At 68.5% G+C, this 57,671-nt stretch carries 47 protein-coding genes (1 of these 47 running past the window's edge); 15 read left to right on the top strand and 32 right to left on the bottom strand.

Translation table 11 applies throughout. The features are described from left to right. From U0177_RS26235 to U0177_RS26190, 10 genes are all read left to right on the top strand, one after another. A protein-coding gene (locus U0177_RS26235; protein WP_409573638.1) for an SIS domain-containing protein crosses the window boundary here: on the top strand, positions 1-859 show its 3' portion. The gene continues 170 nt to the left of window position 1, outside the view; only the last 859 of its 1,029 coding nucleotides appear in the window; its start codon lies beyond the left edge, outside the window; the stop codon is at positions 857-859. Positions 860-1,026: 167 nt separating this feature from the next. Further along, complete coding sequence (locus tag U0177_RS26230) at positions 1,027-2,607, top strand: HAMP domain-containing protein (protein ID WP_409573637.1); 1,581 nt, start codon at positions 1,027-1,029, stop codon at positions 2,605-2,607. A gap of 131 nt (positions 2,608-2,738) precedes the next feature. After that, positions 2,739-4,034 carry a lanthionine synthetase C family protein gene (locus tag U0177_RS26225; protein WP_409573636.1) on the top strand — a complete coding sequence of 432 codons (1,296 nt, stop codon included), beginning with the start codon at positions 2,739-2,741 and terminating at the stop codon, positions 4,032-4,034. Positions 4,035-4,259: 225 nt separating this feature from the next. After that, entirely contained in the window at positions 4,260-4,511 is a 252-nt protein-coding gene (locus tag U0177_RS26220) for a class I lanthipeptide (RefSeq protein ID WP_409573635.1), read from the top strand. Between the two features lie 120 nt (positions 4,512-4,631). Continuing rightward, positions 4,632-4,868, top strand: a complete 237-nt coding sequence (locus U0177_RS26215) for a class I lanthipeptide (RefSeq protein ID WP_409573634.1) — start codon at positions 4,632-4,634, stop codon at positions 4,866-4,868. Between the two features lie 141 nt (positions 4,869-5,009). Then, positions 5,010-8,192, top strand: a complete 3,183-nt coding sequence (locus U0177_RS26210; RefSeq protein ID WP_409573633.1) for a lantibiotic dehydratase — start codon at positions 5,010-5,012, stop codon at positions 8,190-8,192. Positions 8,193-8,217: 25 nt separating this feature from the next. Further along, positions 8,218-8,748 carry a cyclic nucleotide-binding domain-containing protein gene (locus U0177_RS26205; RefSeq protein ID WP_409573632.1) on the top strand — a complete coding sequence of 177 codons (531 nt, stop codon included), beginning with the start codon at positions 8,218-8,220 and terminating at the stop codon, positions 8,746-8,748. 131 nt (positions 8,749-8,879) lie between these two features. After that, positions 8,880-9,716 (top strand): NHLP bacteriocin system secretion protein, encoded by an 837-nt coding sequence (locus U0177_RS26200; protein WP_409573631.1) that lies wholly within the window; start codon positions 8,880-8,882, stop codon positions 9,714-9,716. Between the two features lie 21 nt (positions 9,717-9,737). Then, positions 9,738-11,909 (top strand): NHLP family bacteriocin export ABC transporter peptidase/permease/ATPase subunit, encoded by a 2,172-nt coding sequence (locus U0177_RS26195; protein ID WP_409573630.1) that lies wholly within the window; start codon positions 9,738-9,740, stop codon positions 11,907-11,909. A gap of 48 nt (positions 11,910-11,957) precedes the next feature. Further along, positions 11,958-14,855, top strand: coding sequence for an NHLP bacteriocin export ABC transporter permease/ATPase subunit (locus U0177_RS26190; protein WP_409573629.1), 2,898 nt, complete (start codon positions 11,958-11,960; stop codon positions 14,853-14,855). Here the strand turns inward: U0177_RS26190 and U0177_RS26185 are convergent. The 7 genes from U0177_RS26185 to U0177_RS26155 form a co-directional block, all read right to left on the bottom strand. Further along, a complete protein-coding gene (locus U0177_RS26185) occupies positions 14,852-15,580 on the bottom strand; it encodes an ATP-binding cassette domain-containing protein (protein WP_409573628.1) in 729 nt (242 codons plus the stop codon). The two genes, U0177_RS26190 and U0177_RS26185, sit on opposite strands and share 4 nt — an antisense overlap. A gap of 106 nt (positions 15,581-15,686) precedes the next feature. Beyond that, on the bottom strand, positions 15,687-16,379 hold the full coding sequence (locus U0177_RS26180; RefSeq protein WP_409573627.1) for an ABC transporter permease: 693 nt from the start codon (positions 16,377-16,379) through the stop codon (positions 15,687-15,689). Positions 16,380-16,504: 125 nt separating this feature from the next. Next, positions 16,505-17,416, bottom strand: coding sequence for a substrate-binding domain-containing protein (locus U0177_RS26175; protein ID WP_409573626.1), 912 nt, complete (start codon positions 17,414-17,416; stop codon positions 16,505-16,507). 738 nt (positions 17,417-18,154) lie between these two features. Next, entirely contained in the window at positions 18,155-18,685 is a 531-nt protein-coding gene (locus U0177_RS26170; RefSeq protein WP_409573625.1) for a GNAT family N-acetyltransferase, read from the bottom strand. A gap of 203 nt (positions 18,686-18,888) precedes the next feature. Further along, the gene (locus U0177_RS26165) at positions 18,889-19,791 is read right to left on the bottom strand and encodes an MBL fold metallo-hydrolase (protein WP_409573624.1); all 903 of its coding nucleotides are present in this window, start codon (positions 19,789-19,791) and stop codon (positions 18,889-18,891) included. After that, a complete protein-coding gene (locus U0177_RS26160) occupies positions 19,788-20,204 on the bottom strand; it encodes a hypothetical protein (protein WP_409573623.1) in 417 nt (138 codons plus the stop codon). Before U0177_RS26160 ends, U0177_RS26165 begins: the two co-directional genes overlap by 4 nt. Before the next feature lie 112 nt (positions 20,205-20,316). Further along, a complete protein-coding gene (locus U0177_RS26155) occupies positions 20,317-23,313 on the bottom strand; it encodes a PAS domain S-box protein (RefSeq protein WP_409573622.1) in 2,997 nt (998 codons plus the stop codon). Between the two features lie 175 nt (positions 23,314-23,488). On the opposite strand from U0177_RS26155, the gene U0177_RS26150 reads away from it, so the two are divergent. Continuing rightward, the gene (locus U0177_RS26150) at positions 23,489-23,686 is read left to right on the top strand and encodes a hypothetical protein (protein WP_409573621.1); all 198 of its coding nucleotides are present in this window, start codon (positions 23,489-23,491) and stop codon (positions 23,684-23,686) included. Between the two features lie 48 nt (positions 23,687-23,734). After that, the gene (locus tag U0177_RS26145) at positions 23,735-24,493 is read left to right on the top strand and encodes a thioredoxin family protein (RefSeq protein ID WP_409573620.1); all 759 of its coding nucleotides are present in this window, start codon (positions 23,735-23,737) and stop codon (positions 24,491-24,493) included. Positions 24,494-24,703: 210 nt separating this feature from the next. Here U0177_RS26145 and U0177_RS26140 read toward each other — a convergent pair whose 3' ends face one another. Both U0177_RS26140 and U0177_RS26135 read right to left on the bottom strand, forming a co-directional pair. Further along, positions 24,704-25,144, bottom strand: coding sequence for a YdeI/OmpD-associated family protein (locus tag U0177_RS26140; protein ID WP_409573619.1), 441 nt, complete (start codon positions 25,142-25,144; stop codon positions 24,704-24,706). A gap of 297 nt (positions 25,145-25,441) precedes the next feature. Beyond that, on the bottom strand, positions 25,442-25,861 hold the full coding sequence (locus tag U0177_RS26135; protein WP_409573618.1) for an ester cyclase: 420 nt from the start codon (positions 25,859-25,861) through the stop codon (positions 25,442-25,444). A 521-nt stretch (positions 25,862-26,382) separates the two neighbouring features. Here U0177_RS26135 and U0177_RS26130 point away from each other — a divergent pair. Continuing rightward, on the top strand, positions 26,383-27,072 hold the full coding sequence (locus tag U0177_RS26130; RefSeq protein ID WP_409573644.1) for a Type 1 glutamine amidotransferase-like domain-containing protein: 690 nt from the start codon (positions 26,383-26,385) through the stop codon (positions 27,070-27,072). On the opposite strand, the gene U0177_RS26125 is transcribed toward U0177_RS26130, so the two are convergent. From U0177_RS26125 to U0177_RS26025, 21 genes are all read right to left on the bottom strand, one after another. Then, the gene (locus U0177_RS26125) at positions 27,066-27,578 is read right to left on the bottom strand and encodes a nitroreductase family protein (RefSeq protein ID WP_409573617.1); all 513 of its coding nucleotides are present in this window, start codon (positions 27,576-27,578) and stop codon (positions 27,066-27,068) included. The two genes, U0177_RS26130 and U0177_RS26125, sit on opposite strands and share 7 nt — an antisense overlap. 188 nt (positions 27,579-27,766) lie before the next feature. Beyond that, the gene (locus tag U0177_RS26120) at positions 27,767-28,018 is read right to left on the bottom strand and encodes a hypothetical protein (RefSeq protein ID WP_409573616.1); all 252 of its coding nucleotides are present in this window, start codon (positions 28,016-28,018) and stop codon (positions 27,767-27,769) included. 58 nt (positions 28,019-28,076) lie between these two features. Further along, positions 28,077-30,494 (bottom strand): hypothetical protein, encoded by a 2,418-nt coding sequence (locus tag U0177_RS26115; RefSeq protein ID WP_409573615.1) that lies wholly within the window; start codon positions 30,492-30,494, stop codon positions 28,077-28,079. After that, complete coding sequence (locus U0177_RS26110; protein ID WP_409573614.1) at positions 30,491-33,283, bottom strand: hypothetical protein; 2,793 nt, start codon at positions 33,281-33,283, stop codon at positions 30,491-30,493. Before U0177_RS26110 ends, U0177_RS26115 begins: the two co-directional genes overlap by 4 nt. A gap of 113 nt (positions 33,284-33,396) precedes the next feature. Then, complete coding sequence (locus U0177_RS26105; RefSeq protein ID WP_409573613.1) at positions 33,397-36,396, bottom strand: putative baseplate assembly protein; 3,000 nt, start codon at positions 36,394-36,396, stop codon at positions 33,397-33,399. Then, entirely contained in the window at positions 36,393-36,752 is a 360-nt protein-coding gene (locus U0177_RS26100) for a GPW/gp25 family protein (protein ID WP_409573612.1), read from the bottom strand. Before U0177_RS26100 ends, U0177_RS26105 begins: the two co-directional genes overlap by 4 nt. Positions 36,753-36,759: 7 nt before the next feature. Continuing rightward, positions 36,760-37,110 carry a hypothetical protein gene (locus U0177_RS26095; protein ID WP_409573611.1) on the bottom strand — a complete coding sequence of 117 codons (351 nt, stop codon included), beginning with the start codon at positions 37,108-37,110 and terminating at the stop codon, positions 36,760-36,762. Between the two features lie 13 nt (positions 37,111-37,123). Continuing rightward, complete coding sequence (locus tag U0177_RS26090) at positions 37,124-37,675, bottom strand: phage baseplate assembly protein V (protein ID WP_409573610.1); 552 nt, start codon at positions 37,673-37,675, stop codon at positions 37,124-37,126. Next, complete coding sequence (locus tag U0177_RS26085) at positions 37,672-38,814, bottom strand: hypothetical protein (protein ID WP_409573609.1); 1,143 nt, start codon at positions 38,812-38,814, stop codon at positions 37,672-37,674. The genes U0177_RS26090 and U0177_RS26085 overlap by 4 nt, the downstream gene beginning before the upstream one ends. Positions 38,815-38,873: 59 nt before the next feature. Continuing rightward, positions 38,874-39,179: a hypothetical protein gene (locus tag U0177_RS26080; protein ID WP_409573608.1), complete on the bottom strand. Its 306-nt coding sequence runs from the start codon at positions 39,177-39,179 to the stop codon at positions 38,874-38,876. Then, a complete protein-coding gene (locus U0177_RS26075; protein WP_409573607.1) occupies positions 39,176-39,838 on the bottom strand; it encodes a hypothetical protein in 663 nt (220 codons plus the stop codon). Before U0177_RS26075 ends, U0177_RS26080 begins: the two co-directional genes overlap by 4 nt. Positions 39,839-39,929: 91 nt before the next feature. Further along, the gene (locus U0177_RS26070) at positions 39,930-41,543 is read right to left on the bottom strand and encodes a DUF4157 domain-containing protein (RefSeq protein ID WP_409573606.1); all 1,614 of its coding nucleotides are present in this window, start codon (positions 41,541-41,543) and stop codon (positions 39,930-39,932) included. A gap of 5 nt (positions 41,544-41,548) precedes the next feature. Next, on the bottom strand, positions 41,549-44,200 hold the full coding sequence (locus tag U0177_RS26065; protein WP_409573605.1) for a DUF4157 domain-containing protein: 2,652 nt from the start codon (positions 44,198-44,200) through the stop codon (positions 41,549-41,551). Beyond that, positions 44,197-44,469 carry a hypothetical protein gene (locus U0177_RS26060; protein WP_409573604.1) on the bottom strand — a complete coding sequence of 91 codons (273 nt, stop codon included), beginning with the start codon at positions 44,467-44,469 and terminating at the stop codon, positions 44,197-44,199. The genes U0177_RS26065 and U0177_RS26060 overlap by 4 nt, the downstream gene beginning before the upstream one ends. Further along, positions 44,470-46,683 (bottom strand): AAA family ATPase, encoded by a 2,214-nt coding sequence (locus U0177_RS26055; protein WP_409573603.1) that lies wholly within the window; start codon positions 46,681-46,683, stop codon positions 44,470-44,472. Next, the gene (locus U0177_RS26050; RefSeq protein ID WP_409573602.1) at positions 46,680-47,909 is read right to left on the bottom strand and encodes a DUF4255 domain-containing protein; all 1,230 of its coding nucleotides are present in this window, start codon (positions 47,907-47,909) and stop codon (positions 46,680-46,682) included. Before U0177_RS26050 ends, U0177_RS26055 begins: the two co-directional genes overlap by 4 nt. 859 nt (positions 47,910-48,768) lie before the next feature. Then, entirely contained in the window at positions 48,769-49,494 is a 726-nt protein-coding gene (locus U0177_RS26045; RefSeq protein ID WP_409573601.1) for a phage baseplate protein, read from the bottom strand. Between the two features lie 4 nt (positions 49,495-49,498). Further along, a complete protein-coding gene (locus U0177_RS26040) occupies positions 49,499-50,017 on the bottom strand; it encodes a phage tail protein (RefSeq protein WP_409573600.1) in 519 nt (172 codons plus the stop codon). A gap of 72 nt (positions 50,018-50,089) precedes the next feature. Beyond that, positions 50,090-51,583, bottom strand: coding sequence for a phage tail sheath C-terminal domain-containing protein (locus U0177_RS26035; protein ID WP_409573599.1), 1,494 nt, complete (start codon positions 51,581-51,583; stop codon positions 50,090-50,092). A gap of 15 nt (positions 51,584-51,598) precedes the next feature. Further along, a complete protein-coding gene (locus tag U0177_RS26030; RefSeq protein ID WP_409573598.1) occupies positions 51,599-52,462 on the bottom strand; it encodes a hypothetical protein in 864 nt (287 codons plus the stop codon). A 9-nt stretch (positions 52,463-52,471) separates the two neighbouring features. Further along, positions 52,472-52,768, bottom strand: a complete 297-nt coding sequence (locus tag U0177_RS26025; RefSeq protein ID WP_409573597.1) for a hypothetical protein — start codon at positions 52,766-52,768, stop codon at positions 52,472-52,474. Between the two features lie 278 nt (positions 52,769-53,046). Between U0177_RS26025 and U0177_RS26020 the strand changes: the two genes are divergently transcribed. Continuing rightward, on the top strand, positions 53,047-54,153 hold the full coding sequence (locus tag U0177_RS26020) for a BTAD domain-containing putative transcriptional regulator (RefSeq protein ID WP_409573596.1): 1,107 nt from the start codon (positions 53,047-53,049) through the stop codon (positions 54,151-54,153). Positions 54,154-54,256: 103 nt separating this feature from the next. Here U0177_RS26020 and U0177_RS26015 read toward each other — a convergent pair whose 3' ends face one another. Beyond that, on the bottom strand, positions 54,257-54,544 hold the full coding sequence (locus U0177_RS26015) for a hypothetical protein (protein WP_409573595.1): 288 nt from the start codon (positions 54,542-54,544) through the stop codon (positions 54,257-54,259). Between U0177_RS26015 and U0177_RS26010 the strand changes: the two genes are divergently transcribed. Further along, positions 54,529-55,050 carry a UPF0758 domain-containing protein gene (locus tag U0177_RS26010; RefSeq protein WP_409573594.1) on the top strand — a complete coding sequence of 174 codons (522 nt, stop codon included), beginning with the start codon at positions 54,529-54,531 and terminating at the stop codon, positions 55,048-55,050. The genes U0177_RS26015 and U0177_RS26010 overlap by 16 nt on opposite strands. A gap of 27 nt (positions 55,051-55,077) precedes the next feature. On the opposite strand, the gene U0177_RS26005 is transcribed toward U0177_RS26010, so the two are convergent. Next, positions 55,078-57,294, bottom strand: coding sequence for a WYL domain-containing protein (locus U0177_RS26005; RefSeq protein ID WP_409573593.1), 2,217 nt, complete (start codon positions 57,292-57,294; stop codon positions 55,078-55,080). Positions 57,295-57,671 lie beyond the last annotated feature (377 nt).

Raw genomic sequence — 57,671 nt, 5'->3', positions numbered from 1 at the left:
GGCGGCCGCGTCGCTGCGCGAGCTGGCGGGCGTGCCTGCGGTGGGCCTGCCGGCCTCGGAGGTGTGGCTCAACCCGGCCGGCAGCTTCCCTGGCGGCCGGCGCACGCTGCTGGTGGCGCTGAGCCGCTCGGGCGCCACCAGCGAGACGCTGCGGGCGATCGCGGCGTTTCAGGCGGCTGCGCGCGGCCCGGTGCTGACGCTCTCGTGCTACCCCGAGCAGCCGATGGCGCGCATGGGCGATATGAACCTGGTGCTGGCGGCCGGCCAGGAGCAGAGCATCGCGCAGACGCGCGCATTCACCACGCTGCAGCTTGGCGCGCTCGGGCTGGCGCTGGCATGGGCCGGCCGCGACGACCTGTGGGCCGAGCTGGGGCGCCTGCCGGCGGCCGCGCGCGGGCTGCTGGCCAGCTACCGCGCGCTGGCCCTCGAGCTTGGCGGCGACGCCGCGATCGAGCGCTGCTTCTTCCTCGGGTCGGGCGCGCGTTACGGCCTGGCCTGCGAGCTGAGCCTGAAAATGAAGGAGATGTCGCTCAGCGAGAGCGAGCCGTTCCACTTCCTCGAGTACCGCCACGGCCCGCAGTCGATGGCCCGCCCCGGCACCCTGATCGTCGGGCTGCTCTCCGACACGCATCGCAGCCACGAGCAGGCGGTGCTGAGCGAGATGCGCGCCCTGGGCGCGCGCGTCGTGGCGCTAGCCGCCGGCGACGCCGAAGTGAGCCTGGGCGACGTGGCCGAGCCGGTGCGCGGCCCGCTGTACCTGCCATTCGGCCAGATGCTGGCCTATGAGCGCGCGATCGCGCGCGGGCTCACGCCCGACCGGCCGAACCAGCTCAGCGCAGTGGTGATGCTTGATGGGTAGCGATTGCACCGCATCCAGATAAAGATTTCGTCGCTAAATCGTCATCAATTCGGTCTTGGCAGACGCTCATTCTTGCACTAAGCTATGAGCGAGCACTGGCTTGCCCGGCGGCGCCCACTGCGCCGCCGGGCCGGCTCGATCGGCATTCGTGATCTCGCAGGTAGCATATGCTCTGGCGTCGCCTGGCGCTCCGCACCCGCATTCTGATCGGCTATGGCGCTGGCCTGCTGCTCATGGCGGCCCTGATAGGCTTTTTGCTCTTCCAGCTCGAGCAGATCAGCCGCCAGGTGACCGACATCAACGCCAATGCCGCAGCCGAGGCGCGGCTGGGCGCGCAGCTCGCCGCGCGCGCGGCCCAGGCCCAGCAGGCGGTGAACCGCTACCTGCGCCAGCCGGAGCAGGCCAATCGCGATCAGGCCAACACCGCGCTCGACGCGCTTGCCAGCGACCTCGCGCTGCAGCAGAGCGTGCTGGTGAACGACCAGCAGCGCGACCGCGCCGCCGAGCTGGGCGCGCGCCTGGGGGCCTACCGCGCGACGCTGCAGTCGATCGGCACGCTGCTGTTCACGCAGAACCAGCTCCGCCTGACGATCAACAGCCAGATCATCCAGGCCAACTCGCTCACCACGCGCCTGCTCACCAGCGCGATCGGCGACACCAGCCCGACTAGCCTGACGCTGCTGCTGAACGCCCAGAGCAACCTCCAATCGGGCAATGCCGCCACCAGCCGCATGCTGGCCGACCAAAGCCCCGAGATGTCGGGCCTCGCGCTCGCCAGCCTGCGCCTGGTCGAGGCGCGCCTGAAAACCCTGCAGAACCCGGCCAACCGCAGCATTACGCTCGACGACGCGCTGCTCGCGACGACCCAGGCGATCAGCGCCACCGCGCAGCTGGCCGACAACCTCACCGCGCTGCAGACGATCCGCTCGACCGAGCTGAGCGAGCGCTCGAACGAGCTGCAGCGCAGCGCCGACGCCATTGCCCAGGGCGCGCTGGCGAACCTGACCGAGGCGACCGGCGCGATCGAGCTGCAGATGCGCGCGACCGAGCGCGCCACGCTGGCCGCGCTGGCGCTGACGCTGCTGCTGGCCGCGCTGCTGGGGCTGCGGCTGGCGCGCGCGCTGACGCGGCCGCTCACGGCGCTGGTAGCGGCCACCGAGCGCATCAACCAGGGCGACTACGACCACAGCATCCCCGAGCGGGACGGCAGCGAGATCGGCCAGCTGGTCGCGGCATTCAACCGCATGACCGGCGCGCTGCGCGACGAGCGCGCCGCGCTGGCGCTTGAGCAGTCGGCGCTGGCCAAGCGCAACCACGAGCTTGAGCAGGCGCTCGGCCAGCTGCAGCGCGCCACCGCCGAGCGCGAGACACTGGCCTCGACGGTGCGCTCGCTCAGCGTGCCGATCATCCCGATCCTGAAGCGCGTGCTGGTGGCGCCGCTGGTGGGCGAGATCGACCTCGAGCGCGCGAACATGCTCACGCAGCGCCTGCTTGAAGGCGTGGCCGGCCAGCACGCCCGCCTGGTGATCCTCGACATCACCGGCGTAGCCATGCTCGATGTCGAGGTGGCCTCGTGGCTGGTGCGCGCCGCCACGGCCATGGAGCTGCTGGGCGCGCGCGCGATGCTGGCCGGCGTCAGCCCCGAGGTGGCGCAGGCGCTGGTGGCTAGCGGCGCCGACCTCAGCCGCCTGGCGGTGGCGCCCGACCTGCGCGCCGCCGTCGAGTTCGCCCTGCGCGACCGCGCCTGATCCCCGCAGCGCAGTAGCGCAGCCGCGCCGCCTGCTTGCCCGACACCGATCTCCGCGCAATCCACTCATCCACACGTCCGCCTGCCTTCGAACATCCTGGTGACGAGGGAATCGCACTGGAAGGCAGGAACATGGAAGCGACACTACAGCTCGACACCCCGGCCGCCGCCCGGCCGCGCGCCTGGGCGCCAGTACTTGCGGGCGCGCCGGCCGAGCAGGCCCGCGCCACCGTCGTGGCGATCGCCGAAGCGCTGTGCGACCACCCGGCCGGGATCGAGGGCGGCTCGCTCGCCGGCGGCTATGCCGGGCTGGCGCTGTTCTACAGCTACCTGGCGCGCGCCGGCGCCTGGCCCGGCGCCGAGCAGGTGGCCGAAGCCTACCTCGACGCCGCGATCGACACGCTCGCCAGCGAGCGCCTGCCGGCCTCGCTCTACGGCGGCTTCAGCGGCATCGCCTGGGCCGCCGGCCACATCCTTGGCCCCGCCGCCGCCGCCGACGACGACGACGCCAGCGCCGAGATCGACGAGGCGCTGCTGGCGCACCTGGGCGCCACGCCGTGGCGGCGCGACTACGACCTGATCGGCGGGCTGGTGGGCTACGGCGTGTACGCGCTCGAGCAGCTGCCCAGCCCGCGCGCGGCCGAGGTGCTGGCGCAGGTGGTGGCGCGCCTGGCCGAGACGGCCGAGCGGCAGCCGGCCGGCGCCACCTGGTGGACCGCGCCGCACCTGCTGATCCCCAGCACCCGCGCCGAGTTCCCGAACGGCTACTACAACCTCGGCCTGGCGCACGGCGTGCCGGGCGTGATCGCGCTGCTGGCCGGCGCGTGCGCCGCCGGCGTAGCCGACGACATCGCCCGGCCGCTGCTCGGCGACGCGGTGAGCTGGCTGCTGGCTCAGCGGCTGCCGCCCAACGACCGCTCGCTGTTTGGCTACTACGCCGGGCCGGGCGTGGCGCCGCAGACCTCGCGGCTGGCGTGGTGCTACGGCGACCTGGGCCTGGCGGCGGCGCTGCTGTACGCCGCGCGCGCCGTCGCCGAGCCAGCCTGGGAGCGCGGCGCGCTCGAAGTGGCGCGCCACGCCGCCGCGCGCTCGCCGCACATGGCCGGCGTGGCCGACGCGGGGCTGTGCCACGGCAGCGCCGGCGCGGCGCACATCTTCAACCGGCTGTACCAGGCCACCGGCGAGGAAGCCTTCGCCAACGCGGCGCGGCGCTGGTTCGCGCAGACATTCGAGCTACGCCGGCCTGGCCAGGGCCTCGCCGGCTACCTCGCGCTCGAGCCAGTGCGCGGCACCACCACGCTCGAGTGGGCCGCGACGCCGGGGCTGCTGTGCGGCGTGGCAGGCGTGGGCCTGGCGCTGCTGGCCGCCACCTCGGCGGTCGAGCCGGGCTGGGATCGCATGCTGCTGGTGGCGATCCCACCAAAATAACACAGTGGTATGAGCCGCGTACGAGCGCGGCAAGGGCGCGCTGGTAAGCTTCAGGCAAGCACGTAACCCACGCGAGAACGCGATAGATCTGAACGATCGACTGGGCATGCGCCACCGGCGCCGGCCTAGCTTCCTGCGCCCTTTTTCACCAACTCAAGGAAACCTACGCAAGGTAAGCACAATCCGATGGCCTTCACGAATGACGCAACGAAAGGACAAGTACCCATGGGCGAGGACAAGAAAGCCAAGAAGGGCAAGAAGCTGGCGCTGAACAAAGAGACCGTGCAGGAGCTGGGCGACGAGCAGCTCGAGGGCGTGGCCGGCGGCGCGCTGAAGACTGGCGGCGGCCACTGCAAGGAGCAGTCGCTCTACCCGGCCTGCCCCGGCACCGACTCGTGCACCTGCCAGAGCTGCGCATGCCCGACGGTGTTCTGCTCGATCGGCTGCCAGCCGACGGTGACCTGCGGCTGCCCGTAGGCGCGCCGCTTTGCAGCGCGGCTCGCGCCCCTGCGGGCCGCCGACACTCAGCGGGCTTACGCAGTAAGGCTGAGCGCCCCAGCTGCGTAAGCCGCTAGCTCTGAAAGGAGAGCGATCAGCATGGGCGAGGACAAAAAAGCCAAGAAGGGCAAGAAGCTGGCACTGAACAAAGAGACCGTGCAGGAGCTGAACGACGAGCAGCTCGAGGGCGCTGCCGGCGGCGCGCTGAAAACCGGCGGCGGCCACTGCAAGGAGCAGTCGCTCTACCCGGCCTGCCCTGGCACGAACTCGTGCACCTGCGCCGGCTGCAACTTCCAAACGATCACCTGCAACGCGACCTGCGTGTGCATTGGCTAGGGCGGGGCAGCTGCGGAGCCCCGCTCCGCTGGGGGTATTGCGTGCGGTTTTTCCGCGCTCCACAAGGGAAAACCGCACGCAGAAGTGTGGACGAGTACGATTGTAGCCGCGACCGGCCAAGATTGAAGCGAAAGCAAACCTATGAGCCACGCGCCAGCGCCAAACCAACCGGCAACCCCGCCCGCCGAGCTGCGGCCGGCCGGCTTCTTTGTGATCCGCACGCCGCTGCTGCCGTTCGACGAGTTTCTGGCCTGGGGCGCCGCCGCCGATCGGCGCGCGTTTCTGCGCGGCTGGGCCGCCCGCCCCGAGGTGCGCGACGCGCTGTTCGTCGCCTCGCCCGACCTGGAGGGCAGCCTGGATCACTGGCTGGCCGCGCCCGAGAGCGAGCGCGGGCAGAAGGCCGAGCGCGCGCTGGTGCGCTACTTCGCGCGTATGTCGGGCCGCGCCACGCCGTTTGGCCTGTTCGCCGGCTGGGGCGTCGGGCGCACCGGCGAGGCTACGCGCCTGGCGATTGCGCCGCGCGGCGCCGGCCGGCGCCACACCCGCCTGGACATGGATTACCTGTTCGCGCTGGCCGACGCGCTCGCGCACGACCCGGCGCTGCGCGGCACGTGGCGCTACCTGCCGAACTCGAGCATCTACCGGGCCGGCGGGCGGCTGCGCTACGCCGAGGCGCGCGTCAGTGGCCGCCTGCGCACCTACCACCTGGTGGCCGTCGAGCCTAGCGATGCGCTTGAGGCTACGCTGGCGCGCGCCAGCCGCGGCGCCACCGCCCACGCGCTAGCCGCCGCGCTGGCCGCCGACGACCCCGAGGTGACGCTCGACGAGGCCGCCGAGTTTGTCGGCGAGCTGATCGACAGCCAGCTGCTGCTGCCCGACATCGCCCCCGCCGTCACCGGCGAGGAGCCGATCGGCCGCATGGTGCGGCAGCTGCGCGCCAGCCCGGCCACCGCCGCGCTTGGCGCGCAGCTCGGCGCGGCGCGCGACGCGATCGACGCGATCGACGCGGCGGGCCTGGGCGCCGACCCCGAGCGCTACCGCGAGGTGGCCGGCCTGCTCGAGGGCCTGCCGGCCAGGCCCGAGATCGCCCGGCTGTTTCAGGTCGACCTGGCGCGCCCGGCCGACGACGCCACGCTCGGCCCCGAGCTGGCCGCCGACCTGGCGCGCGGCGCCGAGCTGCTGCGCCGCCTGGCGCCCAGCGGCGCCGACGCGCTCGACGCCTTCCGCAAGGCATTTACCGCGCGCTACGAGGCCCGCGAGGTGCCGCTGCTCGAGGCGCTCGACGAAGAGCACGGCGTGGGCTTCGGGCCGCCGCGCGCCACCGGCCCCGATGCCGCGCCGCTGCTGGGCGGCCTGGCCTTCCCCGGCGCCGCCGAGCACGCCGGCAGCTGGCCGGCGCGCCAGGCCCTGCTGCTGCGCAAGGTCGACGAGGCCGCGCGCGCCGGAGCGCAGGCGATCGAGCTGAGCGACGCCGACATCGAGCAGCTGGCCGCGCGCGAGCCGCGCCCGCTGGCGAGCACCGTGGCGATCATGGCGTCGGTGGCGCAGCCCGGCGATGGCGGCGCGTACGAGATCCTGCTCCATGGCCTCTCGGGTGCGTCGGCCGCGCGGCTGCTCGGCCGCTTCTGCCACGCCGACGACGCGCTGCACGAGCAGGTGCGCGAGCTGCTGCGCGCCGAAGAGGCGCGCGACCCCGGCGCGGTCTTCGCCGAGATCGCCCACCTGCCCGAGGGCCGCGTCGGCAACATCCTCTGCCGGCCGGTGCTGCGCGATTACGAGATCGCCTACCTCGGCAGCTCGGGCGCGCCGCGCGAGCGCCAGATCGCCGCCGACGACCTGCTGGTGTCGGTGGTGGGCGAGCGCGTGGTGCTGCGCTCGCGCCGGCTGGGCCGGCGCGTCGAGCCGCGCCTGAGCAGCGCGCACAACTATGCCATGCGCAGCATGCCGCTCTACAAGTTTCTGTGCGCGCTCCAGGGCCAGGGCAGCACCTATGGCATGAGCTGGGACTGGGGCGCGCTCGAGGCGCTGCCGTTCCTGCCGCGCGTGGCCCACGGCCGCCTGGTGCTGGCGCGCGCGCGCTGGCTGGCGCGCAAGCCCGAGCTTGAGCGGCTGGGCGCGGCGCGCGGCGCCGAGCGCTTCGCCGCTGCCCAGGCCTGGCGCGCCGAGCGTGGGCTGCCGCGCGTGGTGCTGCTCGACGACGGCGACAACGAGCTGCCGGTCGATTTCGACAACCCGCTCAGCGTCGAGTCGCTGATCGACCTGGTGAAGGGCCGCCCGCAGGCTACGCTCACCGAGATGTTCCCCGGCCCCGGCGCGCTGGCCGCCAGCGGCCCGGAGGGGCGCTTCGTGCACGAGCTGGTGGTGCCGTTTGTGTGCGGCGCGAGCGGAGAAGTGGAAAAACCGCGCAGTGGCGCGATACAGCCTGCCGCGTATGCCCCGCCTGCTACGCAGCGCAGCTTCGCGCCAGGGTCGGAATGGCTGTACGCCAAGCTGTACACCGGCATGGCCGCCGCCGACGGCGTGCTGCGCGAGGTTGTGGCGCCGCTGGTGCGCGCAGCCGAGCGCTCGGGCGCGATCGACCGCTGGTTCTTCATCCGCTACAACGACCCCGAGCACCACCTGCGCGTGCGCTTCCACGGCAGCCCGGCCCGGCTCTACGGCGAGCTGCTGCCGGCGCTGCACGCCGCCGCTGCGCCGCTGCTGGCCGACGGCCGGATCTGGCGCATGCAGCTCGACACCTACGAGCGCGAGATCGAGCGCTACGGCGGCGCGGCTGGCATCGAGCTGGCCGAGCGGCTATTCCACGCCGATAGCCAGGCGGTGCTGGCGATCGTCGAGCGCAATGCCGGCGACGCCGGGATCGCCCGCCGCTGGCGGCTGGCGCTGCGTGGCGTCGACCAGCTGCTGGCCGACCTGGGCCTGGCCGAGGCCGAGCGCCACGCGCTGATCAAGCAGGCCCGCGACGGCTACGCCCACGAGGTGCGCGCCGACACGCGGCTGCATAGCCAGCTCGGCGACGCCTACCGCCAGCAGCGCAAGCAGCTCGACGGCCTGCTGGCCGCCACGCCCGACGACGAGCCGGCGCTGGCGCCGCTGCTGGCGCGCTCGGCACAGCTCGCGCCGATCGTCGCGGAGCTGCGCGCGCACGAGGCTGCGGGCCGCCTGTCGCTCGCCGGGATGGCCCTGAGCCTGGCGCATATGCACGTCAACCGGCTCATGCGCACGGCCCAGCGCCGCCAGGAGCTGGTGTTGTACGAGTTCCTCGACCGGCTGTACGAGGCCCGGCTCGCGCGCGCCCGCGCCGCCGCCAGGGCCAGCCAGTGACACGCCATACCACAAAGGAAGCGCCATGCGCAAAGTACTCTACATCCTGGGCCAGATGAGCGACGACGACATCGAGTGGATGATCGCCAACGGCACGGCGCGACGGCTGGCCCCCGGCGAGCCGCTGATCCGCGAGGGCCAGCAGCCCGACGCGCTGTATATCGTGCTCGAAGGCGCGCTGGCAGTCAGCTCGGGCGCGGGCGAGATCGCCCGGCTCGGCGCGGGCGAGATCATCGGCGAGATCTCGTTTGTCGATACGCGCCCGCCAGTCGCCTCGGTGGCGGCAGCCCAGCCGGCCACGCTGCTGGCGCTCGATCGGCAGCGTCTGTACGCCAAGCTCGATCGCGACCCGTGGTTCGCCGCGCGGTTCTATCGCGCGGTGTCGGTGTTCCTGGCCGACCGGCTGCGCAACACGGTGAACCAGCTCGGCTATGGCCAGGCCGGCCAGCACGGCGCCGCCACCGAGTATCAGGGCGAGCTCGACATAAGCGTGCTCGACAATGTACACCTGGCCGGGGCGCGCTTCGACCGCATGCTGAAGCAATTCGTCGGCTAGCGGCCATTCGCAGTAGCTTCAGAGCCCGTTTGAAAAGGCGCAGCGCGAGGGGCGGAGTCGCTCCGAGCCACCCTTTTCAGACAGCATCTCAGGCGCCGAGCCGCGCCCGCGACATAGCCAAGAGAAAACACATGCAAAAGCCAATCTTCCGAAAAGTCGCGCTCGAGCGGCTTTCGTCGCCCGAGCAGCTCGACCAGCTGATGCGCGTCACGACGGCGCGCGGCTGGCTGGCGCTGCTGGCTCTGCTGGCGCTGATCATCACGCTGTTGGCCTGGAGCTTCAACGACACCATCCCGACGCAGACGCTCGGCCGAGGCATTCTGCTGCGCGGCGGCCACCTTGCTCGCGTGGTGCCGCAGGCCGCCGGCCAGGTGACCGAGGTGCTGGTGCGGCCGGGCGACCTGGTGCAGCCCGGCCAGGCGCTGGTGAAGATGGCGCCGACGGCAAGCGGCGGCGGCTTGGAGATGACCCAGTCGAACCGGATTGTTAGCGCGGTGGCCGGGCGCGTGGTCGACATAAGTGTTGCTCCAGGCAGCCTGCTGAGCCCAGGCGTGGCGATCGCCAGCATCGAGGATACCGCCAGGCCGCTGGAGGCCGTGATCTACATGCCCGCGGCCAGCGGCGCGAATGTGCAGCCAGGCATGCAGGTGCAGGTATCGCCGGCCAACCTCAGCCGCGAGGAGTACGGCTTCATCCGCGGCAGAGTCGCGTCGGTGGCGTCGTTCCCGGCGACCTTCGAGTCGATGATGCTGGTGCTGGCGAACGAGCAGCTGGTGCGCGAGTTCCTGGCCGGCGGCACGCCGATCGAGGTGCGGATCGCGCTCGAGCCCGACGCCAGCACCGCCAGCGGCTACCGCTGGTCGTCGTCGGCCGGGCCGCCCGCGCCGATCAACAGCGGCACGCTGGCCCAGGCGACGATCACGCTGGCCGAGCAGCGGCCGATCAACCTGGTATTTCCGGTGCGCTAAAACACGCAAAAGGAACCCGCAATGATCGCGAAACTTTTTGGGCGCGCCGAGCGCACGCGCACGCCGACGGTGCTGCAGATGGAGGCCGTCGAGTGCGGCGCGGCCTCGCTGGCGATGATCCTGGCCTACCACGGCCGCATCGTGCCGCTCGAAGAGCTGCGGCTGGCCTGCGGCGTCTCGCGCGATGGCACCAAGGCCAGCAATATGATCAAGGCCGCGCGGCGCTACGGCCTGCTCGCCAAGGGCTTCTCGCTCGAGCCCGAGCAGCTTGGCGAGCTGCCGCTGCCCATGGTGGTGTTCTGGAACTTCAACCATTTTGTGGTGGTCGAGGGCTTTGGCAAGGGCCGGGTGTTCCTGAACGACCCGGCCGCCGGCCCGCGCGTGGTGACGCAGGAGGAGTTCGATCAGTCGTTCACTGGCGTGGCGCTGGTGTTCGAGCCGGGGCCTGAGTTCAAAAAGGGTGGGCAGCGCCGCAGCCTGCTGGCCGCGCTACGCCGCCGGTTGTCCGGCGCCGCCCCCGCGCTGGCGTTTGTGTTCCTGGCCAGCCTGGCGCTGGTGGTGCCCGGCCTGGCCATCCCGGCGATCATGCGCACCTTCACCGACGCCTACCTGGTAAAAAACATGGCCGGCTGGGTCGCGCCGCTGCTGATTGGCCTTGGCGTGGCCACCGCGCTCACCGCCGCGCTCACCTGGCTGCAGCAGAGCTACCTGCTGCGGCTCGAGACGCGCCTGGCGCTCGGCACCTCGAGCCGCTTTCTGTGGCACGTGCTGCGCCTGCCGATGGAGTTCTACACCCAGCGCTATGGCGGCGAGATCGGCTCGCGCGTGGCGATCAACGACCAGGTGGCCCAGGTTCTTTCGGAGCGGCTGGCCACCACTGCGCTCAGCCTGCTGATGATCGTATTCTACGCCGCGCTGATGTTCCGCTACGACATCACCCTCACGCTGCTGAACATCGCGATTGTGGCGCTGAACCTGGTGGCGCTGCGCTACGTATCGCGCAAGCGCGTCGACGGCAACCAGAAGCTCCAGCAGGAATCGGGCAAGCTGCTGGGCACGGCCATGAGCGGCCTGCAGATGATCGAGACGATCAAGGCCACCGGCGGCGAGGCCGATTTCTTCACCCGCTGGTCGGGCTACCTGGCCAAGGTCGAGAACGCCCGCCAGGAGCTGGCGGTGTACAGCCAGGCGCTGGCGATCGTGCCGGCGCTGCTGGCCGCGCTCAACGCGGTGGTGGTGCTGAGCGTCGGCGCGCTGAAGGTGATCGACGGCTCGCTGACGGTGGGCATGCTGGTGGCGTACCAGAGCCTGGTGGTGAGCTTCATCTCGCCGGTGAACAGCGTGGTGCTGCTGGGCAGCACGCTTCAGGACGCGCAGGGCAACCTGAACCGGCTCGACGACGTGCTGCAGTACCCGGTCGACCGCCAGCTCAGCGAGCACGCCGGCGAGCCCGACCCCGCCGCGCCGGCCAAGCTGGCCGGCTACCTCGAGCTGCGCGACGTGAGCTTCGGCTACAGCCGGCTCGACCGGCCGCTGATCGAGGGGTTTAGCCTGCGCCTGAAGCCCGGCGACCGCGTGGCGCTGGTGGGCGGCTCGGGCAGCGGCAAGAGCACCGTGGCGCGGCTGGTGGCCGGCCTGTTCGAGCCGTGGGCCGGCGAGATCCGCTTCGACGGCCACACCCGCGCCGAGCTGCCGCGCGCCGTCGTGCAGAACTCGCTGGCCATGGTCGACCAGGAGATCTTTCTGTTCGAGGGCAGCGTGCGCGAGAACCTGACGCTGTGGGATGCGACCATCCCCGAGCAGCAGGCCGTGGCCGCCGCGCGCGGCGCGCGCATCCACGACGACATCGCGGCGCGGCCGGGCGGCTACGATAGCCTGGTCGAGGAGGCCGGGCGCAACTTCAGCGGCGGCCAGCGCCAGCGCATCGAGATCGCCCGCGCGCTGGCCAGCAACCCGTCGATCCTGGTGCTGGACGAAGCCACCAGCGCGCTCGACCCGGTGACCGAGCAGCAGATCGACGACGAGCTGCGCCGCCGCGGCTGCACCTGCCTGATCGTCGCCCACCGCCTCAGCACCATTCGCGACTGCGACGAGATCATCGTGATGGAGCGCGGCCAGGTGGTGCAGCGCGGCACGCACGAAGAGATGGCCCGCGCCGAGGGGCCGTACGCGCGCCTGATCGCCGCCGAGTGAACGCCTGGCCGCGAGCGCGCCAAGTAGCTCTGTAGCAAAGAAAAGCCTATGCAAACCGAAACCTCACCGCTCACCACGATCGAGCTGCCGGCGCTGCCGGTCGCGCGCACGCTCTGGCTCGCGAGCGAAGACCAGGTGTGGCAGATCGGCGCCGGCAGCGTCGACGTGTTTGCCGCGCAAGTGCGCGATGGCGCGCCGCAGGGGCCGCTGCGCCACCTGTTTCGCGCCGCCGCCGGCCAGGCGCTGTTTGGCATCGGCCCCGCCGCTGCGGCGCAGGGCATTGGCCTGCTGGCGCGGCCCAGCGCCGGCGCGCGGCTCGAGCCGATCGCCTTCGAGCGGCTGCGCGCGCTGGCGCGCCACCCCGAGGGCGCGGCCCAGGCGGCGGCCTGGATCGATGCCTGGGTGGCCGGCGTGGCCGGCGCGCTGGCGCCCGAGCTTGCGCCCAAGGGCAGCCTGCCGCTCGCGGCGGGCGTGGCCGCCAGCCTGGCCGACGGCGCCAGTGCCTACGCGGCTGAAGGCGTGCTGTGGCTGGTGGGCAGCGCCGGGCGCGTGCGCCTGCTCGATGCCCCCGAGCGCGCGCCGATCGGCCGGAGCGTGCCGTTTCCGCTGGCCGGGCAGCTGTGGCTGCGCGCGGTTGGCGAGTGCCGCCTCGAGCCGATCGACACCGCGCGCTGCCTGGCGAGCGAGCCGATCTGGGCTGGCCTTGAGGCATTCCACAGCACCGCGGCCGAGATCATCGGCGCGCGGCTTGCGCGCCAGGGCCAGGCCGAGCAGGCGCGCCTCGGCGCGGCCGCCGCCAACGACCGCCAGTCGGTTGGCGCGGCGCTGGTGCGGCTGGCCGCGATCCTCGGCGGCGAGCCCGACACAGCGGCGCCGGCCGCCGGCGATACGCCGCTGCTGGTGGCCTGCCGGCGTGTCGGCGACGCGCTGGGCCTCGATATCCGCGCGCCGCAGCGCGCGGCCGGCGCCGCCGCCCAGCGCGACCCAGTGGGCACGATCGCGCGGGCCTCGCGGGTGCGCTCGCGGCGCGTGGCGCTGCGCGGCGCCTGGTGGCGCCAGGAGAACGGCCCGCTGCTGGCGTTTGTCGAGGCCGACCGCCGGCCGGTCGCCTTGCTGCCGCAGCCTGGACGGCGCTACCTGTACCACGACCCGGCCGCCGGCACGAGCGTTCCGCTCACGCCCGAGCTGGCCGCCGCGCTCGACCCGTTCGCCTACACGTTTTTCCGCAGCTTCCCCGACCGCGCGATCAGCGCCTGGGATGTCGCGCGCTTTGGGCTGCGCGGCAGCGCCCGCGACCTGCTGATGGTGCTGCTGACCGGCCTGGGGCTGGGCTTCCTCGGCCTGGCCGTGCCGATCGTCACCGGCGTCGTGTTCGACTCGATCATCCCTGCGGCCAACCAGTTCAAGCTGCTGCAGCTGACGCTGGCGCTGGTGATGGCGGCGCTCGCCAGCGCGGCATTCCAGCTGGTGCGCGGCATCGCGGTGCTGCGGATCGAGTCGCGCATGAACACCGCCACCCAGGCGGCGGTGTGGGATCGGCTGCTGAACCTGCCGGTGCCGTTCTTCCGCCAGTACTCGGCCGGCGACCTGGCGGCGCGCGTGGCCGGCATCGACGCCATCCGCCAGACGCTGACCGGCGTGACGGTGGCGGCGCTGCTGACCGGCCTGTTCTCGCTGTTCAACTTCGGGCTGCTGTTCGCCTACGACGCGCGGCTCGGGCTGGTGGCGTTCGGGCTGGTGCTGCTGGCCGCCGGCGTTACCTTTGGCGCGGGCGTGGTGTCGCTGCGCTACACCCGCGCGCTCACGCAGATCCAGGCCAAGATCGCCGGGCTGGTGCTCCAGCTGATCAGCGGCATCGCCCGGCTGCGCGTGGCCGGCGCGGAAGGGCGCGCGTTCGCGGTCTGGGCCGGCCAGTTCGCCGAGCAGCGGCGGATCGCCTACCGCACCCGGCTGATCGCCAGTGGCCTGGCGGTGTTCAACGCCGCGTTCCCGACACTCGCGCTGATTGTGCTGTTCGCGATGATCGCCTCGGGCGGCCAGGGGCCGCGCTCCACCGGCACGGTGCTGGCGTTTGTGGCGGCGTTCAGCGGGCTGCTCGGCGCGGCGCTGAGCGTCAGCAGCAGCGCGCTCGAGGTGCTGCGGGTGGTGCCGCTGTTCGACAATGCCCGGCCGATCTTCGAGACTGTGCCCGAGGTCGACCCGGACAAGGCCGACCCGGGCGTGCTGACCGGGGCGATCGAGCTGAGCCACGTGTCGTTTCGCTATCGCGCCGATGGCCCGGCGACGCTGCAGGATGTCTCGATCGAGGCGCGGCCGGGCGAGTTCGTGGCGATCGTCGGGCCGTCGGGCTCGGGCAAGAGCACGCTCATGCGCCTGCTGCTGGGCTTCGAGGCGCCCGAGGCGGGCTCGATCTACTACGACGGCCAGGATCTGGCCACGCTCGACCCACAGGCGCTGCGCAGCCAGATCGGCGTGGTGCTGCAGAGCGGCAAGCTCACGCCGGGCGACATCTTCACCAACATCGTCGGCTCGTCGCTGCTGTCGCTCGACGACGCCTGGCAGGCCGCCGAGCTGGCCGGCCTGGCCGACGACATTCGCCAGATGCCGATGGGCATGCAGACGGTGATCAGCGAGGGCGGCAGCACGTTCTCGGGCGGCCAGCGCCAGCGCCTGATGATCGCCCGCGCGATCGTTGGGCGCCCGCGCATCCTGCTATTCGACGAGGCCACCAGCGCGCTCGACAACCGCACTCAGGCGATCGTCAGCAAGAGCCTCGAGCGGCTGCAGGCTACGCGAATCGTGATCGCGCATCGCCTCAGCACGATCATGAACGCCGACCGGATCTACGTGGTCGAGGCCGGGCGGGTGGTGCAGCAGGGCGGCTACGCCGAGCTTGCGGCCGTGGCGGGGCCGTTCCGCGAGCTGATCCAGCGCCAGCTGGTTTAGTAGATCATCTCGCCGCGCACAAACGCGGCGGCGCGCGGGTCGCGCGGGCGATCGAAGAAATCGGCTGTGGCCGCCACCTCGGCCAGCTGCCCGTCGAGCAGCAGCGCCACCCGGTCGGCCAGACGGCGGGCTTGAAACAGGTTGTGGGTGACGAGCACGATCGTAGTGCGGCCGGCCCCGCGCAGCGCCGCAATCGCCGCCTCGATCGCCGCGACATTGGCCGGGTCGAGGTTGGCGGTTGGCTCGTCGAGCAGCAGCACGCGCGGCTCGATCACCAGGGCGCGCGCCAGCGCCACGCGCTGCATCTCGCCACCCGAGAGGCTGCGGGCGGGCGCGTGGGCCAGGTGCGCCAGGCCGAGCGCGGCCAGCGCGGCGTGGGCGCGCGCCGGGGCGCCTGGCGTGCCGCGTAGCCGCAGGCCGTAGGCAACGTTCGCAAGCACGCTCGCGCTCAGCAGCGCCGGCCGCTGGAACACCGTTGTCACCTGGCGCAGCAGCGCCAGCGGCACGTCCGGCGCGCTCACCGCCTGGCCCAAGTAGGCCAGCCTGCCGGCGCTGGGCGGCTCGAGGAAGTTGAGCAGCCGCAGCAGCGTGCTCTTGCCCGCGCCCGACGGCCCCACCAGCGCGAGCGTCTCGCCCGGCTGGATCTCGAGCGCCGGCACGCGCAGCACCAGCCGGCCGCCATAGCGCTGTTCCACATCGGTCAGCTCGTAGATCGGCGGCTGCACGCTCTACTGTCCCTCCGGGCAGGTTGCGGAAATCACCTGCTTTGCGGCGATGGCATGAAAGCCGGCTTGGGCCACTCCTGAGGCCAGAGCCACACAATTCGTGGCGCTACTCGATCCGCCGCTGCAGACGCAGCGCCAGCGCGTTGAGCGCAAACGTAAGCCCCAGCAGCACGAATGCCAGCGCCAATGCGGTGTCGAAGCTGCCCTTGCGCGTCTCGAGCACGATCGCGGTGGTGAGCACGCGCGTGTCGCCCTGGATGTTGCCGCCCACGAGCATCACCGCGCCCACCTCCGAGATAATTCCGCCGAAGCCGGCCGCCACGCCGGCGATCACCCCGGCGCGCGCCTCCCACAGCACCGCCAGCGTAGCCTGCGCGGCGCTGGCGCCAAGCGCGCGCACCTGGGTGCGCAGGGCCGGGTCGACACCGCCGACCGCCGCGAGCGTGAAGCCGCCGACGAGTGGCAGGCCCAGAATCGACTGGGCGGCGATCATCGCGCGCGGCGTGAACAGCCAGCCGAGCATGCCCAGCGGCCCGGCGCGCGAGAGCAGCAGGTAGACGAACAGGCCGATCACCACCGGCGGGAAGCCCATGCCGGTGTACAGCAGCGCCACCGCCAGGCGCTGGCCGCGAAAGCGCCGCAGCCCCAGCCACGCGCCCAGCGGCACGCCCAGCAGCGTGCTGATCAGCAGCGCCGCGCCCGACACGTACAGCGACAGCGCGACGATCTGCCATGTCTCGCGATCGCCGCCGAGCAGCAGCCGCAGCGCCTGGGCCGCGCCTTGCAGCAGATCATCCATCCAAGGGTATCCGTTGTTGGCGCTCTGGCAGAGCGGCAACTCTGCCAGAGCGCGGAAAAGTTATCACTTACACAGCTGGCAGGCTAAGCCTTCGCAAGTCGGATGATTTAGGCTTTCTAAATCTCTTACGGCTTTGGCACGCCGGAGTAGAACAGCGGCTGGCCGAACTTATCTTTGCCGAACGCGCCGATCGCCGCCTGCGTGGCCGGGCTGGTGATCCAGGCCGCGAACTGCTCGGCAAGCTCGGCGTCGATGCCGGAATGCTTCGCTGGGTTCACCGGAATGACGCCGTAGGGGTTGAGCAGCGCTTTGTCTTTGTTCTCGTCGATCGTCGCGCCGCCCACCAGCAGTGCCAGGTTCGGCAGCTTCTCGCGCATGGCCAGAAACGTGCCGCGGTCGGTCAGAGCGTAGCCGCCCTGCTCGTTCGCGGTGGTGAGCGTCTCGCCCATGCCCTGGCCGAGCGACTTGTACTGCTTCAGGTCGGCGGTTGGCGAGATCCCGGTGCTGGCCCAGATGCTCAGCTCCTTGGTCGATGTGCCGCTGCCATCGCCGCGCGCGTCGAAGATCGCCTGCTTGGCCGCAATGGCCTTGAATGCGTCGGCGGCTTTGGCCTGGCCTTTGACGCCGGCTGGGTCGTCGCTTGGCCCAACGATTACGAAGTCGTTGTACATCACGTCGCGCCGGTTGATCCCGTACCCGGCGGCAACAAACGCATCTTCCTGTTTGCGCGCGTGCACCAGCACCACGTCGGCGTCGCCGTTCTGCCCGAGCTTGAGCGCCTGGCCGGTGCCGACGGCCACCACCTGAACCTTGGCGCTGTACTTCTGCTCGAAGTCTGGCAGGATCGCGTCGAGCAGTCCGCTATCGGCGGTGCTGGTGGTGGTGGCCAGGCGCAGCGTGCGTGCGGCGGCGGCAGGTGTGGCGGTAGGCCCGGCTGCGGGTGCCGCAGTGGTCGCGGGCGCGGCGGTGGGTGTGCCGCAGGCCGCGAGCGCGAGCAGCATCGCCAGGCTCAGCAGCCACGTCTGTACTCTCTTCATACCCCTCCCCTTCTACGGCACGCGCCCGCTGCTGGCGGCGGGTGCGCGCTCGCTCGCCAACACGCGCGTTTGTTGCAATAACGGATGGCGGGCAGTATAGGTTAAACGCAGGCGGTACGCAAGCGCGATGCTTTGAGGCCGGGTTACGCCAACCTCGACTGAACGCTTGGCGTATGGTGGGGGCGGCACTGCCACCCCGAAATCTCGCTGCTACCTCGCCTCCCAGTATCAAATTGCCGCAAAGACACAAAGTCTCGAAGGCGGGTATGTCTGCTTGTCATACGCTGTTCGCTTGATCACGTAGAGATTGTGTTGCACGACGTGGCTTCGCCACGTCGTGCAACACAATCAGAAAATTGGGGCGGCGAAGCCGCCCCAAACCCCACCAACGTGTACGTCATCATCCCTTCGGCCGCGTCGATCCCGACATGCGCTGCGTGGAAGGCCAGTGCCGCCTTGAGCGACGCCAGCTGCCCGCCGGCCACCGCCTCTCGTTCAACCCACGCATAGCGATCGTCGGTTGGGGAGGCAACCCCGTCCGTTGCCATCCTCGCGCTTCATCCAGCTCAACTTTGCGAAATGTCGGCAAATGCGCAAACACGCGTGAACCGCATCAGTCTCGGCTCAGTGAGATGTGCTCGGTGGTCAACGGCTTGTGCAGAACGTGGTGCGAGCTGCTCGCCTTTCTCCTTTTCTCTCGGCGACGACGCGGCCACGCGCTTGTGCGAGGAGCATGCTTCAGTGTGCTTTCCGGATCTCCCACCTCACTACCACACCGTCCTCCGGATCGAGCACCTCGCCGATACAAGTAAACCCCAGCTTTGTGAGCACCCGCATCGATGCCTTCCCATCCGGGCGTGTATGGGCGCGCACGATGCGCACCTGGTCGCTGTTCAGCGCGTACTCGACCAGCGCCCGCGCGGCTTCCGTCGCAACGCCGCGTCCCTGGTACGCCGGGTCTATGCCATAGGCGATCTCAACGGCCTGAGCAGCATCCGGCGGGCCTTTGTAGGCGCAGCTTCCGATGGTAGCGCCGCTGGCGTGGTGCAGAATGGTGAAGCCATGCGTCCAGGGATCAGGTGCAGTGGAGGCGCGGATCCGGGCCAGCCAGTCGGGCGAGATCTCGGCCCGGGTCGCCGCATCCAAGGAAGCGACCCAGGCAAGGATCTCCTCGCTCGATTGGAGCACCAGCGTCAGGTGTTCGGTGTGGAGTTGCATGCTTTCGGATATCTCCAGGGTGAGTTTGACCAGATGTTTGGGGCGTGGCATCGAGACTCTTTCCACACGACACGTTCGTTGCGAGTGTACTCGATGCTCGCCATTGCATCAACTTTGCTCGGGCGATGTACTAGACGCTGGCTGCTGACGCGATAATTTCGCGTACTTACCTCAGGGCAAGATAGAGCGGGTAAGTCTACCCACCATATTCGTGCGATCGTCGAACGATCCTCGCGTTTCTCTATACGGCTTCACTACTCGGCCCAACCGGCCGCCTCATTGGTATCCGCAAGTGCGAAGCGCTGCCCAACGAGGCCGGTGCTCATCCCTTGCCCTGTGAGCCAGCGATGCTCAGTGCCGGCGTGCAGCAGTGGGTTGCTATGGTTCAGGTGAATGAAATAAACGCGCGCTGGCGTACCAGCGAGCAGCTCGACTGTTGCACCCACGAGCGGATGTGGTATCTCGGCCAGATCGCGGCCAGGCAGCTCGGTGGTGCTGAAGAACGTACCGTCCAGCAGCGCGATATCGACGGTTTCCAGCAAACGCGGCAATGACTGTGACCAGTGCTCCCAGCGATCAATATCTGGGCAGTAGAAAAGGCTACGCGCTGGGCCGTGCACCAGATAGGCCAGCGTATCGCTGAACTCGGCGCGGTGCGGAACCGGCAGTGGCGTCACGCGCAGACGCTGTGAAAGAGCCAGAGGTACGCTGACTGTGATTGGTCGCAGGCTGATATTGCCCAGCTTCACCAGCTGCGACCAAGGGCCGTTGGATGTAAGATACGCGCACAGCATTGGGGAAGCATACACCGGCACGGACTTCGCGTTGAGCGCCTCGCGCCCCAGATACATCAGGCCCGTGTAGTGCCCAATATGTGCGTGGGTCAGCAACACGCCCGCCAGCTGGTAGCCCGGCGCATATGCCTGAAGCATCGCTAGCTGCTCGGGAAAGGCGGGCGTCGCATCAATGACCCAGCTCGTGTGCGCGCGATGATCGATCAGCGCCAAGCTAACCGGCAACTGGCGCTGATGCGGATCTTGCCGAGCCAGCATGCATGTCTGGCAATTGCAGCCGATATGTGGGACCCCGGCGTCTTGCGCTACCCCCAAGAGCAGGCCTTCAACTGCTGAAGCTGCTGGTTGCGTACGGTAGATCATACGCGGCCGACGTCGCTGTGATAGGTGATCGTTTCCCCGTCGGCGGGGATCAGCAGCTGCGCACGATCGATCCCAGCGGCGTCGGCCGCGGCACGCAGCGCCGCGCGCGAGACCGTCGCGTGGTCCAGCGCCTCCATGTGGGTCGCAATGATCGTGCTGGCAGGTGCGGCTCGGCAGACCGCGATCGTCTGGGCTGCGTCCATCACAATCAGCTGACGCGCGCCGGAGTCGTCGGGCCAGGTTGCCCCGCTGGAGTGAGTGATGATCACCGCTGGGCGGAAGCGCGCGATGTTCTGAGCCACATCCGGGCCGTTGATGGTGTCGCCCGCCCAGTAGAGCGTCGGCTCACCGAGGATCATCTCATTGGCATAGGCGAGGCGCAATGTTGCATTGCGGATCAGCTGGAGAATCATTGGCCCTCCGCGCATCTCAAAGCCGTCACGTGCCGAGCTGACAGCGTGATGATACCGAATATGAGCAATGGGCAAGCGAAGCTATCGTATGATACGCTGTTCGCTGTCGCCGTCAAGCGCCTGATTGATACGGGCCTGCTCGACCTGGTGGCGATCCACCGCGCTGCGATGCTGGCCGCGTCAAGTGCTCGGCGATCGTCGCGAGCAGCGTGTGTATATCGACAGGCTTCGCCAGGTAGGCGTCCGCACCGGCTTCCAGGCACTTTTCACGGTCACCCGGCATCGCCAGCGCGGTCAGCGCGATGATCGGGACGCCGCGCAGCTGTTCCTCCGCGCGTAGCTGCCGGATCACCTCCAGCCCATTCATATCGGGTAGCTGGATGTCCATCAGGATCAGCGCAGGTGCCTGCGCGCGGGCGAGGGCCAGCCCTTCCCGGCCGTCGATGCCAACCACCAGGTGATAACCCCGAGGCGCCAGAATATCGCGCATCAGCGTTGCATTGCTCTCGGCATCTTCGACCAGCAGGATCGTCGGGGCCGAGCCCTGCTGTGACGGCGCTAGCGGGCGCAACGGCGCGGACGGCTCGTCTCGGGCGGGCGCATCCCACAGCGGCTCCTGCCACGGCAGCGTGATGCTGAAGCGACTGCCCTGCCCCACCGCGCTCTCGACCGCCACGCCGCCGCCGTGCGCCTCGGCTAGCCGCTTGACCAATGCGAGCCCCAGCCCGGTGCCGCCGTACTTGCGGTTGAGCCGGCTGTCGAGCTGGCCGAACGGCTGAAACAGTCGCCCCAGATCAGCCTCGGCAATGCCGATCCCGGTATCCCAGACCGTGAAAGTGACGCTTTGAGCATCCGCGTCGCCGCGCAGCTCGAGCCCCACCTTCCCGCCCTCCGGCGTGAACTTGACCGCATTGCTCAGCAGGTTGACCAGGATCTGGTGAAGCCGCATCCCGTCAGCGAGCAGCGTCACCACCGCGCCATCGAGCTGGGTGCTGATACTGATCCGCTTGCGCCGCGCTTCCGCGGCCACCGCACGCACACTCGTATAGCACAAACTTTGGGCGTCGCTTGGCTCGATAGTAAGCGCGAGCTTGCCCGACTCCAGGCGGGTGTAGTCGAGAATGTCGTTGATGAGCGCGAGCAGGTCCTGGGCACTATGTTCGAGCTGTTCGATCGCGCCACGCTGCTCAGCGGCCAGTGGGCCATATGCGTTTTCAAGCAGCAGCTGGGTGTGCCCCAGCACCGCACTCAGTGGGGTGCGCAGCTCGTGACTCATGGTGGCCATGAACTCGTTTTTCAGCTGCACCACTCGCGTGTGCTCGACGATCAGCGCCTGCTCGGCGCGCGAGCGCGCGGCCAGCTCCTGCTGCAGCGAATCGACCAGGCGCGCCTGCTGGAGCGCGAGCGCCAGCATCTCGCCAATCTCCTGGGCGATCGTCACGTGCTCGTCGGTGAAGGCGCCTGGCGTGGTTGCGAACAGGCTCAGCGCGCCGCTCAGCTGGTGCTCGACGATCAAAGGGATGCTCAGCATCGCGCGCAGCCGTGCGGTGGCGAGCACCGGCGATACATCCGCGAGGTGAGCCTGGGCGTGCAGATCTGGCTCGACCCACGGCGCGCCCTGCAGGAATGCTGCCGGCAGCGCATCGAGCGGCAGCGGTATGTGCGCGCCGACCGACAGCCTGCTGAGCTTCTCGCCGCTGACGGCGATCACCCACGCGCTCGCGGTGGCACGATCGTAGAGGAAGACACTGGCACGCTGGCAGGGGATGAATGTGCGGATGCGCTCCACAACCGTCTCGGCGATGGTCGTAGGCGCATGCTGCTGCAGGATCGCCTGCTCGATCGCGCGCAGGCTGGCCAGGCGCTCGATCGTGCGCTGGGCCAGCGTCTGAGCGCGCACGCGCTCGGTGATGTCGATGTACATGCTCAGGAAGCAATCCTCGTCGGCGCGACGTAGTCGTGTGGCTGAAACCAGCAGCGTGCGTAGCTCGCCCATTTTGGTGCGCAGCACCAGCTCCTGGCTGGCGAGCCCGCTCTCAGCACGGGTCTTGTTGATCAGCGGGGCATAGCGGGTCTGCTCGTCTGGGGATGCCTGTGCGCGCCAATGCGTGCCTATGACCTCCGCTCGGGTATAGTCGAGCATCTGGAGAAAGCTGTCGTTCATGTCTACCACCGCGCTATCAGCGGCACGCGTGATCAGCATGCCAGCTGGGCTGGCATCAAATGCGATCGCAAAGCGCGCTTCGGCGTGCTGCAATTCGCGTTCAGCACGGGTGCGCGCGGTGATGTCGGTATTGGCTTCGATGATCCGCCAAGGCTGCCCGGCCCCGTCGCGATCGAGCAGCCACTGGCTCGCAACGACGACCTCCCGGCCGTCGCGTGTGCGGTGGCGGAGCCTGCCCGACCAGCGCCCGGTCTGCACGAGCGTGGCCTCAATCTGCGCCAGTGGCTCGGGAAACACCGTCTGCAAGAGCTCGTGCGAGATCCGCCCGAGCGCCTCGTCGCGTGTGTACCCGTAGAGCTGCACCGCGCCCTCGGTCCAGAGCGTGATCTGGTTGTCCATGTCGCGCACCAGCACCTGGGCCTGGTCGAGCACGCGCGCCTGGTCTCGAATGGTCTCCTCGGCCTGGTGCTGGGCGGTGACATCGCGATTGATCCCAATGTAACCGGCGATCACGCCCTGGTCGTCGTATAGAGTGCGCGTCGAACCCTCGATCACCACCTCGCGCCCGTCGTGGGTGCGCTGGACAAACGTGCCACGCCACGCGCCGGCATCGACGAGGGCCTGCCTGGGGGAAGCGTCGGATTCGCGGCCGAGGTAGCGCACCACCGCAATAATCGCGCTGATCGGCCGGCCGATCGTCTCGACCCGCGGCCAGCCGTAGATCTGCTCGGCGGCACGATTCCACTGCTGGATCTGCCAGTCCGCGTCGGTCACAAAGATAGCATCGCTCACCGCGTCGAACCAGTCCGGTGACATAGCGGACGCTGGCTGGTTCACAGCAGGTACGGAGTTGAGGGGTGCCATCGTTGGGTTGGTTAAGGAAGACTGGTGCTGCGCCTCACCCGAGACGGTATCGGTTGAGGCATTCGAGGAAGTAATGGGCATAGGCGTGGCCCCTTACTGATTGTGTGGAGGCGAAGTCGCAAACGCACTGGTGTGATGTCACCCTCTATTGTAGCGCACCGCTATGCGATGACAATCATGTTCTGTGCACAACAGGGTTGAAATTCGGCAAGACTATGCTTCACACCGAGCGAGACCCAGCTGGTGATCGAGGGGCGTGACGAGCGGCGGGCCCACCGTGCGCGAGCACCTGGAGGCGCTGCACCACGCCGACGCCTACTCGCTGCTGCTCGACCTTGCGCGCGCCGAGGCGCCGCTGGACGAGGCGGCCATCCTGGCGCTGCACAGCCTCGCGCTACGCGGCCTGGTCGATGCGCCGGGGCAGTACCGGCGCGGCGCGGTGTTCATCAGGTGAAGCTGGTATACTTACCAAAGCAATCGTTGCCACATTGGTGATACACGAATGAGCACAGCACATCCTGGCTCGGCCACGCCGATACGCGTTGGCGAGGCCGGCTTCGCGCGCCGCGTGCGCGCGGCCGCCGTGCCGGTTGTGGCGCTGTTTGGCGCAGCGGGCTGCGCCGCCAGCCGCGAGCTCGCCGCGCAGCTTGGGCAGCTCGCCGCGCAGTACGGCGGCCAGCTGCTCGTGCTCTGGCTCGACGTCGAGCGCGCGCACGTGCTGGCCGAGCAGTATGCCATTGGCGCCACGCCAACCCTGCTGGTGCTGCGCGACGGCGAAGAGCTGACGCGGGTCGTCGGCTTTGCGCCCGCGCCGTTGGTACGGGTGCTGTTTGAGCAGATACTCGCGGATGCGCTGGCGCCGGGCCGCCTGTGGTGCCCAGTTGAGCAGGTGTTCGAAGACGCCGTGCTGATCCCGCTGCTCGACGCGTGGGGCTGGCGCTATCGCCGGCAGGTCGCCTGCCCGGGCGCCGCCAATCGCGGCCGGGTCGATATTCTGGTGTACGACGACAACATGCTCGCGCCGCGCACGCTGTTCGAAAACAAGCGCCAGATCGGCTCGCAGGCCGCGCTTCAGCAGGCCGCTACCCAAGCGCGCCGCTACGCCGAGCAGTTTGGCCTGCCCACGTTTGTGGTCGCTGCACCAGCCGGCCTGTGGGTATACCGCCTGGACGACGGCCAGGCCAGGCTGTTTCAGGCGTACTCAAGCCTGGATATCGCGCAGCACAGCGCGCGTATTCGCGAGGCGCTGCGCTGGGCGTGATCCCGCTTTTACGCGGCTGGAGCACGCCACGACAGCCCAAGGTGCAGGGCGCTGTCTCACGGCACTGAGTGGGCTGCCAGCCGCAGCCACTCGCGCCAGGCTCTCGTGCGTGTGGCAGAGTTTGGCTTGGGCATCTCTTGTACGTTTGGACATTGTCGCTTTGTGTATTTGTCGTCATTGGAGAATCTCTCCTCATTCTCCTGATGTATGTCAGATCTCCGTCATCTGCCTGACGATATTTTCGATGCGACGCGCTCTGGTCTCCGGCGTCTTAGCGTCTTCGACCTGACGAACGAACTCTTTACGTTTTGAGAATGCGAGCGCGTCAAACGTTGCTTCTGCCCCAGCCGTGGCGAGCGCCGCCCTCAGATCGTCGGGAACATGCGTAGTGCGGGGCGCTGTTTCCAATTCGAGCGTTACTTCTACTGTTTCGCCTGCGCTCAGCCCTGCCGCTTCACGGTGGGCTTTGCTCAAAGGAATCATAAACCTGCCGCCCATCACGGCAACGGTGCTTGAATAGCTGTAGCCAGAGACGTGTACTGTGACGGCTGGCTTTTTACTACTGCCGAGTTCTGCGACGTTCTCAGGTGGCACCTCGATGCCCGTATTGTTGCCGGTTGCTTGAATAGTGGTTGTAAACGTTGTTTTCATACTATCTCCTTTAGGCCACACGACCCGCAGCCGATCATTTCGCAGAGTATAACATAATGGCTCTCCTACCAGCTGCGTCGGTGGTCGCGCTGTTCTTCTGAGTATCATACGCTGTTCGCTTGAGCACGTATAGATTGTGTTGCACGACGTGGCGAAGCCACGTCGTGCAGCAATACGGAATTTGGGGCAGCGAAGCCGCCCCAAACCCACCAAAGTGTCAGTAATCAAGCGAATTTGGTATCACATGGCATCGCATCGAGCGACTCTAGTGAAGGCGATCGTCGAAAAGAGGTGCGGCTAGCTTGATGCGCCTGCCTGAATCGTCGCACCAAGGCGAAAAAGCGCGGTCAGAAGGTCAAAAATATCCCAATCTTCCACAATTTGACCATTCTGGATGCGGCAGTGGTAGATACCTGTAAAGCTACTCCGACTTCCATTGGGGGCAATGCCAAAGAATGAACCTTGCTGCGTTCCGGTAGCGTTCACATAGACGGCGGTAAGATCGCCCTCGGCAAAGAGATGCGAAATCGTGTAATGCATATCGGGGTAGGCGTGTAGCACGGCTGCAAACCCCTGCTGAAAACTGCTGAAGTCGACGTGATCGCCAGCGCTGGTGTGATGCACATAGTTTGGGGCGACGAGCCCAGCTAATTGGTCAAGTGCGTGTTGGTTCCAGAGATCGAGCCAATGGCGTACCAAGGCTTTGTTCGCTTCCATGCCGATCCTCCACATACAGAGCGCTTCTCACTACTACTGCGACCAAAGGGTATGACGCGGATGTGCAATCGCCCGAATGCCATGCCCTTGGCCTGTTCGAGAATGTGGAGTAGCCGAAAATCCACGGCCTGTTCGAGAATGAAGAGGTGGGCGGGGTCCCAGGTTCCCGTCAAGGCCTTCGGGATCTCGGGTTCAGCGAGCTTGCTCCCGGTTGGGGCAATTGGGCGAGGCGTTGCGGGTCGCGCTCCCCGTCGTTAATCGCACGGCGGTTGCAGTGGCTGAGCTCGCGGCGGCTGAACGCCCGCCCGTTGGGCGGCGATGCCCTGGCTGTACCAGATTAAGTTCTGTCGGTTATCTCTGGGCATACTCCTCGGCCTACACAACCGTGTATACTCACTGCTTGACCTCGTAGATCATTTGTTCTATAATCGAGCACGTCCACCCAACGTGCCTTGTATGGCTTAACTAAGGGCGCCTGGAAGCGTGGTTCGGCTCGCTTTAAATCGTCAAGGGGAGGAATGATGAAATTGCTGCTCACGTCTGGAGGCGTCACAAACCCTCGTATCCGCGACGCGCTCATAGACTTGCTGGGCAAGCCGATCGCCGAGTCCACCGCGCTGTGCATCCCGACGGCGCAATGGGGCCACCCGATGTGCGGGCCAGTCTCGGCGCGGGGCTTTGTCGTCGGCGAGCCTCCACACCACATGAGCGGCTTGGGCTGGAAATCGGTGGGCCTCCTCGAGCTCACCGCACTGCCTACCATCGGCGCAAAGCGCTGGGTTCCTTGGGTCCGGGAAGCCGACGTTCTGCTCGTGGACGGCGGCGACGCCACGTACCTGTGCCACTGGATGCGAGAGTCCGGGCTGACTGACCTCCTGCCATCGCTGCTCAACACGGTCTGGGTGGGCGTGAGCGCCGGCAGCATGGTGATGACGCCCCGGATCGGAGCGTACTTCGTCGAGTGGCCGTCCGCGCCGGACGACCGCACCCTCGGGGTTGTCGACTTCTCAATCTTTCCGCACCTGGACGCTTTCCCAACAAACACCCTGGCTGACGCCGAGCGATGGGCGGCCGACATAGGCGTCCCGGCCTATGCCATTGACGAACAGACCGCTCTCAAAGTGGTCGACGGCGTGGTCGACGTGGTTTCTGAGGGGCATTGGAAACGGTTTGCACCCAAAGACGCTCACGCCTACGGCGCGCCTCAATAGTGCTCGTCGCGAATGACCTCCGACAGCGGCTTGCGCCCGCCTAGCTTTGGCGCGCCCAATGCCTCAGCCGGGTAACCAAAGGTGATCGCCCAGCGGCAGCTCAGCTCAGGCGGAACGCCGAGGATCGCGCGCGCGGCGTCATGGTCATGGAGCACGATCACGCACGAGCCGACGCCATGCTCGAGCGCTGCGAGCTGGAGGTAGGCTGCAGCCTGCCCCAGGTCGAACTCGTTGGTTGCAGGCGCCACCAGCACCACAGTGAAGGCCGAATTCGGCACGTGGTTGGCATAGAGCCCGGTGCCTGCCAGCTTCCGCAGCTGCTCGCGCTCCTGCACCACGATGAAAACCCACGGCTGGCTGTTCTTGCTGCTTTGCGCGCGTCGGCCAGAGTCCAGAATCGCGCGGATGACCGGCTCAGGAACTGGCTCGTCACGATAGCTGCGCACAGCGCGCTTGGCGGCGATCGCCGCGTGGACGCTCAGCGGCGGCGGCTCGATCTGGCTCATTAGTGCACCCTCTCTTGGTCGATCACCGCGATGCCCTGTGCGGTAATGCTGGCCATTGTAGCACACGCACAGGTATGGCATGGATCGGCAACATGGGCTGGTCGGCCAAGCGCTGCCGTACGTGGCCACACAAGCGAAGGGCCGCAGCCCATCACGGGGTGCGAGCCCTTCGCTGTCGGTTGGCTGTCTCAGCTCGCAGGTTGGCTGGCCAGCTCGAAAACCTCAGCGACCAACTCGTACGACCGGCGGCGCAGATCCACATCGCCGAGCGGCGACGTGATCTGCAATTCGTCAGGGCCGAGCTTCTCCGCCAGCTCTCGGTGCTGGCAACGGCCGGCGTATTCAGCAGACCACAGATTACCAACATAGGCAATCTGTCGCTTTGGGCGTTCCTGCTGACCTTCGTTGGCTTCGGGTTGCGCACTGATCTGCGAAATCAAGCGTCAGGGATTGCGGACGTGTAGGTGGAGGTGCACCGTAAGTGGCCCTGAGCCGTAATTAGTCGCCGTACGCCAACGCCAGCTCCCACCCCAGCGGCAGGTACTCGCGCAGGCGCGCTTCGAGGTTGCCCCTGCGCTGAGGTTGGTACAGGTTGTGGAACACCCCCAGCTCCGACTCGTCGTCGGCGCCTTGGCGGATCTCGAGCGCGCAGTTGTCCTCGGGCAGCGCGTTGCGGTCTTCGAGCCGGCAGTAGTCGGGCGTGCCGTAAGCAGTGCTCATGAACACGGGCGCCAGCCGCGCCGCAACCAGAGCGGGCGCCAGCGCGCCTGGCGCGGCGATCGCCATATCCGGCTGGCAGCTGTAGCGGCGTGGCGTGCGCGAGCCGAGCGGTACGGAGCAAAAGCGCAGGCAGCCCAGCTGGCGCCGAGCGACGTGCAGCGCCCCGGTGAAGATGCTGTTCTCGCCTAGCACGATCGCGTGCGCGCGCACCATGCCGATCACGGTGCTGCGTGCGATCGTGAGTGTGGCGTGGGCGTGGCGCACGTCGTCGGCTGGCACGGCCGGAGCCACCTGCTCGCCTGGGCCGCTGATCGCATACAGCTCGTCGGCGGTCGCGTCGACAATGCTGTCGCTGATCAGCAGCTGGAAGGGCTCGGCGCGCACCTCGTGCCCGTCGATCAGGATTGACCCGAGGATGCTGTGCTCGATCCGCACCCGCAGCGTGGAGCTGGACGCGCCGTCGCGCGCCTCGGCGCCCTCGTCGCTCTGGGGAGCGTCGGTCAGGATCAGGCTGGGCTTCTCGCCGTGGCGCGGCCGGCAGCGCTCGTCGATCGCCCAGCCCGGCACGAACGTGCAGTGCCGGATGAGCACCTCGCCCGGCCGCCCAGCGATCTGTACCGCGCGCCCGGCTACCAGCAGGCCGTCGAGCACGACGCGGCTGCCCGGCTCGCACTCGATCAGCAGGTTGTCGTTGCTGTCCTCGGTCTCGGGCAGAACCAGCACCGGGCGGCAGCCGTCCTGCGCGCGCAGCTCGAGCGTCTGGCCGGCGGCGACGTAGATGCTGATTGGGTCGACGTACAGGCCGCTGTCGCGCAGCTCGATCAGGGCGTGGCGCGGCGGGCGCGGGTCGTTGTAGAACGCTTCTATCTGCTCGGCCAGCGGGTTGAGTGCGCGGGCCGGGCGGCGCGGGCGGCGGCTCAGGCCGCTGCGGGGCGCCTCCGGCGGCGCGGACACCACCGGGTACACGGCGTAGCTGCGCGCGATCGCCTGGGGAAGAGCGGCCTCGAGTAGCAGCCGGTTCAGACGCACCAGCCGCGGCCCGGCTGGGCCGCCGCTCAACAGGCGTAGGATGTCCTCGTCGAGCGGGAGATCGTCGATCGGCCCGGCGCTAAGGTCGGCGGCCTGCAGCACACGGTTGAGCTCGGCCATGAGCTGTCGCTCGAACGCCGCGAGCGGCCCGTGGTCGCCGGCATCGATCCGCGCCAGCAGCGCTGGGTCGAGCTGCGCGCGCAGGTGTAGCACAAACGGCGAGCAATCTTCGCGCAGGGTGTCGAGCAGCGCAGCTCCGCGCGCCAGCAGGTGGCCGGGCCGGAACAGCGATACGCCGAACAGCGCATCGGGCACCGGCCGCTGGTACTCGCCGCCCCCCAGATCGGCGCCAAAGCCATACAGGTACGACACCACCAGCGCCGGCTGGGGCAGGCGGCGCGGTAGCATCATGCGGCCCATCTCGGGGTCGAGCGCCAGCCACTCGTCGCGGCCGCCGGTGCGCTGCTGCCACTCGCGCAGCTCGGCAGCGTCGAGCTGCCAGTCGTCAAGGCCGGTCACGATTAGGTGGCGGGCGCTGACCGGCCGGCCGTCGGCGTAGATCTGCAGGCTGCCGGCTGCTCCGTAGAAGGTTTCGAGCTGATCGCGGAGCATGGCGCGCGTGAGCGGCTGGGGCTGATCGTGCGGCGGCACGCGCGCGAACAGCGGCGCGTCGTTGCCGAGCGTGTTGAGCCGGTAGCGCGCGGTGGCGGCGGCAGGCAGGGGAAACGGGCGGGCGTAGGTCAGCGGGTAGGCGCGCAGGCGCCAGAGCATAGCCGTCACGCGCGCCTGGGCCATGTTCTCTTCGACCTGCGCGGACCAGCCGGCTACGGCCGCCGCGAGATCCTCAAGCACCGCAAGGGTGCCCTTACGTCGGCGCATCCGCAGCGTGTCGGCGATGTCGCGGCGTGGGCGTAGCAGCCCGAGTGCGGCTGCTCCCACTGCGGGCGTGTACAGCGGCTTGTAGCCGACGAGGTCGCCGATATAGGGCGCGGCCCACGGCGCGCATGTTTCGATGAACAGGTTCTCGTAGTTCTGGCTGATGTCGTCTTCGAGCAGATCGACCTCGGCCGCCACCACGCGCAGCAGATCGCGCAGCGGGTAGCCGCCCTGCGCATCGCGCACGCGGACGAGGGCAGGCAGCAACTCATACAGTTCGTCAGCGCTCATGGCAGCTCCTCTTCCTCGATCTGCTCGAGCAGCAGCATTCCAGCGGCGTCGCGCGCCAGGTAGACGATCGTGTCCGGGTCGGGCTGGTCGCCATCCATGCCGGCCCCGCCCTGGCTGCCGGGCCGCACCTTCAAAACCTCACGCACCTGTGCGGCGATAGCGTCGGGCGAGCGTGGCTGGCCGGCGGTGCCCAGGTCGATCGCGCCGAGTGCGTCGAGGTCAACGAAGTCCACGCCGCGTACGTCCTGGATGGTGGCGATCACTTCGGCGGCATACAGCGGCTGGCCGAGGCCGCGCTGGCGAAAGCCAAACGCGGTGTACAGCGCGCCCTCGATCTGCGGGCGCACCTGCTCCCACAGGAAATCAGGCCGCAGCCGCACTCGCGCGCTGAGCGCCAGCAGCTTGGCGCGCCGCACCTGCACTGTTACAGTCACCTCGGGGCTGCCGCGCGTTTGCAGGCGGAAGTCGGGCTGGTTGGCGTCGGCGGGGTGGCGCCGCATCTCGCCATAGCGCAGCAACGCCTCTTTCAGATTCGTGAGCAGCGCCGCATCGCGGGTGATCGGCGCGTCGTCGACGCCGGCGATCGTCAGGTGCAGGTCGGGCGGGATGTATTCCACGCTGGCTTTGCCGATGCCGGCGAAAGCGCGCGCGAAGTCGGCGATATCGTCGGCCGATACCAGGCGGTCGAGTGCGGCCAGGCCGAGTGGCGTGCGTGCACGGATCTCGTCGAGGCCGTCGCGGTCGGCGCCGCCGCTGGCTGCCAGCGGGTTGTTGACACCGATGACGCCGTTGGGCCGCGATGCCAGCACGCTGATCTGACCGGCGCGCACATTGCCGGCCGCGCCCAGGCCGCTGCGGTAGATCGCGCGCAGATTGTCCTGGCCGCTGGGTGGGCGCGCGCCCAGCCCAAAGACTAGCCGCGTCGCGCCCTCGTCGTTGTGCTGCACGATATAGCGGCGCTCGTCGGGTCCGATCGCGGCGGCGTCGGGCGCTTCGTGCCAGCGCAGGTCGTTCACACGCACGTCGAGTGTGCTGGCAGCGCCGCTGGGCGTGGGCGCCGCGATATATGTGAGCGGTGAGTGGCGCAGGCCAAAGGCCTGCAGCGAGCGCGCGGCGCTGCCGCTGCCCAATGTCTCGGGGTGCTGCTCGCCGTGGGTCGCGTGCGCGACATTGCCGTAGATCGTGAGGCTGGCGGGATGATAGGTGTACTGGAGGCCGGGCGCGGCCAGCGTCAGGCGCGTGCGCAGCGCCTCGGTGGTCGCGGCGGCGGCGGGCGTATCGGCCGTGTGGGAGACGGCGGCGATCATCACCAGCTCGGCGCCGCGCACGCCGGTTACATGTTTCAGGTCGGCGCGCTCGCCCGCGACAATCAGCCGCCGCCCCGGCTGCAGGCCGTCGTAGAATCCGTCCAGTTCCAGCGTCGCGCCGCCCACCGGCGCGGTTACCGGCTGCTCGGCCAGGCTCAGCTCCTCCGAGGCGGCATAGATCGTCTTGTTGCGCAGCACATCCAGCCAGCGCGCATTGGTGTTCAGCCACGGCCGATCCAGCGTTAGCTGGGTCACGCGTGCCGGAAGGTTGTAGTCGGTGCGCGAGACGGTTGCGACCGTCGCGACCGTGAACACGTATTTGTCATCGAATTTGATGTCAGGGTCGTCGATCGCGACCAGGCTGCCGGAGGCGATCTGGTCGTAGACCGCGTCGAGCGGCAGGGTATTGGTCTTGTACCCTTCAGCGCGGCGCTCGGGCGGATCGCCCAGCGACGTGCCCGAGCGGCGGGCGATCGTCTCGCCTATCACCCACTCGCGGCTGGTGGTGCGCCACTCGTCTGTGCGCTCGGGCGCCTCGGGGTCGCCCTCGCGCTCGGCCGCGCGCGAGAGCACGGCCGGCGGCTGGGCGTTGTGGCCATGGATGGCGGCTTTCACGCGCATGGCCCACACGCGCACCGCGCCGGTTGGCTCGGCGCGCACGGCGCCGGTGCGTGCAGCGGCCAGCGTGTCGCGCAGAGCTGGGTAGGCCACGCGCAGCAGCCCAAGCGGGGCGTATGAGTCGGCGCGGAAGATGTAGTCAGGGTTGAGCTTTAGCCGCGCCGCGCTGCTGGTGCGTAGCCCAGGCGCTTTGATCAGCGTGCGCAGGCGTTTCTGGCCCAGCCCGCGGCGCCCCGCGCCCGACAGCGCGCCAGCCGAGCGCCCGAGCAGCGGCTGGAGTGTCACGCGGGTGCGATTCTCGGTTGGCCGCGCCTCGGCGGCCTGCACCCGGCGTAGCTGGTACTGTCGGCCGCGTGCGCCGTTGAACTCGAACAGCAGGGTGTCACCCGCCCGCAGGCTGGCGCTTGCGCCCTTGATAAACAGCTCCTCCGAGGCCGCGCTCAGCTGCTGCGGCGCGCTCAGCCGCGGGCGCATGGCGCTCCAGCGCGGCCGCCCACGCAGCGGCTCGATCGTCTCGAACGGCTGCATTGTCTCGCCAGGGCCGGGCTGGCTGTAGGCGCGTGTGCTGCTGGCGGCCTCGATCTCGGCCTCTTTATTCAGATCGTCGAAGGTGAAAGCCAGGTACACGTCGGCGGCCAGGCCGGGACGCGGCGCGTAACCCACTAGTCGCGCCAGCTCGAGAGCCGAGCGTCGCTCGACGCAGGTGCGCAGGTAGCACTCGTTGATGATCCGCTCGTTGTAGAAGCCCAGCACCTCGCTGACGCAGGCCCAGGCGTCCAGCAGCGCCAGCGCCGGGTCGCTGGTGTCGCGCGGCGCCAGCGCGCGCAGGCCCGGCAGCTCCGCTGACGTCAGCCGGGTGCGCATGCGCTCCCAAGCGGCGGAGTAGGCGCCACGTCTGTACACCAGGGCTGGTTGATCGGGCGGGTTCGCGGGCGCGGCAGTGGAGCAGCCCGCGCAGCCGCAACAGCAATTGTCACTCATCGGCTGGCCTCCAAGATCAGCGTTAGCACGCCGTTTGCGGGAGCATCGGGGTCGTTGTCGAGCCGCACGATCTCGTTTTGGCCCACCGCGAGCAGACCGTCGTCGGGCAGCGACTGCGCCTCGCCCTGGCGGTGGAGCTGCGTGACGCTGACGGCCGCGACGCCCGGTACCTTCTGCGCTCTCGCCACCAGCGCGCTGATCGCGATACCTTGCCCGAAGGTCAGGGTGTCGGGGTGGAAGAAGCCGCGCCGTCCGCCGGGCAGCGCGCGGTTGCTGAATAGATCGTTCAGGGCCGCGTATACCGCGCCGCGCTCGCTATGCGGCAGCATCCGCACGCGCAGTGCGAGGCTGATGCCCACCGGCTTGGCCACCTCGACCGTCAGATCATGCCCGAGCCGGCGGAAATGCGCGAGGTGACCGCTGACGCGGCCGGCGATCTCCGCGTCGTCGGCCCCGCCACGCGTGTCGAGCAGTACCCGCACCGCGGCTCGGCCGCCTCCGCCGGGCTCGATCGCGGCGTGCGCACGCTGGATCTGAGTGCTGAAATCGCGCTCCACGATCGCGGCGTAGTCGTCGGCGGTGATCGCCCGCATCAGCGTCTGGCGGAAGGCGTGAGGCGCGCGCAGGCGGGCATCGGCCAGCGGCTCGGGCGCGCTGCCGCCGACGGCCGGCAACGGGTTGCGCACCCGAATAATCGCGCCGCCGCGTAGCATGCCGCGCAGCACCAGGCCGTCGATCTGCTCGGCGGCGATATTGCCGGCCGGCCCGCCGCCTACGCGGTAGGCCGCCAGGAAGCGTGCGCCCGGCGTTGGCGTAGCGCCGTGCTCGTCGTCGCCGAAGCGCACATAGGCGCGCTGGTCGTCGTCGACCTCCACGACAAAGTGGCGGTCGTCGGGGGCGCTCGCGAGCAGGTCGGGGCGCGGCTCCCAGCGCTCGTAGAGCAGCGGCAGCGGCGGCCAGCCGTCGAAGCCGGGCAGGCGCGTGACCGGCGGCTGGCGTGGGTGCGCGCGCTCGACCGGGCTGAAGAGCATGATCTGCGGGCGTGCCAGGCGCGGATCTTGCCGCAGCGCCAGGCTGGCTGGCATACCGGGCGCGGGCGGCGGCTCGGCGAACACCAGCGGGCCGCGCGCCAGTGTGGGCCGGTAACGGCCGGCCAGCATAAAACTTTCGGCCAGGCGGCCCTCGCCGTCGCAGCGCGCGCGCATCTCGGCCACCGGCACCAGATCGTCGGGCGGCTCGAACGGCACGGCCAGGATCGTCCGAGCGCTGTCGCGCAGCCGAGCCGGGTCGGGCTCGCGCAGCTTCTCGCCGTGGTCGGCCAACACCACATTGCCGCGCGCGACGCTCACATCTTCGAGCATCGCGCACTCGGGCGCCGGGCCGAGCGCCGAAAGACACAGCGCGAACGGCAATGCGTCGGCTGGATCCCAGGCGATCTCGACGATCGGCTGGTCGCAGAGCGGGTCAGTGGCCGGGTCGGCGCGAGTGAGACGTACCGCGTGGCGGTGGCGCGGGTCGGCGTCGGCAGCCTGGCCGCTACGCGGGCCAAGCACTTCCTCGAAGATGAGCACGTCGCCTGGGCGCAGATAGCGCAGCGCCCGCCGCTCGGCTGCGCGGTCGACCCAGGCGTCGCGCAGGGTAGCGCTGGTGGCGCCGGCCGGCAGGCAGCACTCGGCCTGCTGCCAGGTGTAGAAGCGGATGCAGTTGTGGGCCTGGTAGAAGCGCAGCAGCGCCGGCTGGGCCAGCTCGGTGGGCAGGGCGTCTTCGAACGCCGGTCGGTTGTGCTGGCACAGGCACGCGCCGTGCAGCGCGTTGAGCGAGCCGTAGCGCGCGGCCACTTGCGCCGCTGCGTCGGCGTCGGCCAGCGCCAGACCGGGCTGGTTGAGCACCCGGTTCAGCTCGCTTGCCAGCGCGGCGATCAGGCGCGGCAGTTCCTCGGGCGGACCCTCAGCCAGCTCGAGCAGTGCGCGCGTCTCGGCGCCGAGCTGGGCGCGGATGTAAAGCAGCAGCCGCCCACGCTCGTTCGGGTCGCGCAGGCGGCGCGCCAACATACGCGGGCGGCGGATGTCGCGCTCGGTGATCGCGGCCGGCAGCGCCTCGATGATCGGCTCGAACAGCTCGTAGCGCTCGCGCGGCGTATCGCGCAGCGCATCGGGCAGCAGCACCGGGCCGGTGCCGCGCAGGCCGGCCGGCCGGGTGATGAACGTCAGCGCATCGGCCGCGATCTCGGGATCGCCCTCGACTTCGAGGTAGACCCAAGCGCGCGCATTGCAGCCTTCGTGCAGCGCGTAGTCCACCAGCCGCACGTGGCGGCGAACCGAGATGCGCCGGCGCGCGGTTTCCAGGTAGGCCTCGGTCGCCACTGCGTCCTGGTAGTAGCTCAGCTGGTCGCCGGCGTAGGCCAGCAGCTCCACCAGCGTGAGGTACAGGTCTGGGCTGTGGCGCTCGCGCCAGCCTGGCAGAGTAAGCGCCAGCCGGTCAAGCAGCAGCTGGCGAAAGCTGGCGTAGTCCTTGGCGAGGTAGCTCAGCTCGGGCGTGGTGCCGACGTCGGGCGCGCAGCCCGGCGGTTGGCGGCAATCGATCTCGGCCGGGGCGTCGGGCACGAAGCTAAACCGCGCGGCACTGTAGCGCGCGTCGAAGCCCGGCAGCGGGCCATCGCCGGCCGCGCTGGCCAGCCGCAGCGTATAGGTCGCGCGGCCGCCCGGCGCGTCGAGCCGAATGATCGCCACATCGTCGACCGCCTCGTCGTTCGGGCGCTCGAAATCGAGCGCGAGCGCGCGTAGCCCAGGCGGGCGGCCACCCGTGATTCGCACATTCGCCAGCTCGAACGGCTGGGCAAGGTCGGGCGGGAATTTGGTCAAGAAAAACACCCGCAGGATCGGCCGCCCCTGGTCGTCGGTATCGGTTTCGACATAATCGATTCCATGCCAGCAGCGTGCGCGCACAAGCGCGCGGCGGCGGTCGTCGCGGCAGGTGAGCTCGGTCGTATCGCTCATAGCGTTCTCCGCTCGAACACCGCCACCTGGCGCTCGCCGCTGCGCAGCAGCACATACTGCACAAGCACCGCGAGCGTGCTGTCCTCACTGCGCACCTCGAGGCCCTCGAGCGACAACAGATCGCCCAATTCGCGCTGGATGGCGGCCTGCATCGTAAACTGCAGCGCCGCAGCCAGCTCGGGGCTGTTGGGCGCGAAGATCAACTGGCGCAGGCCGCAGCCAAAGCCAGGGCGGTTCACGCGCTCGCCGGGATCGGTGAAGATCAGCAGCTCGAGCATGTCGCGTACGTGCTCCGCATCGTCGGTCAGGCTGGTGCGCCCGCGCATCGCGTAGCTCCAGGGGTAGTCGATCTGCATAGCGCCCTCACATGGCAAACACGCGGCCCTGCAGCGCGCTCACCACTGGCGCGCCTTGGGGGATCTGCTCGATCGGCAGACATATGCCCTGGCCGGGGCCGGGCACCTGCACCACCGCCGGCTGGCCGTTGATCAGCACACGCGTGGCCGGCGCCCAGCGCAGGCTCACGCACGGCTGCGGCTTGGTGCCGGGCGGCACCGGGATCTGGAATGGGCAGCCGGCCACGTTCCACAGGTCGGCGACCGTCACCGCCGCCAGCGGGCCGACGAATACGCGCACGTTGCTGGTAGCGGCGCTGGCCGCCGCGCCGTGGAAGCACTGCACTCCCGCGCCGATATGCAATAGAAATCCGGGCATGCCTGCGCTCCTTCTACTTCACAATCAGCGCGCCGAGGTTCACCGTCACCACGCCGCCCATCAGCGTCACCATCGCGCCCTTGCCATCCGAGAGCGTGATGCCCAGGTCGTTCACCACGATCATCGCGCCCGAGCGGCTCTGCAGCACGATCCCGCCGCTGATCGGCGTCGGCGGGGCGTCGCTGAGCTGGATGCTGTTCATTAGCGGCGTGTGCATCGTCATGGTCGGGATTGGCGGCGGGAACAGCTGCACCAGCGGCGGCACCTCGGCGCGCGTGCTGTGGTAGCAGCCGGTCCAGATCGGCCGGTCGGGGTCGCCGCCCTCGAACTCGATCCACACCCCTGCGCCGATCGGCGGCACGGCGATGAAGCCGCTCTGCATGCCGGCCACCGGGAAGCACGGCATGGCCCAGCTCGACGAGAGTGAGATGATGCCGGTGACTTCCACCAGCACGCGGCCGATGCCCATCGGATCGAAGTTGTTCAGCACCGAGCCGCGATACTTGCCGAAGTAGTGCTTCTTGCCATGCGCCGGCTTGGGGCCGGGAGCTGTAGCTGTCGTCATACTGGGATCCTTTGCACTGTCGAGATCAGGCCGTTGCGCACCAGCTCAAAGCTCTGCTTGAACTCGCCGCGCTTGAGTGTGCTGACCACGCTCTCCACGTAATACAGGCCGTCGAAGGCTGTGCCGACGCCGCGCAGCCCTACCAGCCGGCGCGGCTTAAGCGCCTGCCCGTAGCGCAGCACATCCAGCGAGCCGCTGGCATGCGCGCTGCGGCTGCTGGTAGCCTGCTTGGCCCAGGCCAACATCAGCGCGCGCGGGAAGCTCCTGTTCGCGGCGCGGTACTCGATCTCGAAGCCCTTCGGGATCGGCGGCACCAAACCCAGCGGCGGGTCGAGCGGATTGATGAGCCCGACTGGGATCGGGATGGGCGGGAAGCGCGTGATCGGGTTCTCGATCGCGACGATCGGCATGATCGCGCCGTTGTGATCGAACGTGCAGCTGATCTGCTCAACGTTGGTCTCCATGTCCATATCGACGTTCAGCGCCTTCTGCACCGGCCCGACGCGCAGCATCGGCCCCCAGTAGGCCAGGTTGGCGCCCACCACCGGCCCAGGCTCGATGTAGAAGGTGTAGCCGACCTCGTCCGCCAGCCAGCGCAGGTACGTCAGATCGGTGCCCCAGTGCTGCTCGATCCGCTCGAGCGGGTTGTTGATGTCGATCGTCGGCGTCGGGATGATCAGCGGTACCAGGCCGAACAGCATGTACTTGGCGATGATCAGCGCCACGCGCGCTTCGACCGGCATGGCCGGGTAGGGCAGCAGGCCGGTGAAATCGACGTTGTCCATTACCTGGCTGATATCGCGGCCTTTGACGACGAGCTGGGTTGGGCCGGCGCCGGTGTCGGGCGCGATCTGCGTCTGGGTCACCACGCCGTCCATCAGCACGTCGAGCGAGCCGTAGACGCTAACCGCCAGCACGACGCGGATGAGCGGCGGCATGGCGCCGCCCGAGAGCAGGAAGATCGTCTGGAGCAGGCCGGCGTTGTCGCTCAGGTTGAACTTCAGCTCGAAGCCCTCGTCGTCGCCGCTGCCGGCGCGCACCGTCACCTCGGTCAGCGCCTCGACCAGCGCGCGCGGCGCGGGGATGGGCACCGCCGGGCCGACGTAGATCGACAGGTTGATGCCGCTATTCATCGCCATTCCCCGGCATACCTTCAGGCAGCGGCACGCGCAGCCGGCGGCCCAGCTCGGCCATCAGCTCATTTGGGTGCAGCGCGCGGTTGGCGTCGCACAGCCGCCAGAACAGCTCGGGGTCGCCGATCTCGGCCGCGGCGGATGTGGAGTCGAGCCGCTCGCCCCGACGCAGCACGCTCGCGCAGCGCCAGGCGCTCGGGCGCCGGCACGAAGCGGCGGCGCAGGTAGATGATCGGTCGCTCGCCGTCCGGGTCGAGGATCGCGGTGGCCAGGCCGGCGTAGCGGCTGTTGGGCGGGAACAGCGTGGCGCTGAGTGGCAGCGGCTGGAGCAGCGCCTGCAGGCGCTGGTTCTGGTCGTCGTAGCTGGTCATGACGGCACCCCTTGGAGCCCTAGCGTGCCAGCCGCGGCGTCGCGGTGCATGGCCGCCAGGCGCTCTTTCTCCTTCTGATAGCGCAGGTATAGCGCGCCGCCGCGGTGAGCGAAGCCCAGGTCGCTGACGCTGAGGACGCGCAGGCCCAGGCTGATTTTGGCGCGGATCGGGTTGAGCTGCGGATCGAAAAACTCTTCGGTGATGCTGAAATCGGTAACACGCACCGGCGCGACGCGGCTGGTGCTCCAGACGAACAGCGCCAGCGGCGCCTGGATCGGCGCGATCTCCAGCTCGCCGCGCCCGGCCATGCGGTCGTACTCTTGCAGCTGCGCGCTGGTGGGGTACACCAGCAGCTCGATCGCCGCCAGCTGCGGCAGCAAGCCCAATCGGCGCACCAGCGGGTCGCCGGCCTCGAGCTGGTCGGCCGCGTCGAGCTCGGCCTCGAGCTTGTAGGTCTCGACCGGCGGGCCCTTGAGGCGCAGCGCCATCGAGCGGTCGGCGCTGGCCTCGGCGCCGACCGACTGCGGCTGCAGGGTGCGGCTGAGCGTGTCCGGGTTATACTGCAGCGCGATCACTCGTACCGGCGTGCCGGCGTCCGGGTCGATCAGCGCGATGCCGCCCTTGATCAGGCGCGGCGAGATTGGCGAGTCGGTGGGCATTGCTCGGTTCCTTCAGGTTTTAGCCTATGCCGCTAGGGTGTGTTCAGAAGCTCTCGAATATAGTGCGTTCGGCTCAAGCGAATTCCCCGTTCTACTGCGCTTTAGGCTTGGTTGGCTCGCCGCCGATATTGAGCGGGGGTGATTCAAAGCTTTTTGGATCGGGCATATTGGCCGGCGGAGCGGGCCGATTCTGGCTGAACGATGCAGACTGAGCAAGCAATTGATCGATCATTTCGTACATTCGCTCGATCGCCAGCCGTAGCTCGTCGGTTGCGTCGGCCAGCATCCGGCTGCCCACAGGCGATTTTCCAAGGATCTCTTTTGTTGCGTTGGATAGATGGGCCTGGAATTTGCTCGCCAAGGCGCGTGCGTAGAGTCGGGCCACCGTGTTGTTCGACCGCTCGTGCTTTGTGGCAGCTTTGGTCGCTGTCTGCGATACGTATTTTTCCTGGGTGAGAAATTCAATCACTGCAGCCGGTGTAAGTTCCGGATCAGCATCGAAGGCCGCCTCTGCGCTAGCGTCCTTGTTGATATAGAACGAACGTAGCGCGCCGATCTTTGTCAGAACGACTTTCTCACGCTCCCAAAGGCCACTCACAATCGGCAGCGCTCCATAGCTAGCTTTACTGTCAGTCGAATCGCGCTTGCCAAATGTGGCGCTTGGTAGCACCTCAGTCATCTCGTTGAGCTGAGCATACTCATTAAAAAAGCTCGACCGCTTCTCGGCGGGCAGGCGCCGGTCGATCATAATGCGCAGATGAATCAGCTCGTGCAGTGCCGTTTCAAGTGACGAGGCTTGCCCGCCGCGCAAGATAAACGTTTCTTGGTGCCGCATGGCTTTGCCGTCGGGTGTGGTGACGGTTTGTTCCGGTGCGATTGCGCCTCCGAAGGCGGCACCACGGTACTGCTCTTCTTCGCTTAGCTCTATGATCTCGGTCTTCACTTCCCAGGTATGCTCGACGCCATCGATCAACTCTTTATGCACAGTGTGGAATGCGCCATCGGCGATAATCTGGTCGATCAACTCGTTCAGCTCGCCGCGCCCAAGCGCACGCAGCTTTTTACGCTCATCTGGCAAGAAGCGATTCGCACGCATCATCTTTCGTTGGGGTTTGCGGTGAAGCGTCGGCTGAGCCGTACCGATGCTGCCGATGGCTTCGCCACTAGCCACACGTTGTGCCGCTTGAACGGCCGCATGCTCGCTCACGCTCGCCGCTGGCTCGACACGCAGATGCGCGGATGTTGCTTGCTCCCCCTGCTGCACCACGTGGGCGAGCTCGTGCGCCAGCAGGCGCTGCCCGGCACTGCTGCCCGGCTGGTACTCACCCGCGCCGAACGCAACATGGTTGCCGACGGTATACGCCTGCGCCTGCACGGCGTCGGCGCTGGCAGCCGCCTGCGCGTCGGTGTGCACGCGCACGTCGCCGAAGTCTTGGCCGAAGCGCGGCTCCATGGCGTCGCGCGTCGCATCGTCGAGTGGCTGGCCAGGCGCGCGCAGCACATCGTGCACGATCGGCGGCGCTACGGCTGGCGCCTGGGCGATGGCCGCGCGTTGGAGCTGGCCCTGCGCGCGCTTCTGCGCGCACTCAGCGCACTCGCCGCCCGCGTCGGTATGCTTGCCACACGCACAGGCGCGCTGAAGGTTGATTGGTGGCGGTGTGGCCTTGGTGGAGTGAGCCGTCGCTTGTGTTTTCTCTTTGCTCATTTCGCTCAGTCTTCGCGCAAGTTCGGATGTCGCGCCTGTTTCACCTCGCGCTCAGTATTGGGCTGGGCAAACTCAAGGCGCAGGTTGTCGGCGTCCAGCGCCTTTCGCCAGTTGTCCCCCTGCGCCTTCTCCGCGATATGATCCAAGCTGATGCGCGTTTCTTGCTCTGGTATGCTCGGATCGACCCCACCAAGCACCGGCGCAGTGGTGTTGCGACTCGGCAGCACAAAACCTGCGTCAGTCAGTATCTTTGTAGCTGCTGGGTCGCGGCGCACGTTGCGCCAGAACGCATCACGGGTCTTGTCGTACAGTATGGTCTTATTGGCGTCAGTCAGTGTGTTGCTGCGCAGCACCTCAGCGCGGGCCGCGTCCCAGTGCCTCGATAGCTCAGGAAGATCGGACACCTTCTTGCCAATGACTGTTCGCACACGTGCCACGGCTTGGCGGCTCGTCTCTCCAGGCCGGAGCGGCACATCTTCGATGTCCATCCGCGTCTTTGGTTCCGGTGGGACACGGCGATCGCCAATCCGCTGGTTCGTCTTACCACCTGTGACGTTCGGCGTGGCCGCTTGGTTCTCCAATGCGCCCTCGAACGCTTTCTCGACTGAGCGCTTCCATCGTTCTTGGCCGCTCTGCGCCTTCCACTGCTCGCGTGTGGTCGCTCGCTCGCCGGGTTGGGGCCGATAACCGCGATCGGCCAGGCCAACATCGGTAGTTGCAGGCTTGTCGGCGGTAGCTGCGGGCTGTGGAGGCGTCGCGGCCGCCTGGGATTTCACAGCGTTCGCAACTTTCGCCTGTGCGGCTGTATGAACACCGCTGCCCAGCGCAACCATGAACCAGCCGGTTGGCTCCGAGAGCGCGTCAGCCAGGTGCTTCAGATAGTCGTCCCATGTCACATTTTTACCGTGCAGCTGCTGGTAAACATCCGACACAGTAGTGCTAAAGGCTTGCGAGACAACGTGCGTCGCGGCGCCGCTCACAAGCGTCGCAATGGCTTGGCGAGCCAGCGTCTGGGTGGCCGGGTTGCCGGCGAGCTTGCCGGCGATACCGGCGCTGAGCTTGCCGCCAAACTTGGCTAGGACGATCTGCACCACTGTTTCGACCACCAGCTGACCCCAATCGACCTTGTCGCCTTCTGCGACTTTGAGCCCCGCTACCCCAAGGTTGGCGACGATCGGCGCGCCCACCGAGACCACCGTCGTAGTGGTCCCCAGGCTTAGGCCGCCGACCCCAGTCCCTACAACCCCGGCCTCTAGCCCCAGCGCGGCGCCGCCGGTGATAACCACGGCCAGCACGCCAACCGTAATAAAGGCCGCGTCCCGGGTGTAGGTCAGCTCGGTCGCCAGGTTCTCGCCGCCCTCGATCAGCTGGTCGATATAGGCGTGCACAATGATGCTGGTGCGCTCGGAGGCGGCGTCAGCCTCGGACACGAGCCGAATGGCTTCGGCGAAGCTGTCCTTTTCGATCACAGCCTTCGCGCGCGCGGCGCGGTCGTTCACAATCGCCGACTGGCCGTAGACCGACTCGCGCGGATTCGAGTAGCTGCCAAGCGATCTGATCCACGCGAACGCCTTCACCGCGCGCGATGTCACCGGGAAATCGTCGTTAACCTTTTCCTGGCCTTGGTAGCGCCCCAGCGCCTGGTTGCGCCGGCTGATTGATTTGTCCAGGGCGTCCTTCAGTGCCTTACGGGCACCGGCGCGAACCTGCTCGGCCTGTTGTGTGGTCAGCGTGATTGTCTGGCCTTTGAAGCGTGTGGTGAACAAGCCGCCAGCAAGCTCGGACGGTTTGATCGCGTCGATCACCCGCATGACCTCGATGATCTCCTCGACACTGGCGCTCGGCGATATATTCAGCGCGGCGGCGGTGGGTGCGGCCTTCGTTGGCGCTACGGCGGTGACGTTCGAGGGACTGTTCGCGGCGGACGTGTTCTTGAGCAGCGCGCTCAGCTGGCCAAACTCCTCAGCTGCGGCCTTGCGCTCCGCCGCGCTGAACCTTAGGTCGTTCATGACTACGTTGAGCTCTTCCAGGCGCTTATTGATCTGCTCCTGTGTCATGGCCTCGCGCCGTATCGCTGGCGCCTCGCCAGGCATTGCGGTGGGTGCCTGCCCTTGGGTCAATGCGCGCGCGGCATGTTCACCGGGCGAGGTCTCGGCAGTTATCAGCAGCGTAGACGCCGCTGGTTCCGATCGAGCAACCGGACTTGCTAGCACCACGTGCGCTAGCTCGTGGGCCAGCAACCGCTGGCCGGTGCTGCTGCTGGGCTGGTACTGCCCGGCGCCGAAGGCCACGTGATTGCCGACGGTGTAGGCCAGCGCGCCGACCGATCGGGCGCTCTCGGCGGCCTGCGCGTCGGTGTGCACGCGCACGTCGCCGAAGTCCTGGCCGAAGCGCGGCTCTACGAACGCGCGGGTTTGCTCGTCCAGCGGCTGGCCGGGTGTGCGCAGTACGTCGTGCACGATCGGCGGCGCTACATCCGGCGCCGGGGCGGCCGCAATCGCCGCGCGCTGCAGCAGGCCCTGCTCGCGCTTCTGCGCGCACTCGGCGCACTCGCCGCCCGCGGCGGTGTGCTTGCCACACGCACAGGCGCGCTGCAGCGTGGCGCCGGCCGGGCGCGCGGCGCTGTTCGGTTTGGCGAGCTGGCGGCTGGTCGTCATGCGCGCTCCGAGGGCTTTTGTGCGTTGCCAATGCTGCCGTACACCGCCGCGCCGATCTGGGAGCCGATTGCCTGCGCCGAGCCGCCCATGCTGATCGTCCCGCCGCGCCTGGATGGAACCGCGCCGCCAGCCGCGAGCTCGGGGCTCAGCCCGCCCTCGGCCAGCAGCTGCGTCAGCTGGGCCACAACGGCCGCCTGCAGCTGTGCGGTGTCGCTCGCGTCGAGCGCACCGTCAATGACCAGCCGTTCGATATGCAGCGTGATGTTCATCTATGCCTCCCGCGCAGCTAGCTCCTTGGGCGATTTCCAGGCCACGTAGTCGGCCTCGACCAACGGCCGGCCGCTTTTGCGCAGCTCGTCGCGCGCGGCGGCGTGCAGCAGCTCAGGCGTCACCACGCCCTTGCCGGCGGCCGCCAGAAAAGCCGCGTTCAGCGCGATGTTGCGGATTTGCCCGCCGGTGAGGCTTGGCCGCGCCAGCGCGCGAAAGTCGAGCGCCAGCACGCCAGGGACGCCGGGCGGGAACGCGCCGCGCCAGATCTGCTCGCGCTCGGCCACGCCGGGGAACGGGAAGCTGACGATGAAGCGCAGCCGGCGCAGGAACGCCGGGTCGAGCGCGCTCTTCATATTGCTCGTCAGGACCGCCAGTCCCTCGTAGGCCTCCATGCGCTGCAGCAGATAGCTGACCTCGATGTTGGCGTAGCGGTCGTGGCTGTCCTTCACCTCGCTGCGCTTGCCGAACAGCGCGTCGGCCTCGTCGAACAGGAGCACCGCACCGCTCTGCTCGGCCTCGTCGAACACGCGCTTGAGGTTTTTCTCGGTCTCGCCGATGTACTTGCTCACGACGCTCGCCAGGTCGATCCGGTACAGGTCTAGCTCCAGCTCGTTGGCGATCGCCTCGGCCGCCATGGTCTTGCCGGTGCCGCTTGGGCCAGCGAACAGCGCGCTGATGCCCAGCCCGCGCGGCAACCGCTCGCGGAAGCCGTAGCCGTCGTAGACGCGCGCGCGGTGGCGGGTCTGATCGCGGATCTGCTCAAGGGCGCGCTTCTCGTCGGGCGGCAGCTGCACACTGTCGAGCCTCACCGACGAACTGATCCGCTGCGCCAGTCCGTCGAGCTGCGGGCGCGCCCGGCCGCGGCACAGCTCCCAGCCCTGCTGCGCCAGCTGCGCGGCGCGGGCGTCGGCGTCGAGCCCATGTGCGTCGGCGGCCGGGACGGCTAGGGCTGCCGCCGCCCGGCTGATCTCGGCGATCTCGCTGCGGTTCAGGCTGAACTGCGCCGCCAGATGCTCGGGCCATTCGCCGTCGCCCAGCTGCTCGGCCCAGGCGTGCTGCTGTTCAGCTGGGGTCGGCCGCGCGGCGTCGAGCAACAGCGCGGAGTCGTGGCCGGCCAGCGGCTCAGCGTGATCGAGCAGCAGCACCCCGCCGGCTCGGTCGAGCAGCTGGTGAAGCGCCGCCTGCCCTTCGGCCCCCAGCCGCGTCGCGTCGATCAGGAGCGCGATGCGCTGCATGTGCCGCTCGCGGTTCCAGTAGCGCGCGAAGCTACTGATCGCCGACGACGGGAGCTGTTCGAGCGGCAGCAGGTGCAGGCGCAGGCCTAGCTCGGCGGCGATCCAGCGCGCGTACAGGCGCTTGGTGGCCGAGTCGCCGCCCGGCAGCTGCACGAGCAGCCGCTCGCGGAGCGGGACGAGTGCCAGCAGCTGGCGCTTGCCGGCGGCCAGCCGCTGGCGCTGGCTGTCGCTCAGCTCGTCTGCCGCTGGCGCCGGCGGGAGCGCTCGGCAGAACGTGGCGATCCGGTCGTCGAGGTAGTCGCGGCCGAGCAGGTGGTTGACGATCCGCTCGTCGGCGCGCAGCAGGCTGCTGAGCAGGGGCTGGGCGCCAGGCTGCGTGATCTCGATCAGATCCCAGGCGCGCAGCGGCCGATCGGGCGCCATCGCGCCCCAGTCGGGTGCGGCGGCGAGCCGGACGCTGCTCTCGCGCTGGCTGGGCGTCAGGCTTTCCCACCAGGGGTCGGCGGCCAGGCGCAGCGCCAGTGCGAAGGTCGGCGCGCCGGCCGCGCTCTCGGGCGCGCGCGCGCACTGCTGGGCCAGCGCCGGGCTGATCGCGTGCCCCAGGCACAGCAGCAGCAGGTCGCGCTCGAACGGCAGCAGCCCGAGCAGGTCGCACAGCACGCTGAAGCGCGGCGCGGGCGTGGCCCTGGCGGCCTGCTCGAGTGCGGCGCGCGCCTGGCGCACGGCGGCGGTGTCGGCGGGTGGCCGCGCGCCGGCCGGCACAAACTGCGGCTCGGGCGGGCGCGTGTCGCCCCAGCGGCCGAACAGTCGGCGCAGTCCCTCCAGCGCCGGCTGCCAGTCGTCGTGCTCGTCGGCGGGCGGCGCGGGCGCTGGTGTGCTGGGCGGCAGCTGGGCCGCCACCAGCGCCTGCAGCCAGCGCATGGCCGCCTGCGTAAACGCCGTGTCGCTGCTCTCGGTGATGCGCTGCAGCTCGCTCATGCTACCGTCACCTGCGGCATCGGCCGCTGTGTCTGCGGGTCGTCCGGGTCGGCCTCCAGTGCCAGCGGGCTCTCGGCGCCGTCGATCTGCACCCGCACCAGGTAGGCGCCTGGCGCCACGCTGTCGATGGCGAAACGCAGCGTGTCGCGCGGCGCCTGGGCGTCGGCATCGAGCGGGCTCAGGCGGTGGGAGCGCGGCCGCTCGACCCCCAGCTCGTTCAAGAGCAGCTGAACCTTCTGGCCGGGCTGTACGGCCGGGCTGCATCGCACCGCGAGCTCGGCGTCGCCGGGCTGCGGCGGCTGGGGCGCGATGCGCGGCCGCAGGACGAACGGCACCACATTCGACTCGACCGCCTGGTGCTCGCGCGGCGGGCTGCCCAGCAGCACCTCGTGCACGATCTGCGCGGTGTGGACGCCGGCCGGCAGTGTTTCCAGCAGCGCGGCCGGCACCACCAGGCGCGTGTCGCGCTCGGGTGTCACTGGCTGGGGGATGTTGTCATCGAAGCGCAGCAGCGTGCGCTGGCCGCGCAGCCGCCGCCCGACGATCTCGACCTGCGCGCCGGACTGCAGTGGCCCCTCGGCGTCGCCGACCGGGCGCAGCGCCTCGATCTGTGGCTCGCGCAGCGGCAGCGAGTCGACGCCACGGCGCTGGACGCGCAGCGGCTCGTGCGGCGTCAGATCGGCCTCCAAGAGCACTACGCTCGCCTCGTAAGCCAGCGACAGCAGATATGGCGTTTGAAAGAACACCGACCACAGCTTCGACAAATCGTCGAGACTGAGCGCCGCCGGGCTGAATTTGACCCGCTCGATCTCATCGGCCAGGTTCGAGCTGCTGAGCCATGCCTCTCCCTGCATGGCCAGCCGAATTTCAGCGGGGCTGAGCATCGGGGCAGCGTGCAGCGCGCCGACCACCAGCCCCATCATGCGCTGCGGGATGAGCTGGTCGTCGTCACCGCCGAAGCACAGTAGGTAGTGCAGATCGAGCGCGGCGCACGGGCGCTGGCGCAGCTCGCCACTGGCAGCGCGGGTTGGCAGATCGGCATTGCGCAGCGCGGGATTGGGCGTGGCGCGGTACAGAAACAGGAGCACCTGCGCATCGGTCTGCGCGCTGTTGGCCTCGGGCCGTTTCGCGCTCACCTGCACGCCCGGCAGCACCGGCTCGACCACGCTGAGAATGCGCTGGCGCAGGGCTTCAGTCACGGTCGCTATGGCAAGGTGGTTGGCCATCAGCTTGTTCCTCTGCGGTGCCGCAAGTATTCATCCAATGTTTGTACATGTGGGCGTGCCGCCGGGCGCGGGGTCGGGGCAGATTGTGCGCTTGCGCGTACCTCAATGCGCCCAATCGTCACATGAATAGTCGGCGCGGGCGGGCTGGCCGGAAGTGTCGCTGGCTGTTCCGGTAGCCACAGCGGCAGATTCGGCTCGATGCTCGGCAGTGCTGGCTCGGGTGTGCCGAAGCGAATAGTGGTTGCCCGCTCGACTCGCGCTTCGGCCCGGTGCGGCTGCGAGCGGCTTGTTAGCTCTGACGCGGCCGGCATTGGCTGTATAGCCGCGCCTGCAGGCTCAATCACTGGTCGATGCTGCGCCGTCTCAGCCCGATCAACGCTTGCTTTCGCTGTAGCCGAGCTTGCAGTGCGAACTGCACTAGCCGGAACGTCGGGCGCGTGTGCCTGTACTCGGTCGATCCGGGCATCTGCGAATGCAGCCGAGTGCGTAGGCGCGCCGGGGTGTATTTCCGCGCGCGGCATACTGTTGGGCGCGGGCGGCTCCAGTCGACCCTGAAACGCTGGCGTCGGCACGGCGTTGGGCTGCTTATTCGCGTGGCTTGTGAGCGGGGGCGAATGCGCCTGGCTGGCGGCGCTATTGCCATTTGCAACAGCCCGCGCGATGCTGGTTGCATCCCCGGCGTGCATTCCGGCCGGCAGTATCGCGGCCGTTTCGCCGACAACCGAGTTGCCGTCTTCGTAATGCAGATCTGGCTGCTCATCGTGCGTATCTGCGGCAGGCTCGAAGCGCCCAGGCAGGCGCGGCTGCAGTGGCGCGGTTGCGCCAATGCTGCGGGCAGCCAGGTTGGTCAGGAAATCGCTCATCCGCGCACCAGCTCCAAATACAACGCGCGCCGCTCGGCGCTCAGCGCCAGGATCTCGGCCTCGCGCCAGCCGTAGGCGCAGGCCAGCGTATGAACATCGTGCAGGGTGCGCTGTGCCCACGCATCTAGCTCGCGCCATAGAAACGCCACAATGTCGAACAGCGCGTGCCAGCCATGCCCGCACCTGGGGCAGTCGAGCGCGAGCTGCACATCGGCCTGCGGGTCGGCTTCGGCCAGCCGCGCCGCTAGCTGGTCGACCAGATCTTCGGGCAGATCGCGGGCGGGAACAGCCTGTTCGGTGCTATACGCCGCGAGTACGCAACACTCGATCAACCTGGTTCGGCGCTCGGCTAGCCCGGTGTATGCCTCGAGCGCCACCAGATCCGCGGCGCTGGGGGGGCGGGCCTGCAATGTATACTCCCCGGCGCGCAGATCGATTGGCGCGGCCGGATCGGCTGGTGGCGCAGCCCGCACGTCGTCGAGCGCAAAGCCTAGCTCCAGCCGCTCGCCGCAGGCCGGGCATTCGGCCAGCGCTGCGATATGTGTCCCGAACATCCGCGCGCGCAGCTCCATCAGCAGCGTGTCGCGCTGCCCAACGCTCAGTTGGCGCGCGTCGGCGTTGGCGCCTGTCAGATCGAGTAGCAGTAGCGCCTGGCGGGCCGGCCCAAGCGTCCGACCGCGCTCCCAGGCATCGAGTACAGCGGCAGCAGATCGCTCGTACATCGCATTAGTCGCTTACTATTGGCTCGCTTGGCTCGGGCGTTTCGCGGTCGCGCTCCCAGCCCTCATTTTCCAGCTTGATATGCTGAATGGCGACCGCGTTAGCGTTGGCGTCGAGATCGGGCATTGCCTGGTACTCCGACACCCAACAGCGGTAGACCTTGTATGAGAGCACGCGTTGCCCGGCCTCGTTATAAAGCTCGATGATGATGTCCTTGCGGAAATCCTTCAGCGACACTTCTTGCTCGAAGCCATTGCCATAGTGCCAGAGCTTATTGGCCCAGGCTTCGAATTCGAGATCGTGAGTGACACCCCGCTCAAGCGTAATCGCTTCGTACTTGGTGCGGCCCGGCGATTTGCGGCTGGTGTTTGGGTCGCCGCCCTCGCGATGCTCGACCACTTCCGTCGTGCGCTTGAGCGCACCGACCTTGCTAATGCCGGCGACATAGCGGCCATCCCACTTCACACGAAACTTGAAGTTCTTATATGGGTCGAAGCGTTGGATATTGACGCTGAACTGGGGCATCGTTCGCCTCCCTCGTGCAATTGCAGATTGCTGATCGGCCCGGGCAATTCAGGCGGCCAACAGGCTGGCGTGCTAGACTTCGATCTGCCCGGCCATTTGCTGGAGCTTCACCACGACGAACTCGGCCGGCTTCAGCGGCGCAAAGCCTACCAGGATGTTGACAATTCCAAGGTTGATGTCGTTCTGGGTCGTGGTTTCTTTGTCGCACTTAATGAAGTACGCTTCGCGCGGCGAGCGGCCCTGAAAGGCGCCCTGGCGGAACAGCCCGTGCATAAACGCGCCGACGTTCAGGCGAATCTGCGCCCACAGCGGCTCGTCGTTGGGCTCGAAAACCACCCACTTCAAGCTGCGGTACAGCGTTTCTTCGATGAACAGCGCCGTGCGGCGCACCGGCACATACTTCCATTCCGAGCCAATCTCGTCGATGCCACGGCAGGTGCGCGCGCCCCATACAACCGTGCCATATACTGGGAAGGTGCGCACGCAGTTAACCGCGCGTTGGTTCAATGGCCCATTTTCGGTGTCGGTGAGCATATTCGTCACGCCGCGCGCGCCCGATACGCTGGCATCGATACCGGCTGGTGCTTTCCACACGCCGCGCGTGGCGTCGGTGCGGGCATAAATACCTGCCACCGCACCCGATGGCGGGAATGCGCGCAGCCGGTTCTGCTGATGAGGATCGGGCAGGCGCAGCCAAGGGTAGTAGATCGCCGCGTTAATGCCGTCGTCGCCCGCGAGCGGGTTGGCGTTTTGTTCGTTGGGGAAATTTTCGGCGTCGGCGATCAGAAAGGCGCGGTGCGTACGGCAGAATTGCGCGAGCGTCGATAGGTTGCCGGCGTTGGTGGCTCCCGGCACGCACAGCAAGTTGAACAGGTCGATCCGCTCAAGGAAGTACACGCCACCCCGGCGGCCGTTTTCATCGGCGTCGGCTGGCAGCACTGCCGACCAGAACTCGGCCGAGTCGCGCGCCAGTTCATCGCCGTTGGCCCCGCCGTCGAGCATGGTCAGGTCGGCGCCGGCGATTGAATCGCCGTTGACGGTGGCGTTCATATACTGCGATTGCTCGTCGATAACCAGCTTGACATAGCGTTGGTCGTCGTCGCGCAACGACAGATTTTCGAATACCTCAAGCACCTGCGGCTGAGCATCGTTTGGCCCCTGGCGCGCGATCGTCAGCGTGAAGTGCTGGTCAGGATCGTTGGTACGCAGCTTGATCGACGCGCCATAGTCGTGCGCCCACTCGCCCGGCCCGGTCGCTGTAAGCGTCAAGTCGCCGAGTGTCGCGCTCGCCAGCGCCGCGCCGGCCCCCGTTACCCGAACGATGTAGGCCGTCTGGCCGCCATTGGTAAAGAAGTGCGAGACCGCGTAGCTCATATCGCTGGCGCGATCGAGCCCGCCGAACAGCCGGTCGTAGTCGGCCCAGCTCGTAATCAGCACCGCCTGGTCGGCTGGGCCTTGGCGCGCCCAGCCCACAAACGCGGTGATCGAGGTTGCGACGCCGGTAATCGTGCGCACGCCGCTGGGGATTTCCTCGATATACACGCCGGGGTAGGTGTACTGAGGCATTGTCTGCTCCTTGTGTTATGCGCTAACGGCCTTGCCGATTGCGGGCTGGTCGGGCGGCGTCACGAACAGCTCTTTGATCAGCGCGGCGCGTTCGGTTTTGAGCTTGGCCAGCTCAGCCTCGGCTCGGCTCAGCGCGGCCTGCTTGAGGTCGGCCTCGTCCTGTTTGGCTTTGGTCTGGCCGCGCCCTTGGTCGAGTTGCTGGCGAGCGGCCTCGTAGTCGGCGGCTAGCTGCTGCTCGTAGGCCGTCGTGCGCCAGCTGTCGAGCTGGCCCTTGACGCGCTGCAGCTCGGTGGCGAGTACGTAGGCTTTGCGAGCCTGGCCGGCCTCAGCGGCGGTCTTGAGGTCAGCCTGCAGCTTCTGCAGGTCGCCGACCGCCTGGTTGATGTAGGCCGGCAGCTGTTGCAGCGCGGCCACGGCATGGCGGAAGCTGGCATCGAGCTTCACCAGGTCGCGCTCGAGCTGGGCTTGCTCGTCGCGCAGCGTGTCGAGCAAGCCGCGCGCGGTGTTTACGTCGCCCTGCTTGTTGTCGATCGCCGTTTCGGCAGCGGCCAGCTTGGCGCCGATGTCAGCCTTCACCTGCTCTTCGAGCTCGTCGAACTGATCCTGGGCCGCGTCCCAGGTGCGCTGGGCTTCCTCGCTGGCCTTCTGGCCGGCCGCGCGCGCCTTGCCAAGATCGCCGGCGGCGCGCTCGATCGCGCCGATGTCGGTCTTCAGCTGCGCCTGCAGCTTCTTAAATGTATCAACGGCCCTCTGCCCGTTCGCCAAGCTGCGGTCGATATCTTCCTGCTGCGTGCGCAGCTCGTGCAGCACACCATCAACCGTTGTCGCGGATGACGGTGTCTGCATCGTAGCCGCTGTTGCGGCCTGTTGTGCCTGCATAGCAACCTCCTACGCCGCCGGGCCGTGCGACTCGGCCAGGCCAAACCATGCTCGTAACAGTTCGAGTGCTGCCGTTTGCGTTTGAACCGCGACGGTATACTCGGTGCCGGCCAGCCAAACTGTACCGCGCAGCACATCGCTCTCGACGCTGCGCCATAACCGCACCACGAGGGTAGCTGGCACGAGATGGGCTGTCAGCCGTGCGGTGTGGTTTGCAACCACAACAACCCACCCACCGGCATTGTCGGGCTCCACGCGCACCACGAGCGCCATATACTGATCGGCTGACGCTGGGCCATCTTCCACAGGCACCGCCTCTGCATTCGCAGTTTAAACAGCGTTCGGGCTTTCGTTGCGCCAAGCATACTAAAGGCCGCTCACATCACGCTCATGCGCCGCTCAAATCACGCTCAATTGTGTATTCAAAAATGACCGGTTCGCCCGTTTACTCTAATAAGTCAGCTTCTATATCAATTAATTTGGAATCGCGATGGTGCGCGGCGCGGTGTTTTGCGCGTTGGTGCGCCCAGCGGCAACCGCAAAGGTGACCGATGATGTGGAACGACCCTGAGGCGAATACCGGCGTGCATATTCGGCTGCGCGCCCATGACTGGTTACGGCAAAGCGAGCACCTAGCCCTAGCGGGCAAGCTCGACGATGCTCGGGCGCTGCTGATCCAGCTGTGGGGCATCACATGCGAACACGAGCCGCGCTTCGCCAATGCGGCGGCATGGCACCTTGCCTGGCTGCTGCTGCAAACTCACTCGTACATCGAGGCGGCCGAATGGTTTCAGCGGGTGGCCGCGCCAATGGCTGACGAAAGCACGTTGTGGGATTCGGCGCGTGAGGCCCAAGTGCACCTCTGCCAGCTTCTGGCCGGCGTCCAAGCCGAAACTTCCGTGGTACTGGCGCGCGAGCACGGCGGAGCTGATCGAACAGCCCAGCTCACACCGTTGGTAGTGACGAACCTGGGGAATTTCGCGATTGCGCGGGGCGGGCAAAGCCTCCCCCGCTGTAAGTCGCGCAAGGCGGTTGGCGTGTTTCGCTACTTGCTGCAGCAGAACGGCACGGCAACCAGGGAAGAGCTAGTTGAAACTTTCTGGCCAGAGACGACGCGCGAGAAGGGTGCGCATAGCCTGCATGTCGCGATCAAGGCGTTGCGCCAGTACCTCGACCTGCAGCCGAGCTATGTTGTGTTCGATCTGGGCAGCTACTTTCTGCACCCCGACGCGCTGATCGACGATGATCGGAAGGCATTTCTGGCGCAGTGCGACGCCGGCGATCGCCACTGGCGGGCCAACCAGCATATGGCGGCGCAACAAGCATACGAGCACGCCATCCACCGCTATGCGGCCGATTACTACGTCGATAGCTGCGACGGCATCTGGGCGCTCACCGAGCGCGAGCACCTGCTTTCGCGCTACCTTGTGGGGTTGGAGCGGCTGGGCGATCTTGCGGCGCGCCAGAGTGCGTACGATCGGGCAATGACGTACTACCAACTGCTGCTGCAGCGCGATGAATACCGCGAAGATATTCACGGGCGGGTCATGCGCTGCTGCCAGCAGCTTGGGCGTCGCCGCGACGCGATTGCTCAGTACGAGCGCTGCGCGAGCGCGCTCCGGCGCGATCTTGGCGTCGACCCGATGCCGGAAACCCAGCGCATCTACCGCGAGATTATCAGCGCTGGCTAATAGATGTCCATTCCGCCGCTGGGCATTTCGATCAGCCGAGCGGTCGCCGCCACGCCCTTCATATTGAGGCCAATCTCAACGCGCGTATTCGTAGCCGGGCCAATCATGGCGAACTGCTTTTTGCGCCGCAGTTCGTGAGCTGCGTCTGAATTGCCTTGTCAACACTGTTCTCGGTCGCCGTCACAGCGAAGCCACACTGTGCGAGCTGAATCGCCTGGGTGCCCGGCCCGGTGCCGAGATCGAGCGCGCGCCCTTCATGGAGATTGAGTTCGTCGAGCGCCTGCTTGAGATCGTCGTCAAGCTCCGGGTAGAACCAGGGCATGGTCTCGACCGGCTGCAGCTGGTAGCGCTCGTCCCAGGCAGAGGATGGGCTCTGTGGATCTGCAGTCATACTGGCTCCCCAGGTCAAAATCCTGCTTGAGCCAGGCAACGATATCGCCGGCTTTGACGCCTGGCTTGATGTTCTCCCCATTGCGCACGTGGCCAATTGGCGAGCGCCCAGTCGAGCGGCTGATCGCATCAGGCCCCGCCGCGCTCTCGGACGCCGAACTCCTCGCCGTACTGCTCGGCGGCGGCAGGAGCAACCCGGTCGCGCTGGCCCAGCAGCTGATCCAGCACTGGGGCTGCTGGCAGGGGCTGCGTCGTTGGACATGTGCCCATGCATTGAAGAAAAAAGAACCAGAACGAGACCCACCCGAGCTGATCGGGCGCTTCTTCCCGTCCTTCAAAACCAGCAACTGCGAGAACAGGCGGCCGGATACGCATCTGATTGTGTATCCGGTCGCTTTGTTTTCGCCCCATACCACCTGCGCGTGCCAGTGCGATGGAGTACTCGCTCCGACCAACGTGACGGGCGAAGAGTTCGGTCGCTTGCCGCCCTGGGCTCTGACGGGCTAAGCACGCAACTGTAGCGTGCAACCAGCGCTATTCCACGGCCCCGATGCGGTCGAGGCGAAAGGTGCGCTCGGCCTGGCGCGCGCAGCAGTACGCCCGCAGGTACCACCCCTCCGCGCGCGCCTCCAGCGCCAGCGGCCGCACCGTGCGCCGGCTCCACGCCCCCACCCCGCCGGTGTCGTAGCACAGCGCCACCAGCGCCTGCTGCTCCAGCGCCCGCTCCAGCACCGCTCGCACCTGCGCCGCCGCCATCCGCCTCCCCGGCGCCTCGGCCGCCTCCGGCGGCGCGCGCAGCCCCGCCAGCCCCGCGTCGAGCGCCGCCGCCAGCGCCGCCGACAGCCCCACCCGCAGCCGCGCCTCTAGCCCGTCGTCCGCCAGCAGCGGCGCGCCGGCCGGCGCGTGCGCGCGGTAGTACGCCCACGCCAGCGCCAGCGCCGCCCGCTCGCCAGGGCTCAGCGCGCCGTCCTCGCTCCCGGCCTGCGCCGTCGGCGGCGCGCCTGCCCACGTGCACGCCACCCCCTGCCGCTCCAGCGCGCGCCGCAGCGGCGCCACCTGCTCCGGCCGCACCAGCGCCAGCCCCGGCGCCACCCGCTGCCCCAGGTAGCGCCGCACACTGCGCCCCTGCGCCGCGCGCTCCAGCACCCGCGCGTCGTCCACCTGCAGCACCGTCGTCTCCACCAGCCGCACCGGCGCCGCCGGCTGGCGCGGCAGCGCCGCGCTCCACCCGGCCGGCGGCGGCCCGGCGTGGGTCGCCAGCAGCGCCCAGCAGTCGTGGGCGCTCCAGCCCTGCCCACGTGCCCGCGCCAGCGTGGCCGCCGTCACGCGGTAGCACGTGTGCGTCGCGTCGCTCGCCTCCCAGCGCACATACGGCAGCAGCCGCAGCGTCGCCGCGTGGTCGGCCGCGTGCGGCACCCGCACCACCCCTGCCGCGCCATACGCCCAGCGTGGCGCGGGGCGCTTGGCGGCGGCGGGCGCAGCGGCGAGCAGGTCGGCGGGCGGTGGGGTGTCCCAGCGGCGGGCCAGGCGGCGCTGGCCCGGCCGGCCGCGCACGCGCAGCGCATCGCGCATGCGGAAGGGCTGGGCAATCGCCAGCGGTTCGAGCAGGTCGGCCAGCAGCGGGCGCGCGGTCGGCGCGGGGTCGGGTACCGGCTCGGGTGCCGGCTCGGGTGCCGGCTCGGGCAGCGCGGGCGGCGCGGCCCGGCCACAGGCACCCAGCCAGGCGAGCGGCCCGCGCCAGGCGGCGTCGAAGACGGCGGCGGCGCGGTGTGGCTGCCAGGGGGCGCGCGTGACGGGGCGAAAGGCGTGGGTGTGGGCATCGGCGAGCGGGCCAAAGGCGCGCGCCAATGCGGCGTAGCGCGCCTCGGGCGGCAGGTCGGCGGGCAGGTGGCAGGCGGCGCCCCAGGCGAGCAGGCGGCGGCGCAGGCGCGGCCAGTCGACGCCGCGCAGGTCGACGCGCAGGCGCCGGAGCCAGGCGTCGGGCTCGGGCGCGGCTTCCCAGGCGGCGCGGAGGGTGGCGAGCTGGCGGGCGGGGGCGGCGGCAAGCACGCGCTGGCCGGCGAGTGACAGGGTGGCGCGGCCGGCGTGGATGTCGAGGAGCTGGTGGGCGGCGAGGAGCGGGAACAGCCAGGCGAGGACGGCGAGGGCATCGGCGGGGGAGGCGGGGGCGAGGCGCGGGGCGAGGGCGCGGAGGGTGGCGCGGGGGAGCGCGCCACGGCGGGTGAGCGGGCAGGGGCGCTCGGCGCAGGCGAGCAGCAGGGTGGTAGCGGCGCGGAGGGCCAGCGGCAGCGGCGCGGCGGGGTCGGGCGCGGGTGGCGGCGCGGCAGGCGGGTCGAGCGGCTGCGGCAGCCAGCGGCGGACTTCGGGGGGGACGAGGAAGTGGGCGGGATGGCGGGGGGTGGCGGGGCGGGGGAGCAGCCAGCCGAGGAGCAGGAGCTGCTCGCTGATCGAGCGGGGAGCGAGGTCGGCGGCGAGGAGCGGCCAGGAGCGGAAGGGGCCGAAGCGGGCGGCGAGGGCATCGGGGCGGATGCCGCCACGGCAGGCGCGGAGGAACTGGAGGGCAGCCTGGGCATCGGCGGGGAGGGCGGCATAGACGGCGCGGACGGTGGCGGCGTGGCAGAGGGCGAAGCGGAGGCGGGCGAGGCGGGTGGCAGGCGGGCAGGCGCGCGGCAGCGAGATACGCTGAGCGCGGGCGATCTGGCGCTGGGCGAGGGCGGGAAGGTCGGCGAGCATACGCACCCAAAGATTCATGGTTGACCTCCGACGAGTGACCTGCTAGACTGGAGGAAGTGGGGACATGATAGCGAGGGATGGCCAGACGCGCAACCGGGCGCAGGCACGGTGGGCAGTGGTGGTGGCGCGGGAGGGCATCGGAACGCGCGCGCAGGCACTGCCGGTGGTGCGAGGCTCAGAGGAACACCGCCCCGAGGCGCAGGGGTTTGAAACCGCTCGTCCTTCAACCGCTGCCGGGTTGTCGGGAAGTCAGAGGAACACCGCCCCGAGGCGCAGGGGTTTGAAACACCGGCTAGGGATTACCTAGCAAGCGCCGCAGGTCAGGCAGAGGAACACCGCCCCGAGGCGCAGGGGTTTGAAACGACCACTATATAAGGCGAATGGCCCGTGCCATT

It is taken from the genome of Kouleothrix sp. (assembly GCF_046328425.1).
Classification (GTDB): domain Bacteria; phylum Chloroflexota; class Chloroflexia; order Chloroflexales; family Roseiflexaceae; genus Kouleothrix.
This window is presented reverse-complemented; position numbering and strand designations above follow the sequence as displayed.

Excerpts from the sequence above, each read along its gene's own strand:
- U0177_RS26225 (WP_409573636.1), top strand. The coding sequence starts at position 2,739 with ATGGAAGCGACACTACAGCTCGACACCCCGGCCGCCGCCCGGCCGCGC.
- U0177_RS26030 (WP_409573598.1), bottom strand. The coding sequence starts at position 52,462 with ATGCAGGCACAACAGGCCGCAACAGCGGCTACGATGCAGACACCGTCA.
- U0177_RS26230 (WP_409573637.1), top strand. The coding sequence starts at position 1,027 with ATGCTCTGGCGTCGCCTGGCGCTCCGCACCCGCATTCTGATCGGCTAT.
- U0177_RS26085 (WP_409573609.1), bottom strand. The coding sequence starts at position 38,814 with ATGGCGATGAATAGCGGCATCAACCTGTCGATCTACGTCGGCCCGGCG.
- U0177_RS26200 (WP_409573631.1), top strand. The coding sequence starts at position 8,880 with ATGCAAAAGCCAATCTTCCGAAAAGTCGCGCTCGAGCGGCTTTCGTCG.
- U0177_RS26015 (WP_409573595.1), bottom strand. The coding sequence starts at position 54,544 with ATGACTGCAGATCCACAGAGCCCATCCTCTGCCTGGGACGAGCGCTAC.
- U0177_RS26060 (WP_409573604.1), bottom strand. The coding sequence starts at position 44,469 with ATGAACATCACGCTGCATATCGAACGGCTGGTCATTGACGGTGCGCTC.
- U0177_RS26050 (WP_409573602.1), bottom strand. The coding sequence starts at position 47,909 with ATGGCCAACCACCTTGCCATAGCGACCGTGACTGAAGCCCTGCGCCAG.
- U0177_RS26040 (WP_409573600.1), bottom strand. The coding sequence starts at position 50,017 with ATGCCCCAGTTCAGCGTCAATATCCAACGCTTCGACCCATATAAGAAC.
- U0177_RS26090 (WP_409573610.1), bottom strand. The coding sequence starts at position 37,675 with ATGACGACAGCTACAGCTCCCGGCCCCAAGCCGGCGCATGGCAAGAAG.
- U0177_RS26065 (WP_409573605.1), bottom strand. The coding sequence starts at position 44,200 with ATGACGACCAGCCGCCAGCTCGCCAAACCGAACAGCGCCGCGCGCCCG.
- U0177_RS26175 (WP_409573626.1), bottom strand. The coding sequence starts at position 17,416 with ATGAAGAGAGTACAGACGTGGCTGCTGAGCCTGGCGATGCTGCTCGCG.
- U0177_RS26210 (WP_409573633.1), top strand. The coding sequence starts at position 5,010 with ATGAGCCACGCGCCAGCGCCAAACCAACCGGCAACCCCGCCCGCCGAG.
- U0177_RS26045 (WP_409573601.1), bottom strand. The coding sequence starts at position 49,494 with ATGTACGAGCGATCTGCTGCCGCTGTACTCGATGCCTGGGAGCGCGGT.
- U0177_RS26125 (WP_409573617.1), bottom strand. The coding sequence starts at position 27,578 with ATGAGCCAGATCGAGCCGCCGCCGCTGAGCGTCCACGCGGCGATCGCC.
- U0177_RS26110 (WP_409573614.1), bottom strand. The coding sequence starts at position 33,283 with ATGCGCACCCGGCTGACGTCAGCGGAGCTGCCGGGCCTGCGCGCGCTG.
- U0177_RS26180 (WP_409573627.1), bottom strand. The coding sequence starts at position 16,379 with ATGGATGATCTGCTGCAAGGCGCGGCCCAGGCGCTGCGGCTGCTGCTC.
- U0177_RS26205 (WP_409573632.1), top strand. The coding sequence starts at position 8,218 with ATGCGCAAAGTACTCTACATCCTGGGCCAGATGAGCGACGACGACATC.
- U0177_RS26100 (WP_409573612.1), bottom strand. The coding sequence starts at position 36,752 with ATGCAGATCGACTACCCCTGGAGCTACGCGATGCGCGGGCGCACCAGC.
- U0177_RS26070 (WP_409573606.1), bottom strand. The coding sequence starts at position 41,543 with ATGAGCAAAGAGAAAACACAAGCGACGGCTCACTCCACCAAGGCCACA.
- U0177_RS26005 (WP_409573593.1), bottom strand. The coding sequence starts at position 57,294 with ATGAATCTTTGGGTGCGTATGCTCGCCGACCTTCCCGCCCTCGCCCAG.
- U0177_RS26135 (WP_409573618.1), bottom strand. The coding sequence starts at position 25,861 with ATGGAAGCGAACAAAGCCTTGGTACGCCATTGGCTCGATCTCTGGAAC.
- U0177_RS26195 (WP_409573630.1), top strand. The coding sequence starts at position 9,738 with ATGATCGCGAAACTTTTTGGGCGCGCCGAGCGCACGCGCACGCCGACG.
- U0177_RS26170 (WP_409573625.1), bottom strand. The coding sequence starts at position 18,685 with ATGCCACGCCCCAAACATCTGGTCAAACTCACCCTGGAGATATCCGAA.
- U0177_RS26080 (WP_409573608.1), bottom strand. The coding sequence starts at position 39,179 with ATGACCAGCTACGACGACCAGAACCAGCGCCTGCAGGCGCTGCTCCAG.
- U0177_RS26075 (WP_409573607.1), bottom strand. The coding sequence starts at position 39,838 with ATGCCCACCGACTCGCCAATCTCGCCGCGCCTGATCAAGGGCGGCATC.
- U0177_RS26115 (WP_409573615.1), bottom strand. The coding sequence starts at position 30,494 with ATGAGCGCTGACGAACTGTATGAGTTGCTGCCTGCCCTCGTCCGCGTG.
- U0177_RS26215 (WP_409573634.1), top strand. The coding sequence starts at position 4,632 with ATGGGCGAGGACAAAAAAGCCAAGAAGGGCAAGAAGCTGGCACTGAAC.
- U0177_RS26055 (WP_409573603.1), bottom strand. The coding sequence starts at position 46,683 with ATGAGCGAGCTGCAGCGCATCACCGAGAGCAGCGACACGGCGTTTACG.
- U0177_RS26105 (WP_409573613.1), bottom strand. The coding sequence starts at position 36,396 with ATGAGCGATACGACCGAGCTCACCTGCCGCGACGACCGCCGCCGCGCG.
- U0177_RS26190 (WP_409573629.1), top strand. The coding sequence starts at position 11,958 with ATGCAAACCGAAACCTCACCGCTCACCACGATCGAGCTGCCGGCGCTG.
- U0177_RS26035 (WP_409573599.1), bottom strand. The coding sequence starts at position 51,583 with ATGCCTCAGTACACCTACCCCGGCGTGTATATCGAGGAAATCCCCAGC.
- U0177_RS26220 (WP_409573635.1), top strand. The coding sequence starts at position 4,260 with ATGGGCGAGGACAAGAAAGCCAAGAAGGGCAAGAAGCTGGCGCTGAAC.
- U0177_RS26165 (WP_409573624.1), bottom strand. The coding sequence starts at position 19,791 with ATGATCTACCGTACGCAACCAGCAGCTTCAGCAGTTGAAGGCCTGCTC.
- U0177_RS26130 (WP_409573644.1), top strand. The coding sequence starts at position 26,383 with ATGAAATTGCTGCTCACGTCTGGAGGCGTCACAAACCCTCGTATCCGC.
- U0177_RS26095 (WP_409573611.1), bottom strand. The coding sequence starts at position 37,110 with ATGCCCGGATTTCTATTGCATATCGGCGCGGGAGTGCAGTGCTTCCAC.
- U0177_RS26145 (WP_409573620.1), top strand. The coding sequence starts at position 23,735 with ATGAGCACAGCACATCCTGGCTCGGCCACGCCGATACGCGTTGGCGAG.
- U0177_RS26140 (WP_409573619.1), bottom strand. The coding sequence starts at position 25,144 with ATGAAAACAACGTTTACAACCACTATTCAAGCAACCGGCAACAATACG.
- U0177_RS26160 (WP_409573623.1), bottom strand. The coding sequence starts at position 20,204 with ATGATTCTCCAGCTGATCCGCAATGCAACATTGCGCCTCGCCTATGCC.
- U0177_RS26155 (WP_409573622.1), bottom strand. The coding sequence starts at position 23,313 with ATGCCCATTACTTCCTCGAATGCCTCAACCGATACCGTCTCGGGTGAG.